Source organism: Microbacterium sp. 4-7 (genome assembly GCF_014332665.1).
Taxonomy (GTDB): domain Bacteria; phylum Actinomycetota; class Actinomycetes; order Actinomycetales; family Microbacteriaceae; genus Microbacterium.
The window spans coordinates 283,060-337,386 of record NZ_MCRH01000006.1 but is presented as its reverse complement, the minus strand read 5'-3'; the positions used below and the strand labels follow the sequence as shown (position 1 = coordinate 337,386).

Annotated in this window: 63 protein-coding genes (2 of these 63 cut by a window edge); 9 read left to right on the top strand and 54 right to left on the bottom strand. The window is 67.4% G+C overall.

Annotated features, from left to right (window positions below; all coding sequences use genetic code 11):
- The 5 genes from BEP68_RS14080 to gabT form a co-directional block, all read right to left on the bottom strand.
- Window positions 1–585, bottom strand: the 5' portion of a protein-coding gene (locus BEP68_RS14080; protein WP_053097450.1) for an NAD-dependent succinate-semialdehyde dehydrogenase. The gene continues 882 nt to the left of window position 1, outside the view; the window shows 585 of its 1,467 coding nt (coding positions 1–585); it begins with the start codon at window positions 583–585; its stop codon lies off the left edge, out of view.
- 49 nt (window positions 586–634) lie between these two features.
- Complete coding sequence (locus BEP68_RS14075; protein ID WP_187250344.1) at window positions 635–2,179, bottom strand: APC family permease; 1,545 nt, start codon at window positions 2,177–2,179, stop codon at window positions 635–637.
- Window positions 2,179–3,063 carry a universal stress protein gene (locus BEP68_RS14070; protein ID WP_187250343.1) on the bottom strand — a complete coding sequence of 295 codons (885 nt, stop codon included), beginning with the start codon at window positions 3,061–3,063 and terminating at the stop codon, window positions 2,179–2,181. Before BEP68_RS14070 ends, BEP68_RS14075 begins: the two co-directional genes overlap by 1 nt.
- Window positions 3,063–4,445, bottom strand: coding sequence for a flavin monoamine oxidase family protein (locus BEP68_RS14065; protein ID WP_053097453.1), 1,383 nt, complete (start codon window positions 4,443–4,445; stop codon window positions 3,063–3,065). Before BEP68_RS14065 ends, BEP68_RS14070 begins: the two co-directional genes overlap by 1 nt.
- A gap of 111 nt (window positions 4,446–4,556) precedes the next feature.
- Complete coding sequence (gabT, locus tag BEP68_RS14060) at window positions 4,557–5,924, bottom strand: 4-aminobutyrate--2-oxoglutarate transaminase (protein ID WP_053097454.1); 1,368 nt, start codon at window positions 5,922–5,924, stop codon at window positions 4,557–4,559.
- A gap of 116 nt (window positions 5,925–6,040) precedes the next feature.
- Between gabT and BEP68_RS14055 the strand changes: the two genes are divergently transcribed.
- On the top strand, window positions 6,041–7,549 hold the full coding sequence (locus tag BEP68_RS14055) for a PucR family transcriptional regulator (protein WP_072591661.1): 1,509 nt from the start codon (window positions 6,041–6,043) through the stop codon (window positions 7,547–7,549).
- Between the two features lie 81 nt (window positions 7,550–7,630).
- Here BEP68_RS14055 and BEP68_RS14050 read toward each other — a convergent pair whose 3' ends face one another.
- The 3 genes from BEP68_RS14050 to BEP68_RS14040 all read right to left on the bottom strand — a co-directional run bounded on the left by BEP68_RS14050 (window position 7,631) and on the right by BEP68_RS14040 (window position 11,432).
- Complete coding sequence (locus BEP68_RS14050) at window positions 7,631–8,257, bottom strand: TetR/AcrR family transcriptional regulator (RefSeq protein WP_187250342.1); 627 nt, start codon at window positions 8,255–8,257, stop codon at window positions 7,631–7,633.
- 36 nt (window positions 8,258–8,293) lie between these two features.
- Complete coding sequence (locus BEP68_RS14045) at window positions 8,294–9,847, bottom strand: glucoamylase family protein (RefSeq protein ID WP_187250341.1); 1,554 nt, start codon at window positions 9,845–9,847, stop codon at window positions 8,294–8,296.
- A 133-nt stretch (window positions 9,848–9,980) separates the two neighbouring features.
- Entirely contained in the window at window positions 9,981–11,432 is a 1,452-nt protein-coding gene (locus tag BEP68_RS14040) for a helix-turn-helix domain-containing protein (protein WP_187250340.1), read from the bottom strand.
- A gap of 136 nt (window positions 11,433–11,568) precedes the next feature.
- Between BEP68_RS14040 and aceA the strand changes: the two genes are divergently transcribed.
- From aceA to BEP68_RS14025, 3 genes are all read left to right on the top strand, one after another.
- Complete coding sequence (gene aceA, locus BEP68_RS14035; protein WP_187250339.1) at window positions 11,569–12,894, top strand: isocitrate lyase; 1,326 nt, start codon at window positions 11,569–11,571, stop codon at window positions 12,892–12,894.
- 24 nt (window positions 12,895–12,918) lie between these two features.
- Window positions 12,919–14,586, top strand: a complete 1,668-nt coding sequence (gene aceB / locus BEP68_RS14030) for a malate synthase A (RefSeq protein ID WP_261987852.1) — start codon at window positions 12,919–12,921, stop codon at window positions 14,584–14,586.
- 111 nt (window positions 14,587–14,697) lie between these two features.
- Window positions 14,698–15,132, top strand: a complete 435-nt coding sequence (locus BEP68_RS14025) for a hypothetical protein (protein ID WP_187250338.1) — start codon at window positions 14,698–14,700, stop codon at window positions 15,130–15,132.
- Between the two features lie 452 nt (window positions 15,133–15,584).
- Here BEP68_RS14025 and BEP68_RS14020 read toward each other — a convergent pair whose 3' ends face one another.
- Both BEP68_RS14020 and BEP68_RS14015 read right to left on the bottom strand, forming a co-directional pair.
- Window positions 15,585–16,655, bottom strand: coding sequence for an AraC family transcriptional regulator (locus BEP68_RS14020; protein ID WP_187250337.1), 1,071 nt, complete (start codon window positions 16,653–16,655; stop codon window positions 15,585–15,587).
- Between the two features lie 145 nt (window positions 16,656–16,800).
- Entirely contained in the window at window positions 16,801–17,310 is a 510-nt protein-coding gene (locus BEP68_RS14015; RefSeq protein WP_053097462.1) for an Lrp/AsnC family transcriptional regulator, read from the bottom strand.
- A gap of 115 nt (window positions 17,311–17,425) precedes the next feature.
- Between BEP68_RS14015 and ald the strand changes: the two genes are divergently transcribed.
- Both ald and BEP68_RS14005 read left to right on the top strand, forming a co-directional pair.
- Window positions 17,426–18,520: an alanine dehydrogenase gene (ald, locus tag BEP68_RS14010; protein WP_187250336.1), complete on the top strand. Its 1,095-nt coding sequence runs from the start codon at window positions 17,426–17,428 to the stop codon at window positions 18,518–18,520.
- A gap of 86 nt (window positions 18,521–18,606) precedes the next feature.
- A complete protein-coding gene (locus tag BEP68_RS14005) occupies window positions 18,607–19,806 on the top strand; it encodes a pyridoxal phosphate-dependent aminotransferase (RefSeq protein WP_053099212.1) in 1,200 nt (399 codons plus the stop codon).
- 18 nt (window positions 19,807–19,824) lie between these two features.
- Here BEP68_RS14005 and BEP68_RS14000 read toward each other — a convergent pair whose 3' ends face one another.
- From BEP68_RS14000 to BEP68_RS13980, 5 genes are all read right to left on the bottom strand, one after another.
- On the bottom strand, window positions 19,825–20,226 hold the full coding sequence (locus tag BEP68_RS14000) for a VOC family protein (RefSeq protein ID WP_187250335.1): 402 nt from the start codon (window positions 20,224–20,226) through the stop codon (window positions 19,825–19,827).
- A gap of 62 nt (window positions 20,227–20,288) precedes the next feature.
- Window positions 20,289–21,431, bottom strand: a complete 1,143-nt coding sequence (locus tag BEP68_RS13995) for a UDP-N-acetylmuramate dehydrogenase (RefSeq protein ID WP_222839411.1) — start codon at window positions 21,429–21,431, stop codon at window positions 20,289–20,291.
- The gene (locus tag BEP68_RS13990) at window positions 21,431–21,829 is read right to left on the bottom strand and encodes a MaoC/PaaZ C-terminal domain-containing protein (protein ID WP_056279756.1); all 399 of its coding nucleotides are present in this window, start codon (window positions 21,827–21,829) and stop codon (window positions 21,431–21,433) included. The genes BEP68_RS13995 and BEP68_RS13990 overlap by 1 nt, the downstream gene beginning before the upstream one ends.
- Complete coding sequence (locus tag BEP68_RS13985; protein WP_187250334.1) at window positions 21,829–22,284, bottom strand: MaoC family dehydratase N-terminal domain-containing protein; 456 nt, start codon at window positions 22,282–22,284, stop codon at window positions 21,829–21,831. The genes BEP68_RS13990 and BEP68_RS13985 overlap by 1 nt, the downstream gene beginning before the upstream one ends.
- 60 nt (window positions 22,285–22,344) lie before the next feature.
- Window positions 22,345–23,145: a sulfite exporter TauE/SafE family protein gene (locus BEP68_RS13980; protein WP_187250333.1), complete on the bottom strand. Its 801-nt coding sequence runs from the start codon at window positions 23,143–23,145 to the stop codon at window positions 22,345–22,347.
- A gap of 133 nt (window positions 23,146–23,278) precedes the next feature.
- Here BEP68_RS13980 and BEP68_RS13975 point away from each other — a divergent pair, with 133 nt between their 5' ends.
- On the top strand, window positions 23,279–24,850 hold the full coding sequence (locus tag BEP68_RS13975) for an AMP-binding protein (RefSeq protein WP_187250332.1): 1,572 nt from the start codon (window positions 23,279–23,281) through the stop codon (window positions 24,848–24,850).
- Window positions 24,851–24,924: 74 nt separating this feature from the next.
- Here the strand turns inward: BEP68_RS13975 and rplQ are convergent, their stop codons facing one another.
- From rplQ to BEP68_RS13795, 36 genes are all read right to left on the bottom strand, one after another.
- Complete coding sequence (gene rplQ / locus BEP68_RS13970; RefSeq protein WP_053097470.1) at window positions 24,925–25,482, bottom strand: 50S ribosomal protein L17; 558 nt, start codon at window positions 25,480–25,482, stop codon at window positions 24,925–24,927.
- Window positions 25,483–25,515: 33 nt separating this feature from the next.
- Window positions 25,516–26,505, bottom strand: a complete 990-nt coding sequence (locus BEP68_RS13965; RefSeq protein ID WP_042538798.1) for a DNA-directed RNA polymerase subunit alpha — start codon at window positions 26,503–26,505, stop codon at window positions 25,516–25,518.
- A gap of 135 nt (window positions 26,506–26,640) precedes the next feature.
- A complete protein-coding gene (rpsK, locus tag BEP68_RS13960) occupies window positions 26,641–27,039 on the bottom strand; it encodes a 30S ribosomal protein S11 (protein ID WP_045253826.1) in 399 nt (132 codons plus the stop codon).
- A gap of 31 nt (window positions 27,040–27,070) precedes the next feature.
- A complete protein-coding gene (rpsM, locus tag BEP68_RS13955; RefSeq protein WP_047524098.1) occupies window positions 27,071–27,445 on the bottom strand; it encodes a 30S ribosomal protein S13 in 375 nt (124 codons plus the stop codon).
- A gap of 155 nt (window positions 27,446–27,600) precedes the next feature.
- On the bottom strand, window positions 27,601–27,717 hold the full coding sequence (gene rpmJ / locus BEP68_RS13950) for a 50S ribosomal protein L36 (RefSeq protein ID WP_033106073.1): 117 nt from the start codon (window positions 27,715–27,717) through the stop codon (window positions 27,601–27,603).
- Between the two features lie 64 nt (window positions 27,718–27,781).
- Window positions 27,782–28,003, bottom strand: a complete 222-nt coding sequence (gene infA, locus BEP68_RS13945; RefSeq protein ID WP_017201569.1) for a translation initiation factor IF-1 — start codon at window positions 28,001–28,003, stop codon at window positions 27,782–27,784.
- 181 nt (window positions 28,004–28,184) lie between these two features.
- Window positions 28,185–28,844 (bottom strand): DsbA family protein, encoded by a 660-nt coding sequence (locus BEP68_RS13940; protein WP_053097471.1) that lies wholly within the window; start codon window positions 28,842–28,844, stop codon window positions 28,185–28,187.
- A gap of 156 nt (window positions 28,845–29,000) precedes the next feature.
- On the bottom strand, window positions 29,001–29,849 hold the full coding sequence (gene map, locus BEP68_RS13935; RefSeq protein ID WP_072591669.1) for a type I methionyl aminopeptidase: 849 nt from the start codon (window positions 29,847–29,849) through the stop codon (window positions 29,001–29,003).
- A gap of 10 nt (window positions 29,850–29,859) precedes the next feature.
- Complete coding sequence (locus BEP68_RS13930) at window positions 29,860–30,456, bottom strand: adenylate kinase (RefSeq protein WP_053097473.1); 597 nt, start codon at window positions 30,454–30,456, stop codon at window positions 29,860–29,862.
- Window positions 30,453–31,775 (bottom strand): preprotein translocase subunit SecY, encoded by a 1,323-nt coding sequence (gene secY / locus BEP68_RS13925; protein WP_053097474.1) that lies wholly within the window; start codon window positions 31,773–31,775, stop codon window positions 30,453–30,455. Before secY ends, BEP68_RS13930 begins: the two co-directional genes overlap by 4 nt.
- A gap of 101 nt (window positions 31,776–31,876) precedes the next feature.
- Complete coding sequence (rplO, locus tag BEP68_RS13920) at window positions 31,877–32,503, bottom strand: 50S ribosomal protein L15 (protein WP_072591670.1); 627 nt, start codon at window positions 32,501–32,503, stop codon at window positions 31,877–31,879.
- Window positions 32,503–32,688: a 50S ribosomal protein L30 gene (gene rpmD / locus BEP68_RS13915; protein WP_042538783.1), complete on the bottom strand. Its 186-nt coding sequence runs from the start codon at window positions 32,686–32,688 to the stop codon at window positions 32,503–32,505. The genes rplO and rpmD overlap by 1 nt, the downstream gene beginning before the upstream one ends.
- Complete coding sequence (rpsE, locus tag BEP68_RS13910; RefSeq protein WP_072591671.1) at window positions 32,688–33,383, bottom strand: 30S ribosomal protein S5; 696 nt, start codon at window positions 33,381–33,383, stop codon at window positions 32,688–32,690. Before rpsE ends, rpmD begins: the two co-directional genes overlap by 1 nt.
- The gene (gene rplR, locus BEP68_RS13905; RefSeq protein ID WP_053097476.1) at window positions 33,380–33,739 is read right to left on the bottom strand and encodes a 50S ribosomal protein L18; all 360 of its coding nucleotides are present in this window, start codon (window positions 33,737–33,739) and stop codon (window positions 33,380–33,382) included. The genes rpsE and rplR overlap by 4 nt, the downstream gene beginning before the upstream one ends.
- A gap of 2 nt (window positions 33,740–33,741) precedes the next feature.
- Entirely contained in the window at window positions 33,742–34,278 is a 537-nt protein-coding gene (rplF, locus tag BEP68_RS13900) for a 50S ribosomal protein L6 (RefSeq protein ID WP_053097477.1), read from the bottom strand.
- A 6-nt stretch (window positions 34,279–34,284) separates the two neighbouring features.
- Window positions 34,285–34,683, bottom strand: coding sequence for a 30S ribosomal protein S8 (rpsH, locus tag BEP68_RS13895; RefSeq protein ID WP_045253835.1), 399 nt, complete (start codon window positions 34,681–34,683; stop codon window positions 34,285–34,287).
- A 120-nt stretch (window positions 34,684–34,803) separates the two neighbouring features.
- Window positions 34,804–35,394, bottom strand: a complete 591-nt coding sequence (rplE, locus tag BEP68_RS13890; RefSeq protein ID WP_053097478.1) for a 50S ribosomal protein L5 — start codon at window positions 35,392–35,394, stop codon at window positions 34,804–34,806.
- A complete protein-coding gene (rplX, locus tag BEP68_RS13885; RefSeq protein ID WP_045253837.1) occupies window positions 35,394–35,753 on the bottom strand; it encodes a 50S ribosomal protein L24 in 360 nt (119 codons plus the stop codon). Before rplX ends, rplE begins: the two co-directional genes overlap by 1 nt.
- Window positions 35,754–35,756: 3 nt before the next feature.
- Complete coding sequence (gene rplN / locus BEP68_RS13880; RefSeq protein ID WP_053097479.1) at window positions 35,757–36,125, bottom strand: 50S ribosomal protein L14; 369 nt, start codon at window positions 36,123–36,125, stop codon at window positions 35,757–35,759.
- Complete coding sequence (gene rpsQ, locus BEP68_RS13875; RefSeq protein WP_053097480.1) at window positions 36,122–36,439, bottom strand: 30S ribosomal protein S17; 318 nt, start codon at window positions 36,437–36,439, stop codon at window positions 36,122–36,124. The genes rplN and rpsQ overlap by 4 nt, the downstream gene beginning before the upstream one ends.
- Window positions 36,439–36,756: a 50S ribosomal protein L29 gene (gene rpmC / locus BEP68_RS13870; RefSeq protein ID WP_017829202.1), complete on the bottom strand. Its 318-nt coding sequence runs from the start codon at window positions 36,754–36,756 to the stop codon at window positions 36,439–36,441. The genes rpsQ and rpmC overlap by 1 nt, the downstream gene beginning before the upstream one ends.
- Entirely contained in the window at window positions 36,756–37,175 is a 420-nt protein-coding gene (gene rplP, locus BEP68_RS13865; protein ID WP_053097481.1) for a 50S ribosomal protein L16, read from the bottom strand. Before rplP ends, rpmC begins: the two co-directional genes overlap by 1 nt.
- Window positions 37,175–37,930: a 30S ribosomal protein S3 gene (gene rpsC, locus BEP68_RS13860; protein WP_042538759.1), complete on the bottom strand. Its 756-nt coding sequence runs from the start codon at window positions 37,928–37,930 to the stop codon at window positions 37,175–37,177. The genes rplP and rpsC overlap by 1 nt, the downstream gene beginning before the upstream one ends.
- Window positions 37,930–38,328, bottom strand: a complete 399-nt coding sequence (gene rplV, locus BEP68_RS13855) for a 50S ribosomal protein L22 (protein ID WP_187250331.1) — start codon at window positions 38,326–38,328, stop codon at window positions 37,930–37,932. The genes rpsC and rplV overlap by 1 nt, the downstream gene beginning before the upstream one ends.
- 25 nt (window positions 38,329–38,353) lie before the next feature.
- Complete coding sequence (rpsS, locus tag BEP68_RS13850) at window positions 38,354–38,635, bottom strand: 30S ribosomal protein S19 (RefSeq protein WP_017829205.1); 282 nt, start codon at window positions 38,633–38,635, stop codon at window positions 38,354–38,356.
- A 12-nt stretch (window positions 38,636–38,647) separates the two neighbouring features.
- A complete protein-coding gene (gene rplB, locus BEP68_RS13845; protein WP_053097483.1) occupies window positions 38,648–39,487 on the bottom strand; it encodes a 50S ribosomal protein L2 in 840 nt (279 codons plus the stop codon).
- A 20-nt stretch (window positions 39,488–39,507) separates the two neighbouring features.
- Window positions 39,508–39,831: a 50S ribosomal protein L23 gene (gene rplW / locus BEP68_RS13840; protein WP_053097484.1), complete on the bottom strand. Its 324-nt coding sequence runs from the start codon at window positions 39,829–39,831 to the stop codon at window positions 39,508–39,510.
- The gene (gene rplD / locus BEP68_RS13835; RefSeq protein WP_053097485.1) at window positions 39,828–40,490 is read right to left on the bottom strand and encodes a 50S ribosomal protein L4; all 663 of its coding nucleotides are present in this window, start codon (window positions 40,488–40,490) and stop codon (window positions 39,828–39,830) included. Before rplD ends, rplW begins: the two co-directional genes overlap by 4 nt.
- A gap of 2 nt (window positions 40,491–40,492) precedes the next feature.
- Window positions 40,493–41,152, bottom strand: a complete 660-nt coding sequence (gene rplC / locus BEP68_RS13830; RefSeq protein ID WP_053097486.1) for a 50S ribosomal protein L3 — start codon at window positions 41,150–41,152, stop codon at window positions 40,493–40,495.
- An 8-nt stretch (window positions 41,153–41,160) separates the two neighbouring features.
- The gene (gene rpsJ, locus BEP68_RS13825; RefSeq protein ID WP_017201594.1) at window positions 41,161–41,469 is read right to left on the bottom strand and encodes a 30S ribosomal protein S10; all 309 of its coding nucleotides are present in this window, start codon (window positions 41,467–41,469) and stop codon (window positions 41,161–41,163) included.
- A gap of 864 nt (window positions 41,470–42,333) precedes the next feature.
- Window positions 42,334–42,546, bottom strand: coding sequence for a hypothetical protein (locus tag BEP68_RS13820; RefSeq protein WP_053099214.1), 213 nt, complete (start codon window positions 42,544–42,546; stop codon window positions 42,334–42,336).
- Window positions 42,547–42,641: 95 nt separating this feature from the next.
- Window positions 42,642–43,661 (bottom strand): M23 family metallopeptidase, encoded by a 1,020-nt coding sequence (locus tag BEP68_RS13815; RefSeq protein WP_187250330.1) that lies wholly within the window; start codon window positions 43,659–43,661, stop codon window positions 42,642–42,644.
- On the bottom strand, window positions 43,661–44,170 hold the full coding sequence (locus tag BEP68_RS18260; RefSeq protein ID WP_187250329.1) for a hypothetical protein: 510 nt from the start codon (window positions 44,168–44,170) through the stop codon (window positions 43,661–43,663). Before BEP68_RS18260 ends, BEP68_RS13815 begins: the two co-directional genes overlap by 1 nt.
- Window positions 44,171–44,248: 78 nt before the next feature.
- Window positions 44,249–45,760: a sugar transferase gene (locus BEP68_RS13805; RefSeq protein ID WP_315985317.1), complete on the bottom strand. Its 1,512-nt coding sequence runs from the start codon at window positions 45,758–45,760 to the stop codon at window positions 44,249–44,251.
- A gap of 80 nt (window positions 45,761–45,840) precedes the next feature.
- Entirely contained in the window at window positions 45,841–47,577 is a 1,737-nt protein-coding gene (locus BEP68_RS13800) for a DUF4012 domain-containing protein (protein WP_056279744.1), read from the bottom strand.
- Between the two features lie 73 nt (window positions 47,578–47,650).
- On the bottom strand, window positions 47,651–49,729 hold the full coding sequence (locus BEP68_RS13795; protein WP_187250328.1) for a glycosyl hydrolase: 2,079 nt from the start codon (window positions 49,727–49,729) through the stop codon (window positions 47,651–47,653).
- Between the two features lie 164 nt (window positions 49,730–49,893).
- Here BEP68_RS13795 and BEP68_RS13790 point away from each other — a divergent pair, with 164 nt between their 5' ends.
- Together BEP68_RS13790 and BEP68_RS18395 are read left to right on the top strand one after the other, a co-directional pair.
- Window positions 49,894–51,021: a glycosyltransferase gene (locus BEP68_RS13790; RefSeq protein ID WP_056279740.1), complete on the top strand. Its 1,128-nt coding sequence runs from the start codon at window positions 49,894–49,896 to the stop codon at window positions 51,019–51,021.
- Window positions 51,018–51,983, top strand: a complete 966-nt coding sequence (locus BEP68_RS18395; RefSeq protein WP_187250327.1) for a glycosyltransferase family 4 protein — start codon at window positions 51,018–51,020, stop codon at window positions 51,981–51,983. The genes BEP68_RS13790 and BEP68_RS18395 overlap by 4 nt, the downstream gene beginning before the upstream one ends.
- Here BEP68_RS18395 and BEP68_RS13780 read toward each other — a convergent pair whose 3' ends face one another.
- The 3 genes from BEP68_RS13780 to BEP68_RS13770 form a co-directional block, all read right to left on the bottom strand.
- Window positions 51,984–53,090, bottom strand: coding sequence for a glycosyltransferase (locus BEP68_RS13780; protein ID WP_187250326.1), 1,107 nt, complete (start codon window positions 53,088–53,090; stop codon window positions 51,984–51,986). It abuts the gene before it with no gap.
- Window positions 53,087–54,190 (bottom strand): polysaccharide pyruvyl transferase family protein, encoded by a 1,104-nt coding sequence (locus tag BEP68_RS13775; protein WP_187250325.1) that lies wholly within the window; start codon window positions 54,188–54,190, stop codon window positions 53,087–53,089. Before BEP68_RS13775 ends, BEP68_RS13780 begins: the two co-directional genes overlap by 4 nt.
- A 69-nt stretch (window positions 54,191–54,259) precedes the next feature.
- Window positions 54,260–54,327 carry the final stretch of an ABC transporter ATP-binding protein gene (locus tag BEP68_RS13770; protein ID WP_315985316.1) on the bottom strand. Its footprint extends 1,600 nt past the window's final position, so only the last 68 of its 1,668 coding nucleotides appear in the window; its start codon lies beyond the right edge, outside the window; its stop codon occupies window positions 54,260–54,262.

Below are 54,327 nucleotides of genomic sequence, written 5' to 3'. Positions count from 1 at the left end.
GAACATCGTCGTCAGCGGCGTGAGTGCCGGGGGCTTGATCACCACGGTGCAGCCGGCGGCGAGCGCCGGCGCGATCTTGCGAGTGGCCATCGCGAACGGGAAGTTCCACGGCGTCACGAAGAACGAGGGGCCGACGGGCCGCTGCGAGACGACCATGTGGCCGGTGCCCTCCGGGTTGATGCCGTAGCGACCGCTGATGCGCACGGCCTCCTCGCTGAACCAGCGGAGGAACTCGCCGCCGTAGCCGACCTCGCCGCGCGCCTCGGCGAGCGGCTTGCCCATCTCGAGGGTCATCAGCAGCGCGAGATCCTCCTTGTGCTCCTGCACGAGGTCGAATGCCCGGCGCAGGATGTCGCTGCGGGTGCGAGGTGCGGTCGCGGCCCATGCGTCCTGCGCGGCGACTGCCGCATCCAGCGCGCGGATGCCGTCACCCGGGGTCGCGTCGGCGATCGTGCGGATGACCGCACCGGTCGCGGGGTCCTTCACGTCGAACGTGCCCCCGGTCTCGCCGTCGATCCACTCTCCCCCGATGAAGAGGCCGGTGGGGATGCTGTCGAGCAGCGCCTGCTCAGTCTGAGTGCTCATGGAATCTCTTTCTGTGGGGAGGATGGGATGCCGGTGCCGCGGGATTCCGTCAGCGTCGGCGGTTGCTCGCGGGAGCATCCATGCTGAGGGTCTCGCCGCGGAAGAACGCCGGGCGCTTGATGGACTGCCAGATCATGATGACGATGCCGATCACGATGATGCCGACGCCGAGGACGAACACGAGTCCGAGGCCCCCGATGTTCGATCCGCTGCCGTACGCGGGGTCCATCGAGTCGATGAGCGTCGTGACGAACAGGACGGCGAGGATCGCACCGCCGACGAGCGGGAACAGGAACGTGAAGAAGAAGCTCCTGGCGGAGTCGAACCACTGCTTGCGGAAGTACCAGACGCACGCGAACGCGGTGAGGCCGTAGTAGAAGCAGATCATCATGCCGAGCGACAGGATGGTGTCGGTGAGGACGTTCTCGCTGACGAGGCGCATCACGGCGTAGAAGACGGATGCGACGACGGCCGACACGATCGTCGAGTAGCCCGGCGTGAAGAACCGCGGGCTGACCCGTGCGAACTTCTTGGGCAGGGCGCCGTAGTGCCCCATCGCCAGCAGCGTGCGAGCGGGTCCGACTGCGGTCGACTGCAGCGAGGCCGCCGAACTCGACAGCACCGCGAGCGAGACCAGGAACGCCAGCGGTCCGAGGATCGGATCCGAGAGCGCGAAGAACACGTTCGCCGAGATGTCCTCGTTCGCGAGCCCGTAGTCGCCCGTGCCGACGCCGGCGAACATGATGAGGCCGATGGCCAGCAGCAGGTAGAGGGCGACGACGACGAGGACCGTGACCATCGCGGCGCGCCCCGGCGTCTTGGCCGGGTCCTTCGTCTCCTCGTTCATGGTGAGGACGACGTCCCAGCCCCAGAAGATGAAGATCGACAGCGAGAGCCCTGCGGCGAAGGCGCTGAAGGACGGAACCTCGAACGGGTTGAACCACGACCACGAGAAGGGGGTCGGCTCGGGAGCGTCTCCGGAGACGGCCTTGACGATCGCGACGGTGGCGAAGACCACGAGCACGAGCACCTGGAAGCCGACGAGGATGTACTGGAACTTCTGCGTCGTCTGCATGTCGCGGTACGACACGAGCGTCGCGCCGAGCATGAAGAGCAGGCACACGACGACGTTGATGATCGGGTTGAACGCCAGGTCGGCGATCTCGGGGTTGCCGCTGAGCTGGGCGATCAGCAGGAAGAGGAACTCGACCGCGATGCCGGCGAGGTTCGACAGCACGATGACGGTGGCGGCGATCAGGCCCCAGCCCGTCATCCAGCCGATCCACGGCCCGAACGCCCGCACCCCCCACGTGAACGAGGTGCCGGAGTCCGGCATCATGCGGTTGAGCTCGCGGTAGCCGAAGGCGGTCAGGAGCATCGGGATGAAGCCGACGAGCATGATCGCGGGCACCTGGGTGCCGACGACGGCGACCGTCGGGCCGAGCGATGCGGTGAGCGTGTAGGCCGGCGCGATGGTCGAGACGCCGATGACGACGGCTCCGAGCACTCCGACGGCACCCGCGCTCAGCCCCTTCTGCGAGATGCCGGTCGTCACACCGGATGCGGGCTCCGTCGCCCGGTTCGTGCTGCTCATCAGCGGACTCCTGCTTCGGCGCGGGTGCGCGGGACGACGATCATGGGAACGGGCAGTTCGTGCAGCATCTTCGCTGCGGTCGAGCCCAGGAACAGGCGGCGCGGCTGCGCCAGGCGGCTGGAGCCGACGAGGACGACCTCGCCGGGGAGCCACGAGAGGTTCGCGACGGCATCTTCGACGGTGTCGCCGGGGGCCTCTTCGACCTCGGCCTTCAGCTCGTCGGGCAGCAGGCTCTTGGCGACCTCGAGCACGTCGTTCGCGTGTGCGTCGCCGACCACGCGGATCGCGCCGGTGTCGAGACCGGGCGGCACGTCGAAGGGCACGAGCGAGACGAGGCGCAGGCCGACACGGGACTCGGTCGCGATCGCGGCGGCCTCGTCGAGGAGGTTGTCGGCACCCGCCCGGTTGCCGACCGCGGCCGTCACGCGAGGAAGCACGTGATCGTCCTGGTCCGCGGTGCCCGCGGGGGCGAGCGCGACGGGGATGGTCGACGAGTGCAGCAGCTCCGACGCGACGCTGCCGAGGCGGTGGCGGCCGAAGATGCTGCCGCCGGCCGTGCCGATGACGATCAGCCTGGCGCCGAACTCCTCGCCGGCGGCGATCAGCCCTTCGGCGAAGGACTCGCCGAACCGCACGTGGCCCGTGCGGGTGAGCTCCTGCGGCAGTCGGACGACCGCATCCTCGAGCCATTCCTTCGCCTGGCGGCGGATGTGGTCCTCATACGCCCGCTCCGGGGGAACGGCCGCACTGCGGGTGCCCTCCGACGGCAGCACGATCGCGAGGTGCAGCACCGCGCCGAGGCTGCGGGCGAGCCGCGCGCCGAGCGCTGCGGCATCCGCTCCCGCATCCGTCGCGGTGTACCCGACGACGACCGCGCCGGTCATCAGCCGACCTCGGCGGTGTCGCCGGCGGCGCGCGTCGCTTCGACGATGTTCGAGGCGACGAGGTGCCCCATGCGGATCGCGCCGTCGACGTGCTGATATCCGGCGCCCGCCATGTCGCTGCACGCGAAGTGGATGGGGCCGACGGCCGAGCGGAGGTCGGCGCCGTAGCGGTGGAGTCCGCCCATGTCGAAGCTGGCCGCGTACGCTCCGCGGGTCCACTCCTCCGTGCCCCAGTCGCTCTCGTAGTAGACGACCGGGTTCTTCGCCTCGTCGCCGTAGTAGTGCGAGAGGGACTCGAGGATGCGCTCCTTGCGCTCCTCGGCCGACAGCGTGAACAGGTCGTCGGCGTTCTGGTCGCTGACGAAGCCGACCAGGGTGCCGCGCTCGTCGCCGTGGTTCGTGTTGTCGTACGCCTCGTGCGCGAGCTCGTACGGGCTGAACGCGGTGCCGCTGAGGCCCTGCTCGCGCCAGAACGGGCGGTCGTAGACGGCGTGCACCTTGATGACGAAGCCCATCGAGATGTGCTGGTGCATCTGGTGCTGGCGCCGGGGAAGCGGCGGGACGAAGGCGATACGGCTGTAGAGCACCGGAGCATGCGCGAGGATCGCGAAGCGGGCGCGCACGGTGGTGTCGTCGGTCGTGGCGGTCACACCGTCGACGCCCCATTCGAGCGAGCGCACCGGCTGGTTGAGGATGACGTCGTCGCCCAGGCGCTCGGCGAGCAGCAGCGGCACCTTCTGCAGACCGCCCACCACCCGCTTGTCGAGGATGAAGTCGGCGTCGACGAGGTTGGAGTACGACCCGGCGGATGCCGCCATGAGCAGCGACTGCAGCAGCGAGAACGAGTGCGTCGGCTTGGTGAGCATCGCGGAGCCGGTGGCGAAGGCGAGATTGCGCACGGCCTCGTCATCGTCGGTCTGCACACGCAGCCAGGCGTCCCAGGTGATCGAGTCCCATTCCTTCGCGAGCGGGTGCTCCCACGGACGGTCGGGGTCGATCTCGGCGACCATGGCGTCGAGGCGCTCGGTGATCTCGGCGATGACGGCCTCGGTCTCAGCGGACACCGGGAACATCTCGCCGGTGAAGCGATGCGTCTGCCCGTCCGGACCGACGTAGACGCTGTCGCCCTCGCGGTAGCGGCTGTAGGTCTCGAGCCCCAGCTCCTCGATGGTGTCCTTCAGGGCGTCCTGGTCGGGCGAGACCCACTGGCCGCCGATCTCGAGCATGGCGCCGTCGATGACGTCGGTCCACAGTCGTCCGCCGACGCGGTCACGCGCCTCGAGTACGGCGACCGACAGGCCGGCCTTGCGCAGGTCGTTCGCCGCCGTGAGCCCTGCGGCTCCGGCTCCGACGATCAGCACGTCGCGAGTGATCTCAGCCATCTGCTTCTCCTTCATTGGAAAGGTTGTGCCGGCCGCGACTCGAAATCCCCCGATCCTCGTCGCGGCCGGACGTGTGGTGGCAGTCGCGGACGAACCGCGGCTGCTGGTCTGTCAGCCCGCGGTGGCGGCGAGCGCGGCCGCGACGACGTCGAGGCCCTCGTTCAGGAGGTCGTCGCCGATCGAGAGCGGCGGGAGGAACCGGATGACGTTGCCGTAGGTGCCGCACGTCAGGACGATGACGCCCTGCGCGACGCAGGCCTTGGCGACCGCGGAGGTGAGGGCGGCGTCGGGCGCGTTGGTCTCGGGGTCGACGAACTCGGCGGCGATCATGGCGCCGTGGCCGCGGATGTCTCCGATGCGGGTGTCCTTCTCCTGCATGGCTCCGAGGCGTGCCGTGAGGATCTCGCCGATCTCGCGAGCGCGCTCGATCACGCCGTCGTTCTCGAACACATCGATCGCGGCGAGCGCCGCAGCGCAGGCGATCGGGTTTCCGCCGTAGGTGCCGCCGAGGCCGCCTGCGTGCGAGGCGTCCATGATCTCGGAGCGCCCCGTGACGGCGGCGAGCGGCAGACCGCCCGCGATGCCCTTGGCGGTCGTGATGAGGTCGGGCTCGATGCCGAAGATCTCGCTCGCGAACATGTGGCCGGTGCGGGCGAAGCCGGTCTGCACCTCGTCGGCGATGAACACGACGCCGTTCGCGCGGGACCACGAGGCGATCGCCGGGAGGAAGCCCTCCGCCGGGACGATGAAGCCGCCCTCTCCCTGGATCGGCTCGATGATGACGGCGGCGAGGTTGTCGGCGCCGATCTGCTTCTCGAGCTGCAGGATCACGCGGGCGGCGGCCTCTGCGCCGTCGAGACCGTCGCGGAACGGGTACGACATCGGCGCACGGTACACCTCGGGGGCGAACGGGCCGAAGCCGCTCTTGTACGGCATCGACTTCGCGGTCAGCGCCATGGTGAGGTTGGTGCGGCCGTGGTAGCCGTGGTCGAAGGCGACGACGGCCTGGCGACCGGTGTGCTTGCGGGCGATCTTGATCGCGTTCTCGACGGCCTCGGCGCCGGAGTTGAACAGGGCGCTCTTCTTGGCGAAGTCGCCGGGAGTGAGGCGGTTGAGCGCTTCGGCGACACCGATGTACGACTCGTACGGCGAGATCATGAAGCAGGTGTGCGTGAACTGCGCGGCCTGCGCGGCCACGGCTGCGGCGATCTTGGGGTGCGCGTTGCCGACGGTCGTCACGGCGATGCCGGAGCCGAGGTCGATGAGCGAGTTGCCGTCGGCATCCACGACCACTCCGCCGCCGGCGGCGACGGCCGCGACGGGAACCGTGTGCCCGACGCCGGCGGCGACGGCATCGGCCTTGCGGGCGAGGATCTCGGCCGAGCGGGGGCCGGGAAGGTCGGTGACGAGACGACGCTCCTGGGGGAGGTCGGGTCCGCCGAGCGGGACTGCAACAGCTGCGGTGTCGAGGAGAGCCATGTCCGTGAGCGTACGACCGCATCCGACGTCGGCGCATTCGCCCGGCTGTACAATCTGGGAGAGATCATCGCCCGACCGTATAAGCGCTGATCCGGATGCCGAGAGGACCGCAGTGCATGGACGACGCCGAACAGCCCACGCTGCGCGCTCTCTTCCGGCGCCGCGATCTCGGGCTCGTGCTGATCTCGGACGCGGACGGCCTTCCGGACGGCGCCCTCGATCGCCCCCTGCGGTGGGTGCACAGCTCCGACCTCGCCGACCCGACGCCGTTCCTCGCCGAGGACCTCGCACTGCTGACGACGGGCACCCAGTTCGACGTCGGCACCGATTTCGACGTCTACGTCGGGCGGCTGGCGGATCGCGGGGTGCTCGGCCTCGGATTCGGCACGGACGTGCACCGTGCCGCGATCCCCGACGAGCTGATCCTCGAGTGCGCACGCCGCGGGATCCCCCTCTTCGAAGTCCCCTATCGCACGCCCTTCATCGCCGTCGCCCGCGCGCACTCCGAAGCGATCGCGGCGCAGGCCTACGCCCGCAGGTCGTGGGCGCTCGACACCCAGCGCGCACTCGCACTGGCCGCGCTGCGCCCCCGCGGACTCGACGCGACCGTCGCAGAGCTCGGCCGCCGTCTGGATGTCTGGGCCGGAATGTACGACGCGTCCGGCGCCCTGCAGCTGTCGCACCCCCGATCGGCCGTCACTGCAGGACGACTGACCGAGCTCGGCGAACGGGTCACCGAGATCCTCACCCGTGGGCTCGAGGCCGGGCAGTCGCTCACGATCGACGATCAGACGTTCACGCTCTTCACGGTGGGTCGCGGCGGACACCTGCGCGGGGTGATCGCGTTGGCTGTCGATGCGCTCGACGCCGAGGCGCGCACGGTCGTGACGTCGGTGATCGCGATGGCCGGACTCGCGCTCGAGCAGAGCGACCAGCTCGCCCGCAGCAAGCGTCGGCTGAACTCGCAGCTGCTGAGCTCGCTGCTCGACGACGATCCGTCCCTCGCGCGGAAGGTCCTCGGCTCGATGCCCTCTGCACCCGTGGTGGTCGCGATCGCCGCGGATGCTCCGACCGGACCGTTCGCCGACTGGTGGGATCGGCGCAGGGCCGAGCACGGCACCGCCAGCTTCCTCGCCGAATCATCCGAGGGCGTGGTGCTCTGCCTGTCCATGGCCGATGACGCACTGCTCGACGAGGTCGCCACCCGGTTCGGCATCCGCATCGGCGCGTCCGGTTCCGAGTCGTACGACGCGTTCTCCCGAGCCCACGCACAGGCGCTCGCGGCGCTGCGCCAGCAGTCCGGCGCCGGGGTGTTCCACTTCGCCGATGCCGCCGGATCCAGCATCCTCAGCGCACTGGCCACGGATGAGGCCCGACTGGTCGCCGAATCGCGACTCGCGCCGATCCGCGACCACGACGCGCGATCCGGCGGCGACCTCGAACGGTCGCTGCGCACCTGGCTCGAGCACGATGCGAAGGCGGATCCTGCGGCGGCGGCACTCGGCGTGCACCGCCACACGCTGCGGTCGCGGATCGCCCAGGCCGGAGCGCTCCTGGGAAGCGACCTCTCGTCGTTCCCCGCCCGCGCCGAGCTGTGGACGCTGCTGCAGACCGCACGGGACTGAACCGGGGTCCTCGACCGAACGGCCGGCGGTCCCCGCCCGGCGGAGTGGGCGGATGCCGGGCCTCCGCCATCCGCGCGCCCTTCAGTCGGGCCGTCGTTCGGCGGGGTGGAGGTAGCGCCCGACGAACTCCTCGAAGAGCGGGACCATGTCGACGGAATCGTCGAGGAGCCACTGGAGCTGGATGCCGTCCATGACCGCGCTGATCAGCCGGGCCGCCCGAGCGGGGTCGATGTCCTCGCGCACCTCTCCGTCGGCCTGACCTCGCCGCAGGATCTCTTCTGCGGCCACGGCGCGCTCGCGGTATCGGGCGGCGAAGTCGGCGTGCGACGGGTGGTCGGGGTCTGTGGCCTCCGCCGAGACGATCGCGTAGAGCGCGGTGAGACCCCGCGAAGTCTGGTTGTGCGCGACGACGCGCGTGGCCTGTTCGATCAGGGTGTGCTCGGCAGGGTCGCCCGCCGCCTCTCGCACCTTCTCGTCACGCTGGTGGAGCACCTCGGCGAAGAGCTCCTCCTTGCCCGCGAAATGGTGCAGCAGGCCGGTCGGCGTCACGCCGACGCGCTTCGCGATCTCCCGTAGGGATCCACCGTGGAATCCCGTGCGGGAGAACACCGCGAGCGCTTCGTCGACGATCGCCTGCCTGCGCGCCTGGCCGGTGGCGTAGGGACCGCGAAGCCGTCGCGCCGCCATCGGCTGCTCATCCGTGCTCATGCGCCCGTCCTGTCTCTCGGCGCGAACGCGCGGACCTCAGCCGTGGTGGCCGTTCCCCGTTCCCCACGACGAGCCGAACACCTGCTGCCGCATGGCGGGCCGCAGGCGCTGCTCCATGTCGCGATCCACGAAGTAGTCCTTGAGTGTATCTTTCGTGAGCTCGTTGCCGATCGCGGCCATGATCATCGACTGGTCGAGCGACAGGTAGCGCTCGGCGATCGTGCCGCTCTTCACCGCCACCGCGTCGAAGAACCCGCCGGGGCCGTAGGCGCCGAGGTCCGTCTCGATGCCGCGCAGGTTGTCGAGCGCGCCCGTGCGATCGTACGGAAGCGCCAGGAACGCGGCGTGCGGCGTCACGACCCCGTCACCGAACTCCGGAGCGGGATCGGTCCCCGTGGTGCATCCGGGCCTGTCGATGTCGACGTCGGTCTTCTCCGCGTCCGAGGTGTACCCGTCCGCCCGCATCCCGGCTACGTCGACCCCGTACTCCGCGTACCCGCCGAACGGGTCGCTCGCGGGCGAGAAGCCCCAATAGCCGTATCCGGCCTCGTCCAGCCCGTGCTGCTTCTGCACGGCGACGGTGATCGGGTGGTTGAGCTTCCACGAACGCGGACCCCACGTGGTCTCCGGCACGAGCAGGTCGGGCATCAGCGACTCGAACATGCTGCCGCCCCAGCTCGGCACGAACGACATCCCGTCATATGCGTAGGCGCCCTCCCACACCTCGACGCCGTCATAGGTGCGGTACTCGCCCTGAGGGAGCTGCTCCTGCCACGCCCAGTCGCACCCGGGAGGCATCGTGCGATGCGTGCCGTACAGCGCGGTGGCAGGGATCTGCCCGTTCGCGATGCCGAGGTAGGTCGCGATGCGGCTCTCGCTCACGGTCGTGTCGTAGTGGTGGCACGTGTAGAACGCGGTGTCCCCCGAGCCGTTGTACATCGGCGCCTCGACGCTGCAGTCCGGCGGAGCCGCATCCCAGAAGCCCCCGCGGTTCGTGCCTGCAGGGAGTCCTGCCGCGCCTTCGGGGTCGAAGAACGCCGCGAAGTCCATGGAGTCGTACAGCGCGTCCGCCTGCTGCGCGAGGTCGGGCTCCGCTTCGCGGACGATGCGCAGTGCGGCGGCGAGCCACCCGTTGTCGACCGTGCTGAGGAACGGGTGCACCGGGTCTCCCGAGTCGGGCCATGTCGTGAGCTTCTCGCCGGTCGTCGGCGAGTACCAGTTGTAGAACATGCCGCTGGCGTCGTTGCGCTCGAGGCTTCCGAGCGTCTCCAGCGTCGTCGACATGCGATCGCGCGCCTCCTCGTCGCTGATGACTCCGAGGTCGCGAGCCGTGACCGTCGACCACAGGTATCCGCCGATGTTCGTCGGCGAGGTGTAGGCGCTCGGCGTCTCGAGGTCGCCGCTCACGTTGTCGGCGGGAAGGCCGGTCTCCTCATCGGTCATCGCGTCGAGGGAGTGCCAGGTGTCCACCGCCCAGCGGTTCAGGTCATCGGTGCCGGGGCGTCCACCGCCGGCCGTCGCGGGCCCGGCGACCGTCAGGCCCGCAGTCACGAGTCCGATCGTCGCCAGCGTGCTCATCCATCGCTTCATCGTGTCTCCTCATCGAGAACGGCGCCGCCGAGCGCGGCGCTCCGACCTGCGAAAACCTAACACGTGTTCGTTGTTCGCTCAACCCCCTCCTCGTGACAGGAAGGCGACCGGGATCCACGCCGCCTGCGGGCGCTCAGCGCGGCGCGTGCGCCTCGAGGAACTCGTACACATCCGTCGTGTCGACGCCCGGGAAGGCCCCGGTCGGCAGTGTGGCGAGCAGAGTGCGCGGGGTCCTGACGTTCGGCCACGAGTTCTCGCGCCACCGATCTTCGAGGTCGGCGGGCGCCCGGCGGCAGCACACCTCGACCGAGTGCTTCGAGACTCCGCGATGCGGGGTGTCGCGGCCGACGAACCACTTCGTGTCGTCGAATCGCACGCCGACGCTGACCGAGTGCAGTCCCTCACTCGACGCCTCGACGCGGGCCGTGCACCAGTAGGTGCCGTTGCCCGTGTCCGTGTACTGGTAGTACGGGTTGAAGCGGTCGTCCTCGTCGAACACCACGCGGCTGGTCCATCGGCGGCAGCACATCTGCCCCTCGATCGATCCGAGGCGATCGGTCGGGAAGTTCACGTCGTCGTTCTCGTACGCCTTCGTGATCGTGCCCGACTCGTGCACCTTGAGGAAGTGCACGGGGATGTCGAGGTGGCGCGTCGCGAGGTTCGTGAATCGGTGCGCAGCGGTCTCGTACGACACCGAGTACGCGTCGCGCAGATCCTCGATCGAGATCGCCCTGCGCGTCTTCGCATCCTTCAGCGCCGGCACGACGTGGGCCTCCGGCACCAGCAGCGCCCCGGTGAGATAGTTCGTCTCGACGCGCTGGCGCAGGAACTCGGCATAGCTGCGCGGCTCGGAGTGACCGAGGATGCGGCTGGACAGCGCTTGCAGCACCGCGGTCCGGGCATCCCCCTTGGCCGGGACGCTGCTCGAGAGGTACAGACGTCCGTTCGCGAGGTCGGCGACGCTGCGGGTGGTCTGCGGCAGGTCCGGGGCGTAGTGCAGGGTGAATCCGAGGTAGGCGGCGATCTCGGAGGCCGTCCGCTGGGTGAGGGGTCCGCCGGGGTGCCCGACCGCCGCGAGGATCTCCGCCGCCTTCGCCTCGAGATCGGCGAAGTGGTTGTCCTGCCGCCGCATGAGGTGGCGGAGCTCGACGTTCGCGCGCCTGGCCTCCTCGGGAGTGGCCGCGCGCTCATCCTTGAGCCGGTCGATCTCGCCGTGCAGTGCGAGCAGGGCCCTGAGCGCGTCCGTCGGCATACTCTTCGCGATCCGGAAGGGCTCGATGCCGAGGGCCTGGAACGTCTGCCCCTTCATAGCCCGTTCGAGGGCGATCTCGATCGCACTGCGTTCATCGAGCGGCTCGCCCTCGAGCAGTGCGTCGATCGTGACGCCGAGAGCGCGCGCGATCGACTGCAGCTGCGTGAGCTTGGGCTCGCGCTTGCCCGTCTCGATCATCGACATCTGGCTGGGCGCTCGATCGACCGCCGCCGCGAGGTCGTCGAGGGTCATCCCTCGCGCCGTGCGCAGCTGACGGATGCGGCGTCCGATCGTGAGGGCGTCGGCGTCTTCTTCGACCGCTGGAGTGCTCATGCGGCCGATTCTGTCACAGAAACAGAATTTTGGCTGATCTTCACTCCCCGATCGGCCATCGAAGGGTGCGAACTTCACACACAGTGGAAACACGCCACCCGGCTTCACGGTCCGGGCATCCAACGGAGGAGACACCATGACGAACACCGCCCAGAACCACACCCCCCGCCCCGCAGGGCTGCGCGCCGGGGACCAGGTTCAGACGGCCGCCGAGCTCCGGGAGATCTGGGAGACGGATCCCCGCTGGGACGGCGTCGAGCGCACGTACACGGCAGAGGACGTCGTCCGCGTCCGCGGCTCGGTCCGCGAGGACGCGACGCTCGCGCACCGCGGAGCCGAGAACCTATGGAACCTGCTGCACACCGAGGACTACGTCCGGGCACTGGGCGCCTACACAGGCGGGCAGGCGGTGCAGCAGGTGCGGGCGGGCCTCAAGGCCATCTACCTCTCGGGCTGGCAGGTCGCGGCCGACGGCAACCTCGCCGGTCAGACCTACCCCGACCAGTCGCTGTACCCCGCCAACTCGGTGCCGGCGGTCGTGCGTCGCATCAACAACGCGCTGATCCGTCAGGACCAGCTCGAGCACGCCGAGGGCGACGTCACGCAGGACTGGCTCGCGCCGATCGTCGCCGACGCCGAGGCGGGCTTCGGAGGACCGCTCAACGCCTACGAGCTCGCGCAGTCGCTGATCCAGGCCGGTGCCGCAGCCATCCACTGGGAGGACCAGCTCGCGAGCGAGAAGAAGTGCGGCCACCTCGGCGGAAAGGTGCTCGTGCCGACGCAGCAGCACATCCGCACCCTGAACGCCGCGCGTCTCGCCGCCGACGTGGCCGGAGTCCCGACGGTGATCATCGCCAGGACGGATGCTCTCGCAGCCGACCTGCTCACCAGCGATGTCGACGAGCGCGACCAGCAGTTCACCACCGGCGAGCGCACGACCGAGGGCTTCTACCGCATCCGCCCGGGCATCGAGTCGGTCATCAGCCGAGGCCTCGCCTTCGCGCCCTACGCCGATCTGCTGTGGGTCGAGACGGGAGAACCCGACATCGAGCTGGCACGTGAGTTCGCCGCCGCGATCCATGCCGAGTTCCCGGGCAAGCTGCTCGCCTACAACTGCTCACCGAGCTTCAACTGGAAGCGTCACCTGTCGGACGCCGAGATCGCGACGTTCCAGCAGGAGCTGGCTGACCTGGGCTACAAGTTCCAGTTCATCACGCTCGCCGGCTTCCACGCCCTGAACCACTCGATGTTCGACCTCGCCCGCGGCTACGCCGATCGCGCCATGAGCGCGTACGTCGAGCTGCAGGAGGCCGAGTTCGCCGCGGAGGCGAACGGCTACACCGCCACCAAGCACCAGCGCGAGGCGGGCACCGGCTACTTCGACGTCATCTCTACCGCGCTCAACCCCGACAGCGCGACCCTCGCCCTCGCCGGCTCCACCGAAGCCGCGCAGTTCCACTGAGCCACTTGTGAAGGACACACGATCATGACCACTCCCACCGCTCCCCCGACCACCAGCCCGACCACGGCTCCGATCCAGACCACGCAGCAGGGTCCGGCGATCGCGGTCACCGGTCCGCTGCGCGACCGCTATGACGAGATCCTCACCCCCGAGGCGATCGCGTTCCTCACCGAGCTGCACCACCGGTTCGCCTCGCGCCGCCACGATCGGCTCGCCGACCGGATGCGCCGTCGGTTCGAGATCGGCAACGGCCACGACCCGCGCTTCCGCGACGACACCGCGCACATCCGCGCGGATGCCGACTGGCGGGTCGCAGGCGCGGGGCCGGGTCTCGAGGACCGCCGCGTCGAGATCACGGGTCCGACCGACCCGAAGATGACGATCAACGCACTGAACTCGGGTGCTCGCGTGTGGCTCGCCGACCAGGAGGATGCCACGAGTCCGACCTGGAAGAACGTCGTCGAGGGGCAGCTGTCGCTGCGCGACGCGATCCGCGGCGAGCTGTCCTTCCTCTCCCCCGAAGGCAAGGAGTACCACGTCACCGCCGAGCGCACACCGACGATCGTGATGCGTCCGCGTGGCTGGCACCTGCCGGAGAAGCACCTGCAGTTCACCGACCGCGCGGGGCGCCGCACGGCGGCATCCGGCTCGCTCGTCGACTTCGGCCTGTACTTCTTCCACAACGCGCAGGAGCTCATCGCGAACGGTCGGGGCCCCTACTTCTACATCGCGAAGATCGAGTCGAGCGAGGAGGCGAAGCTGTGGGACGACGTGTTCTCCTTCAGCGAGGAGTACATCGGCATCCCGCACGGCACCGTCCGCGCGACCGTGCTGATCGAGACCCTGCCCGCGGCCTTCGAGATGGACGAGATCCTCTACGAGCTGCGCGACCACTGCGCGGGTCTCAACGCCGGACGCTGGGACTACATCTTCTCGATCATCAAGAACTACCGCGGCCGCGGCGCGCGTTTCGTGCTCCCCGACCGCAGCGAGGTCACGATGACGGTGCCGTTCATGCGGGCGTACACCGAGCTGCTCGTGCAGACCTGCCACAAGCGGGGCGCCTACGCGATCGGCGGCATGAGCGCCTTCATCCCGAACCGCCGCGACCCCGAGGTGACCGAGCGGGCGATCGAGAAGGTCTCCGCCGACAAGAAGCGCGAGGCCGGCGACGGCTTCGACGGCACGTGGGTCGCGCACCCCGATCTGATCCCCACAGCGCTGGCGGAGTTCGACGCCGTGCTCGGCGACCACCCGAACCAGGTCGGCCGCCAGCGCCCCGAGGTCATGGTGACCGCGTCGCAGCTGCTCGACCTGCACATCGGGCGGCCGATCACCGCGCAGGGCGTGCGCGACAACGTGTCGGTGGCGATCCGCTACCTCGAGGCATGGCTGCGAGGGCTTGGCGCCGTGGCGATCGACAACCTGATGGAGGATGCCGCGACGGCGGAGATCAGCCGTTCGCAGGTGTGGCAGTGGATCCACCAGGACCGCTCCACCGAGGACGGCACCGCGATCACCGCCGACTACGTCGAGAGCCTGATCGCGGAGGTCCTCGGCGAGGTCGACCGGCACGACGGCGACAGGTTCGACGATGCCGCCTCGGTGTTCCGCGACGTCGCCCTGCAGGAGGAGTTCCCGGCGTTCCTCACACTCGGCGCCTACAGCAGGTTCCTCGTCGAGGAGGCCTGAGAGTCTGACGAGGAGCCCCTCGGATGCCGCCATCGGCAGCCGAGGGGCTCCTCGTGCGTGATGCGGAGGACCGCCGGAGCCCGCCGTCGCCGGCGGGCGTAGCCTGAGAACATGAGCGACGTGTGGTCTGACATCTCGTCCGAGTTCCTTCACCTCTACCCGCGAGGGCGCCGACTGATCGCGGTCGCCGGAGCGGATGCCGAGCGCTCGCGTCGAGCGGCGGACGACCTCGCGACGGCGCTGATCACCGCCGGGCAGCACGTGGAGCGCGCGCACAGCACGGATGCCGATGAAGCGGCGTTGCGCGGCGACGTGATCGCTCCGTTCCGCACCGGCTCCGATCCGGCGACGGTCCTGATCGTCTCGGGCCCGGCAGCGCTGCTCAGCCCGACGGCGAGGGGCATCTGGAACTTCATCGTGTGGCAGCTCGCCGATGATGAGTCCCCGCACTCGATCGCCGGCGCGATCGTCGACGTGACGGACCCGGCGGCTCCGACGCGGCGTTTCGCCGACTACTGCGCGCTGCCTTCCTCGTTCGGCGCGTGACGCCGAGGGGATTCGCGGGTGCCCCGGTCTCCCCTGACCGAAGCACCCGCACGTCCACCCGCGCCCTCGCGCAGGTGGTCCGTCATGCCCGACGCTTTCGCGCCTGTCCCCCGAACTTCCGGACGGGCGATCCCGCCGCGTCCGGAAGCCGTGACGGCCGATGCGCCAGGAGCGGAGCTCCGTCGCGATCTGCCGTCATGGCCCGCCTGGGGACACGGGCAGGTTCAGGTTAGGAGCGGCTCCGACGATCCGGAAGCGCCGCAGGACGTTGCGTCACCCGGTGCGCTCGGCCCGGCACGCAGAACCTCAGATGGCACGAGATTCGCGATCATGTGTCACTCTCTGTCGGGGTCGGCGAAGCAGCCGGACCGCACACGGCAGGCCCGCGCGGGCGCGCGCGTCGGTCGGCGACGGACAGCCCCGACCGGGTCGGCCCGATGGGCCGGCCTCGGTCAGGCGGTGGGGGCGGACTGCTCGTCGCTGAGCAGCATCGCCTCGGCGAGACGCGGCGGCTGCGTGCGGGCCGCGAGGCGGAAGGCACTGGGACTGTGCCCCACGTGCCGGGAGAACTGGGCCCGAAGCGCGGACGCGTCGGCGAAACCGGAGCGGGCTGCGACCGCCGCAAGGTCCTGCGGGGGTGTCGACAGCAGCTCTTCGCGCGCCGTCACGAGACGCCGACGCAGCAAGCGGTTCGCCGGGCTCTCGTCGGCACCTTCATACAGGCGGAACAGCTGGCGACGGCTGACGTGCAGGTCGGCGGCGAGCTCTGCGATGCCGAATGCCGGATCACGATGCCGCCGCTCGATGATGCGCCCCGCCTCCGCGCGGAACTCACTCGTCCGGCTGGTCTCGCCGTCGCCGGGGAACTGTCGGAAGAGCCCTCGCACGAGCGCGATCAGCGCCGCCTCGGTGCCGGCGAGCGCCCCCTGACCCTGATCCGGATCCTGCGCCCACTCGAACAGCATCCGCGCGAGCGAGGCTCCCGCTGCCCGGGTGAGTGGGGTGTCCGGGAACATGTCGGCCCCTCGAGCGAGGACGTGCCGATAGCCGGGGAGGGCCGCCACGGGAACGACGACCCCGGTCGAGTTGGTGACCCCGAACTGCTCGACGGCCGATGGGCCCAGGCTCGACATGAAGCCGACGCGGCCGACGCCCATGGCCTGCACCCCCGCCGCGGTGTTCAGGCGCTGCCCGCCCTGCTGCACCATCCCGACGATGATGATGTCCTCGCCCTCGGCGATCGCTCGCTCGTAGCTCACGGTGTGCGCCGTCTCGAGGGTGCTGTAGAGCATGGTCGAGCCGATGGACCTGCGAAGCAGCGCCGCCTCGAACGCATCCGGGTCGTCGGCCTTCATCGCGCCGAAGTTCGACAGCTGCAGCATGCCGATTCGACCGTCGAGGCGAATGACCTGCTCGGAGAACCACGAGGGAAACGCGAGCGTCTCGGCGCCTCCGATCGATGACGACCACAGTCCGCCCGAAAGCCGGGCGAGCCAGCCGGCCAACTCCGCGTCGTCGATCATTCGCCCCATCGCAACCCCCAGCGGAAGCCCGCCGCGTGCGCATCGGCTGCTCCGTCCCCGCCCTCACCCTAGGTTCGCGCCAGGAGCCATGCAATATACGTTGCGTGCGCCCACGACAGCGGCGCGCCGCCAGCCGTCTTGCGGGTCAGCGGAACGACGCAGCCACCGAGTTGCGGTGGTAGTCGAACACGATGCTGGTCCTGGTCGAGGCGACGCTGCTCTGGGCTGAGAGATGCTCGAGCACGAACTCGCGCATCTCCGATGAGTCGGCCACCGCGATGTGCAGGAGGAAGTCGTCATCCCCGCCGAGGAAGAAGACCTGGATCACCTGGGGGAGAGCGCGCACACGGTCGGCGAACTCGACGATGCTCTCGCGCCGAGCGCTCGGTCGAAGGCTCACTCCGATGATGGCCTGCAGGCCGGCGCCCAGCTTCCGCTCGTCGACGCTGGCATGGAAACCGCTGATGACTCCGCGTTCGACGAGTGCGCGCAGACGCGCGTGCGCGGTCGACGGTGCGACTCCGAGGTGACCCGCGAGCTCGGCGTTCGTCATCCGACCGTCCGCGCTCAGCAGCTGTACGATCCTCGCGTCGATGGCGTCGAGAGCCGGTGCCCGAAGGGTGTTCGGCTGAGGGGTTTCGGGTGACGTCTCCATGCGAACGATTATGCAGGAATCACCCCAAGCGCGAATCTTCTTCAGGCATTCTGTCGAATGATCGAAGTTTCTGCGATTCTGAAATGCACTCACGCAACCGTCACTTGGAGGATCGATGAAGATCGGCGTGCCGACCGAGGTCAAGAACAACGAGAACCGCACCGCGCTCACCCCCGCAGGCGCAGACCGTCTGGTGCACGAGGGCCACCGCGTGCTCGTGCAGTCCGGAGCGGGCGTCGGTTCGGGCATCTCCGACGAGGCCTACCGGATAGCCGGCGCCGAGATCGTCGACACCGCCGAGGAGACCTGGGGCGAGGCGGAGCTGCTCATCAAGGTCAAGGAGCCGATCGCCCAGGAGTACGGGTTCCTGCGCTCGGATCTCACCCTCTTCACCTACCTGCATCTCGCCGCCGACCGAGCGCTGACCACGGCGCTCGTCGACGCGGGCACCACCGCCGTCGCCTACGAGACGGTGCAGCTGCCCGACCGCAGCCTCCCTCTGCTCGTGCCGATGAGCGAGATCGCGGGACGCCTGTCCGTGACGATGGGGTCATACTCCCTCATGCGATCCGCAGGAGGACGGGGCGTGCTCATGGGAGGCATCGCGGGCGCCCCGCGCGCCAAGACCGTCGTGATCGGCGGCGGTGTCGCCGGTGAGCACGCGGCCGCGAACGCGCTCGGGCTCGGATCACAGGTGACCGTCATCGACATCTCGCTGCCGCGACTCCGCGAGCTCGAGCACCGCTACGGCGGTGCTCTGCAGACTCGCGCGTCGAGCCGGTATGACATCGCCGAAGAGCTCGCGACGGCCGACCTGGTCATCGGATCCGTGCTCATCCCCGGGGCTGCGGCGCCGAAGCTCGTGACCGACGACATGGTCGCGACCATGAAGCCCGGATCCGTGCTGGTCGACATCGCCATCGACCAGGGCGGATGCTTCGAAGGCTCGCGCCCCACGACGCACGACGACCCGACGTTCGCGGTGCACGACTCGATCTACTACTGCGTCGCGAACATGCCGGGCGCGGTGCCCGAGACGGCCACGCGGGCATTGACCAATGCCACACTCCCGTATGTCTCGGCCATCGCCGGCAAGGGGTGGGAGCGTGCAGCAGCCGACGACACCGCGCTGGCCCAGGGCCTCAACGTCCAGGGCGGCCGCATCACCCTGGATGTCGTTGCGCGCGCGCACGGCATGCACACCGCCTGAGCGGAGAGCATCAGCACGAAAGAACCGTGATTCTTGACGACCATTCACTCGTCATCGGCGAGGTCGACCCGGGTACGCTCGTAGTCGTGACCGAACGCGCTCCTCTCTCCCGCAAGCTCTCCGCCATCGCCGAATCCGCGACCCTCAAGGTCGACGCCAAGGCCAAGGCGCTCAAGGCCGAAGGCAAGCCGATCATCTCGTACGCCGCCGGCGAGCCCGATTTCGCGACCCCGCAGTTCATCGTCGACGCGGCCGCCGAGGCGCTCGCCGATCCCGCCAGCTACCGGTACACCCCGGCTCCGGGCCTGCCCGCGCTGCGCGAGGCGATCGCCGCGAAGACGCTGCGTGACTCCGGTCTCGAGGTCTCGCCGAGCCAGGTCATCGTGACCAACGGCGGCAAGCAGTCGGTCTACCAGGCGTTCCAGGCCGTGGTGAACCCGGGCGACGAAGTGCTTCTGCCGGCGCCGTACTGGACGACCTACCCCGAGGCGATCCGTCTTGCGGACGGCACGCCGGTCGAGGTCTTCGCGGGCGCCGATCAGGACTACAAGGTCACCGTCGACCAGCTCGAGGCCGCACGCACCGAGCGCACGACCGCGCTCGTGTTCGTGTCGCCCTCCAACCCCACCGGATCGGTGTACACGGCCGAGGAGACGGCGGCGATCGGCGAGTGGGCACTCGAGCACGGCATCTGGGTCATCTCCGACGAGATCTACCAGAACCTCACCTATGAGGGCGTCAAGGCGACCTCCATCGTCGAGGCCGTGCCCGCGGTGGCGGGGCAGACGATCCTCGTCAACGGCGTCGCGAAGACCTACGCCATGACCGGCTGGCGCGTGGGCTGGATGGTCGGACCGGCGGATGCCATCAAGGTCGCCGCGAACCTGCAGTCCCACCTGTCGAGCAACGTCAACAACGTCGCACAGAAGGCGGCGATCGCTGCCCTCAACGGGCCCCAGACCGAAGCCGAGCAGTTCCGCGAGGCGTTCGACCGCCGCCGCCGCCTCATCGTGTCCGAACTGTCGAAGATCGACGGACTCGTGGTGCCGAACCCGCTGGGCGCCTTCTACGTCTACCCCGACGTGCAGGGTCTGCTCGGACGCACGTGGGGCGGCAAGACGCCGACGACCTCGCTCGAGCTCGCCGACCTCATCCTCGAGCAGGCCGAGGTGGCCGTCGTCCCGGGCGAGGCATTCGGTCCCTCCGGGTACATCCGCATGTCGTACGCGCTCGGCGACGACCAGCTCCTCGAGGGTGTGCAGCGACTGCAGCGTCTGTTCGCCTGAGGCCGGTCTGCGACGAGATCAGTCCTCGTCGTGGAAGCCGATCAGCCAGCGGATGCCGTAGCGGTCGGTGACGGTGCCGTCGTAGTCACCCCACACGCGCTGCTGCAGGGCGTCGGTCACTCGGCCGTGCTCTGACAGCCGGTCGAACCAGCTCGTCAGCGTCGACGCGTCGGCGGTGCCGAGCAGAGAGAGGAACATCCCGCTCATCTGCACGGCATCGTCGTCCGCGCCGGCATCCGCTCCCGCCAGTTCGACCGGTCCTGAGAGCTGCCCGTGGGCGACCGCATCGGCCGGACCGTCTGCACGACCCGCACTGGCATAGTCGACGAGCTGAAGCTCTCCTCCGAAGACGTCACGGTAGTGCTCCAGCGCTTCGGCCGCGTTTCCGGGAAACAGCAGGTACGGGATCAGTCCGCTCATGCCGCGAGTGTACGGCGAACGGGCGACGTTGTCAGGCGGGCGCGGGCTCGCTGCGTCGCGACTCAGAGCTCGACGCCCAGCAGCACGGGCTCCGGCTGCAGCACGAGACCGAACTCCGAATGGACGCGGCTCTGGATGAATCGTGCGAGCTCCGAGACCTCGGCCGCTGTCGCCCCGCCCCGGTTGGTGAGGGCGAGCGCGTGCTTCGTCGAGACCGAGGCGCGCGAGCGCGGCAGCTTGAACCCCTTGCGGATTCCGGCCTGCTCGATCAGCCACGCTGCACTCACCTTGACGTCGGGGGCCTCCGGCTTGGCGGGAGGGACATACCCGTCGTACGAGGCGAGCGGGATCACCGTGACGGTATCCAGATCCGGGGTCACCGGCCACCGCGGGCACTCGGGCGGCAGAGCACGGGCCACGACCTCCGGCACGATCGCGTTCTGGAAGAACGAGCCGACGCCATGGGTGTCCGGATCGTTCTCGTCGAGCAGCATCCCCTTCGAGGCGCGGGTGGCGAGGATCCGCTCGCGCACCCAGGTCAGCGGCACCGGGGCGTCGGAGTCCAGACCCAGCGCCCTCCTGAGCTGCTCGCCGCGCACCACGCGCTCGTCAGCGACGAGAAGGTCGACCGTGACCGACAGGATGACGGCCCGACGCTGCGGCACGCTGCCGTAGTGATGCTTGAGCACGGAGGTGCGGAAACCGAGCCCCAGTTCGGATGCCGGCACCACCGACACCTCGCCGGTGGCCTCGTCGATCAGCTCGACCTCGACCAGGGTCTCCTGGATCTCCTGCCCGTACGCCCCGATGTTCTGCACGGGCGAGGCGCCGACGGTGCCCGGGATGCCGCTCATCGCCTCGAGACCGGCGTAACCGTGCTCGACCGCATAGGCGACGAGATCGTCCCAGCCATGCCCCGCCTGCACACGCAGCCTGATGCGTCCCGCGTGCGGCGAGGGCAGCTCCTCGATGCCGCGGGTGAGGACGCGGATGACCGTCCCCTCGAACGACTCGTCGCCGATGAACAGGTTGGATCCTCCGCCCAGCACGAACCACTCGTCGCCGCGTGACCAGACATCGGTGAGCGCGTCGATCAGCTCCGCCGTGGTCGATGCCTCGAGCATGCGCTCCGGGGCGCCTCCCGTGCGCAGGGTCGTGAGAGTCGCGAGCCTCAGCGGCTCGACCTCGTGCACAGCGCCGCCCATCAGGAGGCGACGCGCAGCTGCGCCTTGACGAGGACCGTCGTCTCAGCGAACGTGACCTTGAGATCGATCCGAGTCGACTCGTCGTCGACGGCACCGACGGTCGCGATGACGTGGAGGTCCGCTCCCTCGGTCGGGTGCACCACGACCGGCTTGGTGAAGCGCACGCCGTAGTCGAGAATCCGCGTTCCCGGTTCGAGAGCCGCGACGACCACCGACGACGCGATGCCCATCGTGAGCATGCCGTGCGCGAGCACTCCCGGCAGACCCACCTCGGCGGCGATGTCGTCCCGGTAGTGGATCGGATTGAAGTCACCCGATGCTCCTGCGTACCGCACGAGCGATTCGCGGGTGAGATGGACGGTGCGCTCCGCGACGACGTCTCCGACAGCGAACGGCATCACTCGGCTCCTTCTTCCGCGCCGACCAGCAGCACGCTGGTGGCGGTGACGACGTGCTCGCCGTCGGCATCCGTGATCTCGGCCGCGCTGGTGATCATGGCGTTTCCGCCCATCATGCGGATGCCGGTCACGCGCAGTCGACCTGTGAGCTCGTCACCCGCGACGATGGGGCGCGAGTACGCGAACTTCTGCTCGGCGTGGATCGTGCGCGCCAGGACGATGCCGGAATGCGGTTCGGCGAGGAGCTGCTGGAGAGTGTGGTCCTGGATGACCATCGCGAACGTCGGGGGCGCGACGACGTCGGCGAAACCGGCTGCGCGAGCCGCCTCGACGTCGGTGTGCTGCGGTGCATCGGCGAAGACGGCACGCGCGAACTCACGCACCTTCTCACGGCCGACGAGGTAAGGGGACGTCGGCGGGAACTCCCGGCCGACCAGATCTTGGTTGACTGCCACCCCTCGATCCTACTTTCTCGGTCATGGGGCACGGTGCCCGTAAGCCGGAACTAAGGGCGTTCAGTCCTCCTTCTTGCGCCCCTTGATCGCCTTCATCGCCATCTGCACCGCGATCACCACGAGGTATGCCGCGAACAGCATGTTGCCCACCGTGGGGTCGATCAGAGTGGCCAGCCAGGCTCCGAGCGCGGTGGTCGTGCAGGCGGAGACCCCGACGATCGCCGCGGCGACGAGATCGACGTTGTGATTGCGCAGGTTGCCGATGGTGCCCGAGATCGCGGTCGGGATCATCATGAGCAGCGACGTGCCCTTGGCCACGAGGTCGCTCGTGCCGAATGCGAGCATCAGCACGGGCACCACGATCACGCCCCCGCCTACACCGATCAGACCGGCGAGGACTCCGGTGCCGACTCCGACCGCGAGCAGCGCGAGCCCGTTGAGCAGCTCCAGCTCGAACTCGGCGTCGCGCGAAGGGACGACCAGGAACAGGCTCACGATCACGATCGCCAGGAAGCCGACGAAGAACCAGCGCAGCACCGTCTGCGAGATCTTCGGCAGCAGCCGCGTGCCGATCTGCGCACCCACCACGGCGCCTGCCGCCAGGATGAGAGCGGGGATCCACGCCACCGATCCGTTGATCGCGTAGGAGATCACGCCCACCGTCGCCGTCGGGACGATCGCTGCGAGCGACGTGCCGGCGCCGAGACGCTGATTGAAATGCAGGAAGAGCACAAGTAGCGGAACGATCACCGTGCCGCCGCCGACGCCGAAGAGGCCGGAGAGGAGGCCTGCGATCAGGCCGATTCCGATGAATGCCGTATAGGCGCGAGGCCCTCTGCTCAGGGTCTCTGCATCGCTCACCGGATCAGCCTACTCTCCGCGGCGTCGGCACCTCGGTCATGTGTCCTCCATACCCCTGGGACCGGGTCTCCTCCTGTGCGACACTGGATCGCATCAGACGGCGTCGTCGATGACCCGGATCGAAGGAGATCTCATGGTGCGCAGTTCCTATCCCGATGTCGAGATCCCCGCGGTCTCGATCCACCAGTTCCTCTTCGGAGACGTCGAGGAAGACCGTCTCGACGCAGTCGCCCTCGTCGACGGAGTCAGCGGCGCCACCACGACCTACCGTCAGCTGATCGCCCAGATCGACCTCTTCGCGGGCGCGCTCGCAGCGCGAGGGGTGGACGTCGGGACGAAGGTCGGGGTTCTCTGTCCCAACATCCCGGCCTTCGCGACGGTCTTCCACGGCATCCTGCGGGCAGGAGCGACGGCGACCACGATCAACTCCCTGTACACGGCCGAGGAGATCGCGAACCAGCTGACCGACGCCGAGGCGACGTGGCTGATCACCGTCTCGCCGCTGCTGCCGGGCGCGAAGGCCGCCGCGGACGCCGTCGGACTCGCCGACGACCACGTGATCGTCCTCGACGGCGCCGAGGGGCATCCGTCGCTGCCTGCCCTGCTCGGCGAGGGTCGCCCCGCTCCCGAGGTGAGCTTCGACCCGGCGACGCATCTCGCCGTACTCCCCTACTCCTCGGGAACGACCGGCCGGCCCAAGGGCGTCATGCTGACCCACCGCAACCTGATCGCGAACGTCAGCCAGTGCCGCTCGACGATCTCTCTCGGTGACGACGACCGAGTACTCGCCGTCCTGCCGTTCTTCCACATCTACGGGATGACGGTGCTGCTGAACTTCGCGCTGCGCCAGCGCGCGGCTCTTGTCACGATGCCGAAGTTCGACCTGACGGAGTTCCTCCGGGTCGTGCAGGAGCACCGGACGAGCTGGGTCTTCATCGCGCCGCCGATCGCCGTCGCGCTCGCGAAGCATCCGCTCATCGATCAGTACGACACCTCCGCGATCAAGGTCATCTTCTCGGGGGCTGCTCCGCTCGACGGCGCTCTCGCATCCGCAGTGGCCGATCGGCTGGGGTGCACGGTCTGTCAGGGCTACGGAATGACGGAGACGAGCCCGGTCACGCACGCGATCCCGTACGACCGCCCTGACATCGACCGCTCGTCCGTGGGGATGCTGCTCGCGAACACGGAGGCGCGTCTCGTCGCGGAGGACGGCTCCGATGTCACTGCGCCGGCCGAGGGCGCCAGCGAACCGGGCGAGCTCCTGATCCGCGGTCCCCAGGTGATGGCCGGATACCTCAACCGGCCGGATGCGACGGCCGAGATGCTCGACAGCGACGGCTGGCTTCACACCGGCGACGTGGCGACGGTGACGCACGACGGCATCTTCCGGATCGTCGACCGTCTCAAGGAGCTCATCAAGTACAAGGGCTACCAGGTCGCGCCGGCCGTGCTCGAGGCGGTCCTGCTCGAGCATCCGGCCATCGCCGATGCGGCCGTGATCGGCGTGCCCGACGCGGATGGACAGGAGGTACCCAAGGCGTTCGTGGTCGCGCAGCAGGGAGCAGACCTCGACGCGGATGCGGTGATGGCGCACGTCGCCGCCCATGTCGCGCCTCATGAGAAGGTGAGGCAGGTCGAGTTCATCGACGCCATTCCCAAGTCGGCATCCGGCAAGATCCTGCGCAAGGATCTGCGCGCACGCTGAGTCCAGGCGCCGGATACACGAAGAAGCCCGCCGTCCCTCACGGGGCGGCGGGCTTCTTCGAGTGAGCGAGGTGCTTACTCGGACTTCTTCTCGACAGCGTCCTCGGCGGCAGCCTCGGCTGCTTCGCCCTCGGCCTGCGACTCGGCGCCGGCCTCGACGGTCTCGTCTGCCGGAGCCTCCTCGACGGGAGCCTCCTCAGCGGGAGCCTCCTCGACGACCTCGGCCGGCTTCTCAGCCTTGGCAGCCTTCTTGGTGGACTTCGCCTTGGGGGTGACGGGCTCGAGAACGAGCTCGATCACTGCCATGGGGGCGTTGTCACCCTTGCGGTTGCCGACCTTCGTGATGCGGGTGTAGCCACCCTCACGGTCTGCGACCAGCGGTGCGATCTCGGCGAAGAGCGTGTGCACGACGCTCTTGTCGCCGATGACCGAGAGAACGCGACGACGAGCGTGCAGGTCTCCGCGCTTGGCGAAGGTGATCAGGCGCTCGGCGAGCGGACGCAGGCGCTTGGCCTTGGTCTCGGTCGTCTTGATCGACTTGTGGGTGTACAGAGCCGCCGCGAGGTTGGCAAGCAGCAGGCGCTCGTGTGCGGGGCCGCCTCCGAGGCGGGGACCCTTAGTGGGCTTGGGCATAATCGTCTAACTCCTGGTCAGAAAGGTCGGGTATCAGAAGGACTCGTCTTCGCTGCCGCCGTAGAAGTGGGCGCCGTCGAAACCGGGCACCGAATCCTTGAGCGACAGACCGAGCGAGATGAGCTTGTCGCGCACCTCGTCGACCGACTTCTGGCCGAAATTGCGGATGTTCATGAGCTGCGTCTCCGACAGGGCGACGAGCTCGGAAACAGTGTTGATGCCCTCACGCTTCAGGCAGTTGTACGAGCGGACGGAGAGGTCGAGGTCCTCGATCGGCATCGACAGCTCGCTGGAGTTCACTGCCTCCACCGGTGCCGGGCCGATCTCGATGCCCTCAGCCTCGACGTTCAGCTCGCGGGCGAGACCGAACAGCTCGGTGAGCGTCTTCGCAGCCGAAGCGACGGCGTCGCGGGGGCTGATGGCGGACTTGGTCTCGACGTCGAGGACGAGCTTGTCGAAGTCGGTGCGCTCACCCGCACGGGTGGCGTCGACGCGGTAGCTGACCTTGAGCACCGGCGAGTAGATCGAGTCGATCGGGATCTGACCGGCCTCGGCGTACTCGTTGCGGTTCTGCGTCGCCGAGACGTAGCCGCGGCCACGCTCGATCGTGAGCTCGAGCTCGAACTTCGCCGTCTCGTTGAGCGTCGCGATGACGAGCTCGGGGTTCTGGACCTCGACACCGGCCGGAGCCGAGATGTCAGCGGCGGTCACTTCGCCCGAACCGGTCTTGCGCAGATAAGCGGTGATGGGCTCGTCGCGCTCCGACGAGACCACGAGCTGCTTGATGTTGAGGATGATCTCGGTGACATCCTCCTTCACGCCGGGGATGGTGCTGAACTCGTGCAGCACGCCGTCGATGCGAACGCTGGTGACCGCGGCGCCGGGGATCGACGACAGCAGGCTGCGACGAAGCGCGTTGCCGATCGTGTATCCGAAGCCGGGCTCCAGAGGCTCGATGATGAACCGGCTACGGTTCTCGACGATCTTTTCCTCGGTCAGTGTGGGACGCTGTGCAATAAGCACTCTGTGTTCCTTTCGATCACATGCCCGCTATATGACATGTGGTGGGGTGAGGTCTTGAGTTTTGGGAGTCGATGCCCGCGCTGGCGGGCGTCGAGCCGCTCGGACCCGAAGGACCGAGCGGCTCAACAAGCCGGATCAGACGCGGCGGCGCTTCGGCGGGCGGCAGCCGTTGTGCGCCTGCGGCGTGACGTCCTGGATCGAGCCGACCTCGAGGCCGGCGGCCGTCAGCGAGCGGATCGCGGTCTCGCGACCCGAGCCCGGTCCCTTGACGAAGACGTCGACCTTCTTGACGCCGTGCTCCTGCGCCTGGCGGGCGGCCGACTCGGCAGCCATTCCAGCGGCGTAGGGCGTCGACTTGCGCGAGCCCTTGAAGCCCACGCCACCCGACGATGCCCAGCTGATGACAGCGCCGGACGGGTCGGTGATCGAGACGATCGTGTTGTTGAACGTCGACTTGATGTGGGCGTGGCCCAGCGCGATGTTCTTCTTTTCCTTGCGGCGCGGCTTGCGCGCGGCGGCCTTGGGTGCAGCCATGAAAGTGTTCTCCTAGTCCCTCGGGCCGCGCTTAGCGGGCCTTCTTCTTGCCTGCGACGGTGCGCTTCGGGCCCTTGCGGGTACGGGCGTTGGTCTTGGTGCGCTGACCACGGACCGGGAGGCCACGACGGTGGCGGATGCCCTCGTAGGAGCCGATCTCGACCTTGCGGCGGATGTCTGCGGCGACCTCGCGGCGCAGGTCACCCTCCACCTTGTAGTTGCCTTCGATGTAGTCGCGGAGGGCGATCAGCTGGTCATCGCTGAGGTCCTTCACGCGGATGCTCTCGTCGATCTCCGTAGCCTTGAGGATCTCGACCGAGCGGGTACGGCCGACGCCGTAGATGTAGGTAAGGGCGATCACCACGCGCTTATCGCGCGGGATGTCAACGCCGGCAAGACGTGCCATGCGGTTCTCCTGAGTGTTGTGGAGGTGTGGAGCAGGATCGGTGCTCGGGCCTCCGCCCCGAGGTGTCCCCCACTCGCGTGGGATCTGATCCTGCCGTTGTGTGTATTGAGTTGTGAGTCAGATCCGAAGAGTCCGTCGGCATCGCCGACGGGCGCTCAGCCCTGGCGCTGCTTGTGGCGCGGGTTGCTCTTGCAGATGACCATGACGCGGCCGTGACGGCGGATCACCTTGCAGTGATCGCACATGGGCTTGACGCTGGGGTTGACCTTCATGATGTGTCCTATTCGCTGTCTTCACCGGGCAGGCTGAGTGCCTGGGGTGTTACTTCTCGACCGATCAGCGGTAGCGGTAGACGATTCGTCCGCGGGTCAGGTCGTAGGGGCTGAGCTCCACGACCACACGGTCTTCGGGGATGATGCGGATGTAGTTCTGCCGCATCTTGCCTGAGATCGTTGCAAGGACCTTGTGTCCGTTGGAGAGCTCAACGCGGAACATCGCGTTGGGCAGAGCCTCGGAGATCACGCCCTCGATCTCGATGACACCGTCTTTCTTAGCCATAGCCTCGCTGACGCTTCTGCAGACCGGTCGATCTGCGGTGGGTGATTGGATTGCGATACCTCTGCCGATTCAGACACGCCGAATCAAGGCGCAAGGCACCAAGGATCTATGTTATCCGACAACGGGAGTTCCGGCAACCTGAGCAGAATGCCGGAACTCCCGTTGATCGGACCAGACGGGATCAGCCGAGGATCTTGGCGAACTCCGCCTCGATCTCGCTGTTCTCGATGCGGTTCCCGTTGACCTCGACGGTCGGGGTTCCGGTGATCTCGTGCGCCTTCGTCTGCGAGTCGGCGAACTTGTTGTAGGTGCCGTCGGCGATGCAGTCAGCCGCGGCGCCTGCTCCGGCCTGCTCGGCGAGCGCGCTCAGCTCCTCGACGCTGAGACCGGCCGAGTTCTCCTCCGGCTGGTTCGCGAAGAGCAGGTTGAAGTAGTCGAGAGTCGAATCGGGAGCCTCGGCGGCGACGCAGTACATCGAGCCGGCGGACAACGAGGAGTACTCCCCCGTCGTCGAGTAGCGGTTGAGGATCGACACCGGGTGGATGTTCAGCGTGATCTTGTCGTCGGCGGCTGCCGCCTGCAGCTGCTCGCCGTAGACGTCCTCGAACTGCCCGCAGACGGGGCACATGAAGTCGACGTAGGTGTCGATCTCGTCCTCGCCCGACCCGAACGAGATGGCGCCGGTCTCCTCGTTCACGATCGAGCTCTGCGGGGCCGTGCCCGGGGAGGTCGCCTGGTTGTTCAGGAACACGACGACGAAGGCCAGAACGGCCAGCACGACCACCACTGCCGCCGAGACGCCGATCACGAACCAGTTGGTGTTGCTCTTCGCGGCTGCCATTGCTTTCCGTTTCTGTCGCGGTCCGCCGATGGCGGACCCGGCTTGAAGTCCTCGGGCGCACGCGCACCCATACACCCATTGTGCCTGGAGAAACCTATGCGCACGTTGTGATCGAGCGCTGGATCGCCGATCGCGCCGTGACCGACAGCGCCGGCTTCAGGCGATCGGGGTCGGCGTCACGCCGAACGGGGCGAGACCGGCCGCTCCCCCGTCTGCCGCGGTCAGCACCCAGATCCCATCCGCGTGCAGTGCGACGCTGTGCTCCCAGTGCGAGCCGTCGGTGCCGTCGACCGTCGAGACGGTCCAGTCGTCGTCCTCGACGAAGGTCTCGTCGCTGCCGGCAGTGACCATGGGCTCGATCGCCAGCACGAGACCGGGCTTGACCTCGGCGCCCGGGTCGGGCGTGCGGTAGTTGAAGACGCTGGGCGCCTCGTGCATCTTGCGTCCGATGCCGTGGCCGACGTACTCGCGCAGGATGCCGTACGTCTCGCCGGAGACGGCTGACGGGCCCTGTGCCTCGATGTAACCCTGGATCGCGGCTCCGATGTCACCGAGGTGCGAAGCGGACGCCATGGCGGCGATCCCCGCCCACATCGAGCCCTCCGTGACCCGCGAGAGCTCCTCGCGCCGGGCGACCAGCTCGGGGCGCGTCTCATCAGGGACGACGACGGTGATGGCGCTGTCGCCGTTCCAGCCCTGGAACTGCGCGCCGCAGTCGATCGAGACGATGTCGCCTGCCTGAAGGACCCTCTCACCCGGGATGCCGTGGACGACCTCTTCGTTCACCGAGATGCAGGTGGTGTGCCGGTATCCGCGAACGAGCTGGAAGTTCGATTCCGCGCCACGGGCGAGGATCACACGGTTCGCTTCGGCGTCGAGCTCGAGAGTCGTGACACCGGGTCGTATCAGCGGCCGCACGGCGTCGAGCGCAGCCGCCGTGATGAGACCGGGCTCCACCATCGCGCGCAGCTGAGCCGCGCTCTTGTAGATCGACTTGCGGAACATCGTTCGGTGATCAGGCCGCGAGGCGCAGACCGCGTGCGGTCAGCGCCGCGAACACGCGCTCGGTGATCTCGTCGAGCGAGCCCACGCCGTCGATGCGGTCGACGATCCCACGGGGGCCGTAGACCTCGAGGATCGGGGCCGTCTCGTGCTCGTAGATGTCGAGACGGTGTGCGATCGCCTCATCCGTGTCATCCGAGCGACCCTGCTCCGCTGCACGGAGCTTGAGACGCTCGATGCTCTCTTCGCGCGGGACGTCGAGCAGGATGACGGCGTCGAGGGACTCCCCCCGGGCACCGAGGAACGCGTCGAGGTGCTCGACCTGCGCGGCATTGCGGGGGTATCCGTCGAGCAGGAAGCCCTTCGCTGCATCGTCCTGCGAGAGGCGATCGCGAACGATCTCGCTGGTGAGCTCGTCGGGAACGAGATCGCCCTTGTCGAGGATCGCCGTGACCTGCTGGCCGAGCGGCGTGCCCTCCTTGATGTTCGCGCGGAAGATGTCGCCCGTCGAGACGACCGGGATGCCGTAGGACTCTGCGATGCGGACGCCCTGCGTGCCCTTCCCCGAGCCCTGCGGACCGACGATGAGGAGACGAGCTGATCGAGTCATCGGAGGAGCCCTTCGTAGTGTCGCTGCTGCAGCTGTGCGTCGATCTGCTTGACCGTCTCGAGACCGACACCCACGATGATGAGGATCGAGGCGCCGCCGAACGGGAAGTTCTGGTTGGCGCCGACGGTGGCGAGAGCGATGAGCGGGATCAGCGCGATGAGGCCGAGGTAGATCGACCCGGGCAGCGTGATGCGCGTGAGCACGTAGTCGAGGTACTCGGCAGTCGGACGACCGGCACGGATGCCGGGGATGAACCCGCCGTACTTCTTCATGTTGTCGGCGACCTCGACCGGGTTGAAGGTGATCGCGACGTAGAAGTACGTGAAGCCGATGATCAGCAGGAAGTACACGGCCATGTAGATCGGGCTGTTGCCGGTCGTGAAGTTCGCGCTGATCCAGGTGACCCACGCTGCCGGCTCGGAGCCGTCCTGCGGGGTGTTGAACTGTGCGATGAGCGCCGGGATGTACAGCAGCGACGAGGCGAAGATCACGGGGATCACACCGGCCATGTTGACCTTGATCGGAATGTACGTGTTGGTGCCGCCGTAGGTGCGGCGACCGACCATGCGCTTGGCGTACTGCACCGGGATGCGGCGCTGGGACTGCTCGACGAAGACGACGAGGCCCATGACGATGATTCCCACCAGGAGCACCAGGAGGAAGACCTCGAAGCCCTTGCTCTCCCAGATGAGCCACATGGCTCCGGGGAACGTGGCGGCGATCGAGGTGAAGATGAGCAGCGACATGCCGTTGCCGATACCGCGCTCGGTGACGAGCTCTGCGAACCACATGATGAGGCCCGTGCCGGCGGTCATCGCCATGATGATGAGCAGCTGCGCCCACCACACGTCGTTGGTGAGGAGGTTCTGGCACGCGGCGATGTCGGTGGTGCCGAAGAGCTGACCGCTGCGGGCCACCGTGACCAGCGTCGTCGACTGCAGCAGTGCGAGAGCGATGGTGAGGTAGCGCGTGTACTGGGTCAGACGGGCCTGGCCGGCCTGGCCCTCTTTGTGCAGAGCCTCGAAGTGAGGGATGACCACGCGAAGGAGCTGGGTGATGATCGTCGCAGTGATGTACGGCATCACGCCGAGGGCGAAGATCGAGAGCTGGAGGAGCGCGCCACCCGAGAACAGGTTGACGAGTCCGAGGAGTCCCTCCGTCCCGGAGTTCAGCGCGAGGCACTCCTCGACGTTCGGGAAGTTCACGAACGGAGCAGGCACATTCGAGCCAAGCCGGTAGATGGCGACGATGGCGAGGGTGAAACCGATCTTCCGACGCAGGTCGGGCGTGCGGAAGATCCGCGCGATGGCGCTAAACAAGGACGTCCTCCTGAAAGGTTGCCGATCCCTGAAGGACGGCTGAAAGAACAGGCTAACCCATAAGAGGGGCCGGAGAATCTCCGACCCCTCTCATGAAGTGGTTACTTGACGGATCCGCCAGCCGCCACGATCTTCTGCTCGGCGGAACCCGAGACCTTGTCGACCGCGACGGTGAGCTTCACGGCGATGTCGCCGTCTCCGAGAACCTTGACCTTCTCGTTCTTGCGAACGGCACCCTTGGCGACCAGGTCGCTGATGGTGACGTCGCCACCTGTGGGGTACAGCTCCGCGAGCTTCTCCAGGTTCACGACCTGGTACTCGACGCGGAACGGGTTCTTGAACCCGCGCAGCTTCGGGGTGCGCATGTGCAGAGGCATCTGCCCACCCTCGAAGCCGACGCGAACGGTGTTGCGAGCCTTCGTGCCCTTGGTACCGCGACCCGCGGTCTTACCCTTGGAGCCCTCACCGCGACCGACACGGGTCTTCGCGGTGTTGGATCCGGGGACCGGACGCAGGTGGTGCACCTTCAGCACGCCGGGGCGGGATGCCGGAGCATCCTTCTTCGGCGCAGCCTTCTTGGCAGCCGGCTTCTTGACGGCGTCGGCCTTGGCCTCGGTCGCCTTCGCCGGTGCCTTCTTGGCGGCGGGCTTCTTCTCGGCTGCGGCCTTGGGAGCGGCAGCCTTCTTCGGGGCCTTCTCGGCGCCTGCGGCTTCGTTCTTCTCAGCCATTAGTCGATCTCCTCAACCTTGACGAGGTGGGCGACGGTCTTGACGTAACCGCGCGTCTGCGCGTCGTCGGGGCGAACGGTGCTGTCACCGATTCGCTTCAGACCGAGGCTGCGCAGCGTGTCACGCTGGTTCTGCTTCTCGCTCACCTTGGACTTGACCTGCGTGACCTTCAGGCGCGCAGCCATCAGGCACCTACCTTCTGTGCGGCGATGGCGTCAGCCTCCGCACGGACGAGACGCGCGGGTGCGACCTGGTCGAACTCGAGGCCACGACGTGCGGCGACCGCACGGGGCTCCTCGAGCATCTTCAGGGCCGTCACCGTCGCGTGCACGATGTTGATCGTGTTCGACGAGCCGAGCGACTTCGACAGCACGTCGTGGATGCCGGCGCACTCGAGCACGGCGCGAACCGGACCACCGGCGATGACACCGGTACCGGCAGCGGCCGGACGGAGCAGGACGACGCCTGCTGCGGCCTCACCCTGCACGGGGTGCGGGATGGTGCTGCCGACGCGCGGAACGCGGAAGAAGTTGCGCTTGGCCTCTTCGACACCCTTCGAGATCGCCAGAGGGACCTCGCGGGCCTTGCCGTAGCCGACGCCCACCAGACCGTTGCCGTCGCCGACGACCACGAGAGCGGTGAAGCTGAAGCGACGACCACCCTTCACGACCTTCGAGACGCGGTTGATGGTGACCACGCGCTCGAGGAACTGGTTGTCCCCACGGTCGCGGGAGTTGCGGTCACGGCCACCCTGGTTGCGGTCGCTACGGCCGCCACGGCGGTTGTCGCGCTGAGACGGCTCAGCCTGCGTGGTGCCGGTGGCAGTCTCGGAAGTGGCAGCTGCCGCTTCGGTCACTTCGTTCTCCTTGTTGTCACTCACAGTGCCAGACCCCCTTCGCGGGCGCCGTCGGCGATGGCGGCGACACGACCGGCGTAGCGGTTTCCGCCACGGTCGAACACTGCCTCGGAAACGCCGGCAGACTTCGCACGCTCGGCGAGAAGCTCGCCGACCTTGCGGGCCTTGGCGGTCTTGTCACCCTCGAGCGAACGCAGGTCGGTCTCGAGCGTCGATGCCGACGCGACGGTGTGACCCTTGCTGTCGTCGACAAGCTGCACGAAGACGTGGCGAGCCGAGCGGTTGACGACGAGACGCGGACGCGCCTCGGTGCCGACGACCTTCTTGCGAAGGCGGGCATGACGACGCGCGCGGGCGTCAGACTTTGACTTGAGAGCCATGGTTACTTACCACTCTTTCCGGCCTTGCGACGCACGACCTCGCCGGCGTAACGCACGCCCTTGCCCTTGTACGGCTCGGGCTTGCGGATCTTGCGGATGTTCGCAGCTGCCTCGCCGACAGCCTGCTTGTCGATACCACTGACGGTGAGCTTGTTGGTGCCCTCGACCGTGAGCGTGATACCGGCGGGCGGGTCGATGAGGACCGGGTGCGAGAAGCCGAGGGCGAACTCGACCGAGCTGCCCTTCTGAGCGACACGGTAACCGGTTCCGACGACCTCGAGACCCTTGGTGTAGCCCTGGGTCACGCCGATGATGTTGTTGTTGATGAGCGTGCGGGTCAGGCCGTGAAGCGACCGGGACTCACGCTCGTCGTCGGGACGGGTCACGAGAACCTGGTTCTCCTCGACCGCGACCTCGATGGGCTTGGCGACCGTCAGGGTGAGCTCACCCTTGGGGCCCTTCACCGCGACCTCACGGCCGTCGACCGAGATGGTCACGCCCGCGGGAACGTCGATGGGAAGTCGTCCAATACGCGACATTTTCGATTACCACACGTAGGCGAGAACTTCTCCGCCCACGCCCTTCTGCTCTGCCTGACGGTCAGTGAGGAGACCGGAGGAGGTGGACAGGATGGCCACGCCGAGTCCGCCGAGGACCCTGGGCAGCTCGGTGGACTTCGCGTAGACGCGGAGGCCGGGCTTCGACACGCGCTTGATGCCCGCGATCGAACGCTCACGGTTGGGGCCGTACTTCAGCTGCAGGGTGAGGTTCGATCCGACGCGAGCGTCAGTCGTCTCCCATCCAGCGATGTAGCCCTCCTGCTGGAGGATCTCGGCGATGTGCGTCTTGAGCTTGCTCGACGGCAGGGTCACGGAGTCGTGATGCGCCGAGTTCGCGTTGCGCAGACGGGTCAGCAGATCTGCGACCGGGTCTGTCATTGTCATTGTTGTTTTCCTTTGTTCATGAGGTTCCGGCTGCCGTTACACGACAGACGGCCTGCGATGACACGCAATCTTCAATTGTACGGGATCGGGCGGGGCGCTGTGCGCCCCGCCCGAAACCGCTTACGCCTGGGCGTCTTCCGTACGGAAGGGGAAGCCGAGGTGACGAAGAAGCGCGCGACCTTCGTCGTCCGTCTTCGCGGTGGTGACGACGGTGATGTCGAAACCGCGAACCCGGTCGATCTTGTCCTGATCGATCTCGTGGAACACGCTCTGCTCCTGGAGACCGAAGGTGTAGTTGCCGTTTCCGTCGAACTGCTTGCCCGAGAGGCCGCGGAAGTCGCGGATACGGGGCAGAGCGAGCGAGACGAGACGGTCCAGGAACTCCCACGCACGGTCACCGCGGAGGGTGACGTGTGCGCCGATGGCCTGGCCCTCGCGCAGCTTGAACTGCGCGATCGACTTGCGAGCCTTCGTGACGAGCGGCTTCTGACCGGTGATCTTGGTGAGATCGTCGATCGCGCCGTCGATCACCTTGCTGTCGCGGGCCGCTTCACCGACACCGGTGTTCACGACGACCTTGACCAGACCGGGGATCTGCATCACGTTGGTGTAGCCGAACTCATCCTGCAGCTTCTGCTGGATCTCGGCCTTGTACTTCGCCTTCAGGCGGGGCTGGATCTTGCCAGCCACCGCAGCGTCGGTGGTTGCCATCAGAGGTCCTTACCTGACTTCTTCGCGTACCGCACACGGACGGTGCGCTTGACGCCGTCCTTGGTCTGCTCTTCGACCCGGTGGCCGACCTTGGTCGGCTTCTTGGTCGAGGGGTCGACGAGTGCGACGTTCGAGATGTGGATGGAGGCCTCGACAGTCTCGAGGCCGCCCGTCTTGGTGCCACGCTGCGTCTGTCCGACGCGCGTGTGCTTGGTGACGTAGTTCACGCCTTCGACGATGACGCGGTTCTTGTCGGACAGGATCTCGAGGACCTTGCCCTGCTTGCCGCGGTCGCCGCCACGCTCCTGCGTGGCTCCGGTGATGACCTGAACCAGGTCACCCTTCTTGATCTTCGCCATGACTTAAATAACCTCCGGCGCCAGCGAGACGATCTTCATGAACTTCTTGTCACGAAGCTCGCGACCGACCGGTCCGAAGATACGGGTGCCGCGGGGCTCCCCGTCGTTCTTCAGGATCACGGCGGCGTTCTCGTCGAACTTGATGTACGAGCCGTCGGGACGACGCGTGGACTTGACCGTGCGGACGATGACGGCCTTGACCACATCGCCCTTCTTGACGTTGCCGCCCGGGATCGCGTCCTTGACGGTCGCGACGATCGTGTCACCGAGTCCGGCGTAACGACGGCGCGAGCCGCCGAGCACACGGATGGTGAGCAGTTCCTTCGCGCCGGTGTTGTCGGCGACCTTGAGGCGGGATTCCTGCTGGATCACTTGGCCTTCTCCAGAATCTCCACCAGACGCCAGCGCTTCGTGGCGCTGAGCGGGCGGGTCTCGTTGATCAGGACGAGGTCGCCGATGCCGGCGGAGTTCGCCTCATCGTGCGCCTTGACCTTCGAGGTGCGGCGGATGACCTTGCCGTAAAGCGGGTGCTTCACGCGGTCCTCGACCTCGACCACGATGGTCTTGTCCATCTTGTCGCTGATGACGTAGCCACGACGCGACTTGCGGTACCCACGGGCATCCGCATCGCGAACATCGTGCTCTGCGTGCTCAGCCTCGACGGCAGCTTCCTTCTTGGTGGCCATCACTCAGCCTCTTCCTTCACGGCGTCGTCAGCGGAGTCCGCCTTCTTCGCCTTCGACTTGGTCGCCTTCTTGGCCGGAGCCTCGACCGGAGCGGGCGTCGCACGGATGCCCAGCTCGCGTTCGCGGATCACGGTGTACAGGCGCGCGATGTCGCGCTTGACGGCGCGGATGCGGCCGTGGCTCTCCAGCTGGCCGGTGGCCGACTGGAAACGGAGGTTGAACAGCTCCTCCTTGGCCTTACGCAGCTCCTCAACGAGGCGCTGGTCTTCGAACGTGTCGAGCTCTGCCGGAGCGAGCTCCTTGGTGCCGATCGCCATTACGCGTCGCCCTCCTCGCGCTTGATGATGCGTGCCTTCAGCGGCAGCTTGTGGATTGCTCGGGTGAGGGCCTCGCGAGCGAGCTCCTCATTGACGCCTGCGACCTCGAAGAGGACGCGACCCGGCTTGACGTTGGCGACCCACCACTCGGGGGAACCCTTACCGGAACCCATGCGGGTCTCGGCAGGCTTCTTGGTGAGGGGGCGGTCGGGGTAGATGTTGATCCACACCTTTCCACCACGCTTGATGTGACGCGTCATCGCGATACGAGCGGACTCGATCTGACGGTTGGTCACGTAAGCGGGGGTGAGGGCCTGGATGCCGAAGTCGCCGAAGGAGACCTTCGTGCCACCGGTGGCCTGGCCATCACGCTTGGGGTGATGCTGCTTGCGGTACTTGACCTTGCGGGGAATAAGCATCAGGCAGACGCTCCTTCTGCGACAGGGGCCTCGTTGCGCGGCGCGCGGCGGCGGTCGCCACCACGGTCGTCACGACGGGACTTCGGGGCGTTGGCCTGCTCGCGAGCAAGCTCCTTGTTGGTCAGGTCACCCTTGTAGATCCAGACCTTCACGCCGATGCGGCCGAAGGTGGTCTTCGCCTCGTAGAAGCCGTAGTCGATGTTCGCGCGCAGCGTGTGCAGCGGCACACGACCCTCGCGGTAGAACTCCGAGCGGCTCATCTCGGCGCCGCCGAGGCGGCCGGAGACCTGGATGCGGATGCCCTTGGCGCCAGCGCGCTGCGCGCCCTGGAGACCCTTGCGCATCGCACGACGGAACGCCACGCGAGCAGACAGCTGCTCGGCGATGCCCTGTGCGACGAGCTGAGCGTCAGCCTCGGGGTTCTTGACCTCGAGGATGTTCAGCTGGATCTGCTTGCCCGAGAGCTTCTCGAGGTCGCCGCGGATGCGCTCGGCCTCGGCGCCACGACGACCGATCACGATGCCCGGACGGGCGGTGTGGATGTCGACGCGGACGCGGTCACGGGTGCGCTCGATCTCGATGTTCGAGACACCGGCGCGGTCGAGCTGCGTCTTCAGCAGGTTGCGGATCTTGATGTCCTCGGCGACGTAGTCGGCGTAACGCTGACCCGGCTTCGTCGAGTCCGAGAACCAACGCGACACGTGGTCCGTGGTGATGCCGAGGCGGAAGCCGTACGGGTTTACTTTCTGTCCCATTACTTGCTCGCCTTCTTGTTGCTGTCGCTTGCAACGGCCGGAGCCGCCTCAGGCGTCGAGAGCACGACCGTGATGTGGCTCGTGCGCTTCTTGATCTGGAAAGCGCGACCCTGTGCACGAGGCTGGAAACGCTTGAGCGTCGTCCCCTCGTCTACGTAGGCGTTAGCCACGTACAGGTCCTGCTCGTCGAGGTACTCGCCGTCACGATCCGCCTTGACCTGTGCGTTGGCCATGGCCGACGCGACAAGCTTGTAGATCGGCTCACTGGCGCTCTGCTGTGCGAACTTCAGGATCGCCAGAGCCTCCTGGGCCTGCTTGCCCTTGATGAGCGCGACGACACGACGAGCCTTCTGAGGGGTCACGCGGATGTGTCGCACGCGTGCGATGGACTCCACCATTTCTCTCTCCTCTATCGCCACCGCGTCAGCGGCGGCGGCCCTTCTTGTCGTCCTTCTCGTGGCCGCGGAAGGTGCGGGTGGGCGCGAACTCGCCCAGTTTGTGGCCGACCATGGTCTCGGACACAAACACGGGGATGTGCTTGCGACCGTCGTGGACCGCGATCGTGTGACCCAGCATGGCCGGGATGATCATGGACCGGCGAGACCAGGTCTTGATGACGTTCTTGGTGCCGGCTTCGTTCTGCACGACCACCTTGCGAAGCAGGTGATCGTCGACGAAGGGGCCCTTCTTAAGACTGCGAGGCATCTTCTCTTACTCCTACTTACGCTTCTTGCCGGCGTTACGACGACGCACGATGTACTTGTCGCTTTCCTTGTTGGCGTGACGGGTGCGACCCTCAGCCTGGCCCCACGGGGAGACGGGGTGACGTCCACCGGACGTCTTGCCCTCACCACCACCGTGCGGGTGGTCGACCGGGTTCATCGCGACACCACGGACGGTCGGGCGGACGCCCTTCCAGCGCATGCGGCCGGCCTTGCCCCAGTTGATGTTCGACTGCTCGGCGTTGCCGACCTCGCCGATGGTCGCGCGGCAGCGCGCATCGACGTTGCGGATCTCGCCCGAGGGCAGACGCAGCTGGGCGAAGTTGCCATCCTTGGCCACGAGACGGACGGATGCACCGGCCGAACGTGCCATCTTCGCGCCGCCACCGGGACGGAGCTCGATCGCGTGGATGACGGTACCCGTCGGGATGTTCTTCAGCGGGAGGTTGTTGCCCGGCTTGATGTCGGCACCAGCACCCGACTCGACGACGTCGCCCTGCTTCAGCTTCGCCGGCGCGAGGATGTAGCGCTTCTCGCCGTCGAAGTAGTGCAGCAGCGCGATGCGTGCCGTGCGGTTGGGGTCGTACTCGATGTGAGCGACGCGGGCGTCGACGCCGTCCTTGTCATTGCGACGGAAGTCGATGACACGGTACTGGCGCTTGTGGCCACCACCGATGTGACGGGTCGTGATGCGGCCCTGGTTGTTGCGACCACCGGTCTTCGAGAGCGGGCGCAGCAGCGACTTCTCCGGCGTCGATCGGGTGATCTCGGCGAAGTCAGCCACCGACGAGCCGCGACGGCCCGGGGTCGTGGGCTTGTACTTGCGAATAGCCATTATTGTCCTTATCCCCCGGATCAGCCGATTGCCGTGAAGATGTCGATGGTGCCCGACTTCAGGGTCACGATGGCGCGCTTGGTGTCCTTGCGCTTGCCGGTGCCGAAGCGGGTGCGACGAGCCTTGCCGACGCGGTTGAGGGTGTTGACCCCTGCGACCTTGACGCCGAAGATCTTCTCGATGGCGAGCTTGATCTCGGTCTTCGAAGCGCGCGGGTCCACGAGGAAGGTGTACTTACCCTCGTCGATGAGACCGTAGCTCTTCTCGGACACGACCGGCTTCAGGATGACGTCGCGCGGGTCCTTGTTCAGGGCCGTCTGGAGAACAGATGCCTGCTCGCTCATGCGGAGACCTCCTGGTTGGCGCCGGACTTCGAGGCGATGAAGCCCTCGATCGCGGCCTGGGTGAAGACGATGTCGTCGGAGACGAGAACGTCGTAGGCGTTGAGCTGGTCGAACGTCAGAACGTGAACGTTGCTGAGGTTGCGGATGCTCTTGAGCGCGAGCTCGTCGTTGCGCACGATGACGACCAGGACGTTCTTCGACGTGGCGACCTGCGAGAGGAAGCTCACGGCTGCCTTCGTCGAGGGGGCGCCATCGGTGCCGAACGTGTCGATCACGTGCAGACGGTCCCCGCGGAAGCGATCGCTGAGTGCACCACGGAGGGCTGCGGCGATCATCTTCTTGGGGGTGCGCTGCGAGTAGTCGCGCGGCTTGGGGCCGTGCACGATTCCACCACCGGTCATGTGCGGCGCGCGGATCGAGCCCTGACGGGCGTTACCCGTGCCCTTCTGCTTGAAGGGCTTGCGGCCTGCACCCGAGACCTCACCGCGACGCTTGGTCGAGTGGGTTCCCTGGCGAGCCGCCGCGAGCTGCGCGACGACGACCTGGTGGATGAGCGGGATGTTCGTCTTGGCGTCGAACAGTTCGGCGGGAAGCTCGATCGAGCCAGCCTTCTTGCCGTCTGCCTTGAGGACGTCAAGCGCGAGAGTGGAGTCAGCCATGATCAGGCACCCTTCACTGCGTTGCGGACGTAGACGATGCGACCACGAGCACCGGGGACGGCGCCCTTGACGAGCAGCAGACCCTTCTCGATGTCGACGGCGTGCACCGTGAGGTTGAGGACGGTCACGCGCTCGCCACCCATACGGCCGGCCATGCGCATGCCCTTGAAGACGCGGCTCGGGGTCGACGATGCGCCGATGGAGCCGGGCTTGCGGTGGTTGCGGTGCGAACCGTGCGAAGCCGAGACGCCCTTGAAGTTGTGACGCTTCATGACACCGGCGAAGCCCTTGCCCTTGCTCGTGCCGACGACGTCGACGAGCTGGCCGGCTTCGAAGGTGCCGTCGACCGTGAGCTCCTGGCCCAGCGAGTAGTCAGCGGCATCCGCGGTGCGGATCTCGGTGACGTGACGACGCGGCGTGACGCCGGCGGCCTCGAAGTGAGCGGTCAGCGGCTTGTTCACCTTGCGCGGGTCGATCTGACCGTACGCGATCTGCACGGCGTTGTAGCCGTCCTTCTCGGGGGTACGGATCTGCGTGACCACGTTCGAGGCGAGCTCGATGACGGTGACGGGAACGAGCTTGCCGTTCTCGTTCCACACCTGGGTCATGCCGAGCTTGGTGCCGAGCATGCCCTTGGAAATCTTGGAGTTGATGTCAACCATGTCCGACCTCAGAGCTTGATCTCGATGTTGACATCGGCAGGCAGGTCGAGACGCATCAGCGAGTCGACAGCCTTCGGCGTCGGGTCGACGATGTCGATCAGACGCTTGTGGGTGCGCATCTCGAAGTGCTCGCGGCTGTCCTTGTACTTGTGGGGCGACCGGATGACGCACACGACGTTCTTCTCGGTCGGAAGGGGCACGGGGCCGACGACTGTTGCGCCCGCACGGGTCACGGTGTCGACGATCTTGCGTGCGGACGTGTCGATGACCTCGTGGTCATACGACTTCAGGCGAATGCGGATCTTCTGTCCCGCCATTGTCTGCTCTCTCTCTTTAAGCGTCTTACCGACCTGGGCCGGGTGACCCAGGGGCATTGGACGCACGTCGGCGCTGTTCGCGCCTCGGCACTCGAACGGCTCTCGCGAGTCGATCTGCTGCACCACTGTTCTGCTGTCATCCCGCACGCCTCGGCGAGCGGATGTCCGACCTCCGCCGCGCACGGCGAAGCCCTCGTGATGAAGATGTCGGGATCGTTCTGCCACCCGCGGCCTAGGTCCCTGCGCGTCTGCGCCGCCTATGCACTGTCGTGATGGTGATCCGGCTGACGCTGAGCGCGCCGGAATGTCGAACCTGTCTATTCTGCCACGGCCGATTTCACTTGCGCAAACCCGGGCGTGTCGCAGTCGCTGAGCATCCCCTGAGTGCGCACCCCAGCCGTCGGATCGGCGCCTCTGATCGACGCCGCCGACGACCCCTCAGCGCGCTGAGGAGAGCGGGGCGAGGCATCCCCATGCCTCGCCCCGCTTGGGGAGGGCGTTCAGTGCGAGGGGGCACACCGAACGCGAGGACTCCGGCGTGAAGGGACGCCGGGTTCCTCGACCGAGGGCGCGGCGAAGAGACCGCCGCGCGGGCGGGAAGACGTCTGAGCGCACAGAGTGCGCGCGTCGCACGATGATCCCCAAAATCGTTATCCCCAGTTTGACGCGGCGAACCGCGTGAATTCGGGAAGTCGAACCCCTTCGACATCCCTGATCGCAAGTTCCCCAGGCGATCGTCATCCATTCTAAGGGGACCCGGACGTGAAACGCGATACCGGCGGGCCGAATACTTGGTGCCGCACGCAGAGGAGCGGCGACTCCCCCGTGGGGGGAATCGCCGCTCTGCGTCTCAGACGCGTGGTCTCACTCGTTGCCGACGGCCTTGTCGGCGCTGTCGCGGATCTCGTCGATCTTGTCAGCGGCACCCGGTGCGATCTTCTTGGCGAAGTCGGCGACGCCGTCGAGCACCTTGTCGCTGATGTCTTCCGCCTGCTCGCTCTTCACTGCCTCGGCGATCTTGTCCTTGTTCTGCTCGTACAGATCCTTGCCCTTGTTGACAGTCTCATCGATACCCATGCGGGCCCCCTTGTGTGCGATCAGTGCGACGGATCCCCGACGCACGTTCATTCTGCACGCAACGGGTGGTCGGCGGAAGACGCATCCGGGCCGGTCTAGGACAACCAGTAGTTCTTCTTGACGGTCACTTCCTGCACGATGATCCCGGTGTTCAGCGCGCGGATCTCAGCGAAGAGGCGCACCGGACCGGAGAGGAAGTACGGCAGCGAATACTGTCCGTAAGTCGGCGAGTTGGGGGCCTCCGCTCTGGTGACCGGGACTTCGAACGGCGGCTGCGGCGCGCTGGCGATCGGGGCTCCGCTGGAATTCAGAGTCTCGGCGACGATGCGCAGTTGGAAGCCCTTCGTCACCTTGGCCGTCGTCAGGTAGATCGCGACGTCACCGGTCTCTTTGACCGTCGCACTGCTGTGCGCCAGCCAGTACAGATCTGCGGCCACCGGGATCCTGGTCCAGATCCCCCTCGGCACGACGGCGTTCCACTGGTAAGTGCTCGACTGATGGATGGGCACGGGGTCCTCCGATGGTGGCTTGATGGGACCGCCTTCGACGTAGTTCTCGAAGTCGACCGAGTTGGTGAACCCGAGCTGGAGCGGTGTTCCGCCGATCCAGAGGGACACATGGACGTGTGGGCCGTAGCCCGTCTCGCTTCCGAAACCGGACGCACCCGAATAGGCGATCAGCTGTCCGCGCGAGACGCGTGCACCCAGCGGCACCGTGCTCGACTGCAGGTGCAGGTAGCGGATGTAGTTGCCGTCGTCCGTCCGCAACGCCAGGTAGCGCCCGGTCGCCGTCGTCGTGGAGTCCTTGCGATCGACGATGACCCCACTGGTGGCCGCGCGGATCGGCGTGCCCCGGACGACCGCGTAGTCGGTGCCCGGCTCGCCCGACGGCGGATTCCGATTCTTGTGCCCCATCCACGAGCTCGAGATCGGCACGATCCCGCACGGTCGCAGGTACGTTCCCTCGGCGCTCGCACGAAGGGTCGGAGAGAAGAACTCCCACCCCACCGCGGCCGCGCCGAGCACGAAACCGGTGCCGAGAAGCACTCCCCTGCGAGAGACGAACGACTGCGTCGCGTCGGTCGACGAGGGCTCGGAGTCCCCCGCGTCGCACACTAGCGATCGCCGCCTTCGTTCTCGCCGCGGATGAGGTTCTGGATCTGTTCCTCGGGCAGGGGCTCGAGAGATGCCGAGGACATGCCGAGCTGAGGCGCGGAGGCCGATCCCCCGATCGTGCATTGAGCCTGAGCCTCGAGGCCCGAGGCCTGTGCGGGGACCAGGACGAGCCATTCCGGAGACACCAGCCGGTGCTCGATGCGTGTCTTCTCGGCGGAGAAGACGACGTCGGCAGGGAATGCCGAGAGGGTCGCGTCGACACAGATCTGCGCCAGCTCCTCACCGGAGAACTCGCCGAACTCCGCCGATGACGTCGGCGTCGGAGTCGGTGTCGACGTCGGGGTCGGTGTCTCCGACCCGGTTTCGGTCGCCGACGGCGCGGGCTCTGCGCTCGATGTGGGCACGGGGCTCGACGCGCCCGGCAGCGAGGCACAGCCCGAGACGCCACCGATCAGGACGACGACAGCCAGAGCACTCGCGGCTACATGCCGGGCAAGGGGGGATCTCATGATTCTGAATGTACCGAGCGACGCCGCGCAGCCCTGGATACGACGCGGACAGTCGCCGCGAATGTCGTCGTACGGACGTCAGTGCGCACTCGCACCGGGGGCTACCACGGCACGGATGGTGCGGAAGAGAATGATGAGATCCTGGATGAGCGACCAGTTCTCGACGTAGTACAGGTCGAGTCGGATCGTCTCCTCCCACGAGAGCGACGAGCGTCCGCTCACCTGCCACAGTCCGCTCATACCGGGCTTCACCAACAGGCGACGATGGGCGAAGTCGTCGTACAGCGCGACCTCGGAAGCGCGCTGCGGGCGAGGCCCCACGAGGCTCATGTCCCCGAGGAACACGTCGATCAGCTGCGGCAGCTCGTCGATCGAGTGCTTGCGGAAGAAGCGTCCCACTCTGGTGATCCGGGGATCGTCGTTGATCTTGAACAGCGGCGTTCCACCGTCGCCCTGAAGATCGAGCAGCGTCGCCAACTGATCGTCGGCGTCGGCGACCATCGATCGGAACTTGCGCATGCCGAAGGTCTTCCCACCCCGACCGATGCGCTCCTGGTGATAGAAGATGCTTCCCGGGCCTTCGATGCGGATCGCGATGGCCGCGACGAGGAAGACCGGCGAGAGGAGGACCAGCAGCAACGAGGATCCGACGATGTCGAACGCGCGCTTGAGGAACCGCTTGGAGCCCTCCATCCGAGGGAAGTCGACGTGCACGAGAGGCAGGCCGGCAACCGGCGTCGCGTGCATGCGGGGTCCGGCGATGTCGGTCAGCACCGGAGCCATGATGAGCTGGATGTCCCGGTCGGACACCGAGTAGCCCAGCCGACGCATCGTCAGCGGATCGAGGTCGTCGGAGCCGACGATGATCAGCGCGTCGAAGCGCACCTCGTCGAGCACCTTCTCGACGTTCGCGATGTCCCCCAGCACCTCGAAGCCCGAGATGTCTGCCGCCGACGTGTTCTCGGTGATCACGCCGACGATCTCGTACCCGCTGCTCTTCGCCCGCCGGATCTCGCGCGCGACGAGGGCGACCTTCGACGGCTCGCCGATGACCACCGCCCTGTGCAGATACTGGCCGGTCTTCTGCCGCCCCCTCAACCATTGGCGACACATCCATCGCGACATGAGGAGAAGCACCAGGCCGAGCGGGAAGACGACCGCGACGAGCGCCCTCGACAGCTCCATCCCGAGGAAGAACGCGATCGCGACGGTGACGGCGAACACCGCGACCGAGGCGTTCACGATGCGACGGTATTCGTCAGCCCCGTGCCCGACCGTGTGGCGGTCGCGCGAATCCGTGACGTCGAGCGCGACCAGCCAGAGGAATCCGATCGCGCCCAGCACCACGAGATACGAGACGCGAGGACCGCCGGGCCAGGACACACCGGTGAGCAGCCCGGGAAGGACGACTATCGAGGATACGACCAGCGTGACCAGGACCACGATCACGTCGTTGTAGAAGAGACGGCTCGCGTAGAGCCGAGTCCAGGCGACCCGCCGCGCCTTCTTCGCGCGCACCGGAGTCGTCTCCGACGGCTCGCGTGACGAGCCGGAGCCACCGTGCTCGAGCTGAACGACGACGACTCTCACCCCCCTTGACTGTGCTGACGCCAGAACGGGAGCAAGTATATCGGTCTCGGAAGCCCCGGAATCCGGGGCCTCCGAGCACGTCAGCCTGCGCAGTCGTCGGTGACCACGGGCTTCGTGCCGTTGACCATCGGGTTCGTCCGCACCGCGAGCGGGCCGTAATCACCGCTCGGTCCGACGAATGTGGCCGTCACGTCGACCGAGTCTCCCGGATCGAACCACGCTTCGAATGCGACGACGGGGCGTCCGAGATCGTCGATGTCGCGGTGGGCGATCGATACCTCGTCGCCGTTGAACGTCGCGTCGCTGAGAGTAGTCCCCGGAGGCCCGTAGACATAGATCGTGTCTCGGAAGCGGGCGCCGAAGGTCATACTCTGCACGTACCGCGGCAGAGCCTCGGCCTGGCGCTGCGTGAGTGGTAGACCGAGCGACGCAGTCGCGGTGAAGGTGGCGGTGTCGGCCTCGCAGGTGGCCGTGGCGCTCGTCGCCGTCTCGGTGAAGTAGTCGATCTTCGAGCCGTTGGTGTTGTTGAAGTAGATGCCCATGGTCGTCGTGTCGGAGTTCACGGTGGGGAGCACACCACTGATCCTGGCGCCTTCGATCGCCTCGGCGACCTGCGAGTCATCGCTCCAGACCAGCACGCTGCCCTGTGACGCACTTTCCGTGATCGCCCACATCATGTCCTTGAGATCGAAGTCGCCGGCGGCGATCGCTTCGAAGACAGCGGCCGCCGTATCGGCGAAGAACCCGTCGACGAGGTCGGGCTCCTTGTACGAATCCCAGCGGCCGTAGACCTCGCTGAGAAGCAGAGAGACGGCGTTGTCCTCCGAGAGCATCTCGCCGGAGGACAGCTCGATGGGGCCGGTCGCCTTTAGGATCCGAGACAGGGCGAGGGGGTCGATCGAGATGACGCCGGCGATCTCATCGTCGGCGATGTCCCGCTGCCACCATGCGCGCATGATCTTCGCCGCCGTCGGGAAGTCGGGGCGACTCATGCTCGTGTTGATGTGATCGACCAGGTAGCTCGTGTACAGATCGATGGCGCTCTGCGGGACATCGACGTCGACGGCGACGCCGTTCTGATAGTTGCCGCTGTCGCCTTGTCCCCCGATGGCGATCGAGCCGGCATCGACGCGCACGAGGGTCTGGGCCGCCGCGCTGCCTCCGAGGGCGAGGGTCTCCGCATTGTTCTGGAAGACGAGCAGGTAGTTGCGCTCCCCGTCCCCTCCGAGCAGCGTCGGGAGAGCGGCGATCATCGGCGCCGCGGACCCCATGACCTCGTCGACCTTGTCGACGCCGTCACGCACGACGGAGACGAGGAACGGCGACTTCGAGACGGAATCCAGCCCATCGGCGAGCTCAGTGATGTTCTTCGCCTGGTCGTCGGTGGCGGCGAGAAGCCGCTCGGTGATCGAGCCGGTCGAGTCCTCGTCACCCATCACGGGCAGCGCGACGTCATTGACGAGCGTGTCGAGCGACTGTGCCGAGAGACGCACACCCTTGAGGTTGTCGCCCAGGACGGGGATCCACTCCATGACCCACCACACCGGATCGGAGGCCGCTGCTCCGGCACTGGCGGCACTTTCGGACAGGTCGGGAAGCACCGCATCGACGTCACCGCCGTCCTGGATCTCAGCGATGAGCGCCTGGCTCTCGACGAGGCCGTCCTTCACCGTGATGGCTCGCAGGCCCACCCAGCACACCGCGATGAGGAACGCGATGATGACCACGATGACGATCGCCCAGATCCGCCGTCGGCGCCGCTGGCGGCCCGAGCTCGGGTTGTCGATGACCTTCGCATCCTGACGGTCTGCGCTCATGAAGGACTTGCCTCTCGTGCTGGATTGATCTGGGGAATTGTACCTGCGGCCCCTGAGGCCGCCGTCGACTGCCTCACTCCACCGCGGAGGTGATGAACACCGGAGACGGGCCGAGAGTCAGCGTGACTTCGCCGTCCTCGGGCTCGAACGACTGCGAGAGGCCTGACATGTCCGTGACGGTCAGTGGCGCATCCGATGCGAAGGTGCGCTGGACCTCGCCCTGCGCCGCCCAGGCGATTCGGGTCTCGTCATCTCCGGCTCCGAAGACCTGGACCGTGCTCGTATCGTCGGATTCGTCGGTGGTGAATGCCTTGTCGCGAAGCTGCGTGATCATCAGCGCCTGGGCGAAAGCACCCGGCTTCGGCGCCAACGCCACCACGTTCGCGCGCGGTGCGTGCTCGTAGAGTCCGAAGTTCGCCTCGCCTGCCGCGGGATCGGGCGTGTCGTTGACCAGGTCGTACCAGAAGTACTTCTCGACCCCGTTCGCGAAGGCCAGCGCCTCATTGCGAACCATCATCTGTCCCTGCTCGAGCGCGGAGACGCCGTCGTAGTGCGTCGGGAAGCCCATCTCGGTGACCCACACCGGCCGGGTCTCCCCCGCCGCCTCCTGCATGTCGGCATACGACTGCTGCACGGTGCCGGCGATCAGATCGGCGTCGCGATTGATCCACGACTCGTATGGGTGATAGCTCGCAGCATCGGTCACGGCCATCCCACCCGCCTGCCAGAACCCGACGAACCAGTCACGGTCGTAGAGGGCCGTGGATCCCGTGACGATCGGGAGGTCGGGGTACGCGGTGCTGACGTGGTCGCGAACGGACTGCGCGATCGGGACGTAGCACGCGGGCGCCGAACCGCAGGCCGTGTCATTCTCTCGGTGATTGAACTCGTTGAGCACCTCGAGGCCGACGAGGTCGAACCTGTCAGCGACGGCCTTCGCATAGGCGCCGTAGGCCTGGATCGCGGCCTCGTCGCCTGGCGCCTTCCTGGCGCCGTAGAGTCGGTTGCCGTACACGACGAGGCCCAGCAGCTTCACGTCGTTCGCGTGCATGCGCTCGAACTCGCGTACGTAATTCTGGTCCCACGCGTACTGGCCGGCCACCTTCTCGTTGCGCTCCCACGAGATGTCGTTGCGCACCTCGGCGAAGCCGATGGCGGCCGCCAGCGAGCCGGTGCCGACGAAGGCCTCCTTCTCGACGTGCGCGCCGACACCGAAGCGTCCGTCCTGCGCCACGGAGAAGCCGTCGGCGTCGATCACGGCGACGTCCGTCTGGACCTGGAGGCCCGCGGCGTCGCTGATCGCGACGGTGTAGTGCCCCTGCGGCACGCCTGCCAGCGGCAGCGCGGACAGCGGTCCGCTCGAGTTCGACTCGCCGGTGATCGGATCGCCGCCGGACGTCGACGTCGCGCTCCACTGCACGGCACCCTCGGCGAGCGAGACGGCGAGCAGAGCGGATTCGTCGGTCATCACGAGGGAGTCGTTGACGATGCCCGCCGACGTCTGCACGGCCTCGAACGAGCCGTTCGGGACGAGATTGTCGCCGCCGTCCGCCGCGATGGACACGTCGTCGATGCCGAAACCGCGCACAGCGCCCGAGAGCACGACGTCGAACGTGGATGCGACAGCCTGGTCGGCGGCGGTCGTGAACGGGAACTCGATCGTCTCCCACTCCGCATCCAGCTCGGGAAGAGTGAAGGTCTGACCAGCCGCGGTCAGCCGGACGCCGCTCTCGACCTTCTCCTCGGCGAGGACTCGCGCAGAGACGCTGAGCGTGTAGTCGGTGCTGGGCGCGAGAGCGACGGGAGCGGATGCGGCGACGATGTCGGCATCGTCGGCCGGAGCATCCACACGCAGCGATACAGCACCCTCTGCGGTGTCACCGACTTCGGGAAGCACCGTGCCGACGACCGTGCGGTCCGCGAGTGTCCATCCGTCGATCGACGCCCGCGCGACGTTCGTGACGGGTACCTCGGCCGGCGGATCGGACACGACCGGCGTCGGAGAGGCCTCGGGCGATGCCTCTGATTGCGGCTGAGGCTGAGGCTGCTGTCCCGCGATCACCATCGCTGCGGCAGCACCGCCTCCGACCAGAAGCACGGCGACCGCGCTCGCGATGATGATCGTCTTCTTCCTCGCGCGCAGAGCCATCATGTCTTTCCCCCCAAGTGTCCGATTCCCAACATATCGGGTCGAGTCGAAACGAACCTGACAGCCGTCGCGGCCGTGTGCGCGGAACTTCCCTAGACTCGACGCATGCGTGCCGAGGCTTCGTCGAGACTCCGCGCCCCCGCGCCCCCTGGGGAGAGGGCGGCGCTGTGAGCGGCGTGCTGGTGCACGAATGGCTCGCACCGCGGGGCGGCTCCGAGAACGTCTTCGAGGCGCTGAACGAGGTGTTCCCGGACGCCGCACGGTATTGCCTGTGGAACGAGAGCGACGGCCGATTCGTCGTCGACGGCGAGACCTGGCTCGCTCGCACGCCGCTGCGCGGGCACAAGGCCGCAGCCGTCCCGCTGATGCCTCTCGCCTGGCGGGCCCTCCCTCGCGTGGATGCCGACTGGATCCTCACGAGTTCGCATCTCTTCGCGCACCATGCGAGGTTCGCGGGCTCTGCGCGCGATGCTCCGAAGCTCGTGTACGCGCACACTCCGGCGCGATACATCTGGAACCCCGAGCTCGATCTGCGCGGCGACACGCTCGCTGCCCGAGCCGCGGCGAAAGTGCTCAAGGGGGTCGATCGTAAGCGCGCTCAGGAACCGGTGGCGATCGCCGCCAACAGCGTGTTCGTGCAGAGGCGCATAGCCCAGGCATGGCATCGCGAGAGCACGGTGATCCACCCGCCCGTCGACGTAGCAGGCTTCACCCGTCCGCCCGCGCCGGACGAACGCGATGAGCGCGTCCTCGCGGCGCTGCCTGAGACTTTCCTTCTCGGCTTCTCACGGTTGATCCCCTACAAGCGGCTGGATCTGGTGATCGAGGCCGGGATCGCCGCCGACGTGCCCGTCGTGCTGGCAGGATCGGGATCGGACGAGGCTCGCCTGCGTTCGATCGCCGAGGAGCGCGCGCCCGGTCGTGTCTTCTTCGTCGCGTCACCGGGGGCGGAGCTCTATCGCGCTCTGCTGCAGAGGTGCATCGCCCTCGTGTTCCCGGCGGTGGAGGACTTCGGCATCGTCCCGGTCGAGGCCATGGCGGCAGGCAAGCCGGTGATCGCCGCGGCCGTCGGCGGCACCGCGGAGACGATCGTCGAGGGCAGCACCGGTGCGTTCGTCGAGCACTGGTCGCGCGACGAGCTGCGCAGCGCGGTCGACGTGGTGGCCGGCCTGTCAGCCGATGCCTGTCGTGCGCAGGCGCAGAGGTTCTCGGAAGCGGTCTTCGCCGACCGCATCAGAGAATGGGTGACCGAATCGGTCGACGACGCACGCCTGCCTGAGACGAGGAGCGCGTGACGCTCCTCGTCGACGACCGCTACCGCGGCACGCACGGCATCGGCCGATACGCCTCGGAAGTGCTCCCCCGGCTGACCCTGCCCTGGGAACCACTTGGCCTGGGCGGCACTCCGTTCTCGGGGGTCGACGCCTTCCGTTCGGTGGGACCGGCGGCGGCGCACGACGCTCTCGTCTATTCCCCCGGCTACGGCGCGCTCCTTCGCAGCAGACGACAGCTCCTCACGCTGCACGATCTCATCCAACTGAGCAGTCCGGGACTCGACCGCTGGAAGTTCGCCGCCTACTATTCAGGCCCGGTACGTGCCGTCGTGCGCCGGGCCGGCATCGTGCTCACCGTGTCCGAGACGTCTGCCAGAGCCATTCGATCGTGGGTGAACGACGACGACGTCGAGATCGTCAACGCGGGCAATGGATGCTCCGAGGCCTTCCGTCCGCCAGAAGGCGCGCTGCAGCGGTCCGACCCCTACATCCTGTTCGTCGGAAACGGCCGCGCACACAAGAATCTCGATGTGGTCCTCGACGCTCTGAGCGCCGCACGCGACGTGCGCGTCGTGGCCGTCGTCCCTGAGCGCGAGGTCGCGGAGCTGACCGCCAGGGCGACGCAACGGCACGTCGACGCCAGAGTGCGCTGGGTGAGCAACCTCGGTGACGAGGAGCTCGCCGACCTCTATCGCGGCGCCTCATCGACCGTGATGCCCTCGACGCTCGAAGGGTTCGGGCTGCCCGCCTTGGAATCGATCCGCTGCGGCACGCCGGTCGTGTACTGGGCCGGATGCGAAGCAGTCGCGGAGATCGTGGGATACCGCGGTCGTGCGGTGGCCTCCGCCGACGACGCTCACGAGTGGGCCAGCGCCCTGACGGAGGCCGTGTCCGCCGAACGCCGGGTCGATCCCCCCGAAGGCTATGACTGGGACCGTACCGCGGGGATCATCTCGGCGACGATCACCCGGCTGCTCGACTGACTAGACGCTGCGACTCGGAACCGTCCGGAGGAACTGCTCGAGCGAGTCCGTCTTGCGCTCCCACGACGCGGACGATGCGAGGTCGCCACCGGAACGGTTCGGCGACGGGTGCGCCAGCGCGCGTTCGAGCGCAGCATCCGCGTCTCCGTCATCGGTGTAGACCTCGATGCCGAGGTCGGATGATGCGCCGATGCCGGGCGTCTCGCGCGCCAGGACTGCCAGCCCGGCTGCGAGGTACTCATAGAGCTTCATCGGGCTGCGCCCCGCGTTGAGCGGGCTGTCGGAGAGCGGGAGGAGACCGACGCGCGCCGTGTGCAGCAGGCTCGGTACGTCGGCGTACGGAACGGGCCCCACGATCTCGACATTCGCCGGCAGGGCTCGGGGCGGGCGTGCATCGGGCCCCGCGATGACGAACTCGACGTCCGGCCGAGCCAGAGCCCAGCCCTCGATGCGCTCCCAATCGAATCGGTCGTCGAGCGCTCCGACATACACGCAGCGGGCGCCGCGGGGACCCGCATCAGGGCGCGGCGGCGCGAATCGAGCGGATTCCGCCCCGTTGGCCAGTATCAGCGAGGGCACGTGGAGGTCGCCGAGCCCGCGCAGCACTTCGTCGGAGGTGGCGATCACACCGTCGGCGTGGTCGAGAATTCGTCGCTGCAGGGCGTGCTTCACCCCGCCGGGGTAGAGGTCGGTCGGTCGATAGATCACGCGGCTCGAGAGCGACCGTACGGATGAGTCCCAGAGCAGCGGCTGATCGATGAGCACCGCATCGAACGCCGCATCGATGCCCTCGCGTTGCAGCATCCGAGCGACGGTCGGCACCGCCAGAGGCCTCGGCAGGACCGTGCGCGGGACGATCTGCAGCACGCCGTCCCGGTCTCGCTCGGCTCCGCGAGGGATGCCGGTGAGGCGCGATGGGTTCACCCGCCCGGTCAGCCGATGCACGAGGGAGATCGGAGTGCTCACGTGGACGACATCGACCCCGCGGTCGGACAGCACTCGGGCGTAGTGGTGGCTGCCGACCCGGAAGACCCCGAACGGATGGCTGTGCGAGAGGAAGAGGATCCGCCCGGTCGGGGTGCCGGTGCGCGATGAGGTGCCGGTCATGCTCGCGTCCTGCGGATGCCGTCTCGGATCGTCCGCTGAACGCTCTCGAGAGTCGACGCTGCCATGCGCACCCGCTCGCAGACCTCTGCCGCTCGTTCCGGCGTCGGACGGAGTGCCTCCCGCAGGCGCGGCGGGTCGCTCGCAGAGGCGTCGACGGACAGTCCGTGCAGACCGATCGCCGCGAACGCCTTCGTGATCTTCGGCGTGGGACTGGGCACGAGCTCCACCGGAATGGCCCCGCTCAGCGCGGCGAGCACCAGAACGTGCATGCGGTCGCTGACCACGACCTGCGCGGTGTCATAGCGCTGTCGAAGGCGCTCCTCCTGTACGAGGGGATCGGTGTCTCCCCAGGCCTCGAACTCGCCGCCGAGCAGCTGCGCGAGCTCGCGCGCCCGGCTCTCGTCCTCACGCACCTGGACGACGGTTCGGATCGAGAGGCCAGCGGACTCGGCGGCCTCACGCACCGCGCTCAGCCACGCCGCGTCCGGCAGAGGACGTGCGCCGCGGAGACTCACCAGCAGCTCGGAGCGTTCGCTCCATGGGCGCCCGTCCCGTACGCCGGCCGAGAATCCGATGTCGGGTGCGAGTGCGCCGCAGCGCGCGATCGCCAGCGTCGACTCGTCGCGCCACAGTGTCACCTGCGACAGGCGGGCTGCCGCACGATGGATGGCGAGAGCGGGCGACGACGGCGCGCGGATCCCCCGCGGCGGACGGACGACGACGCCGCCCTTGAGACGGACGACGAGGGTCTCGGCCAGGAACACCAGCTCTCTGAGTCCGTTGCCGCGGTCGAGCGGGATCTCCCCCGCTTCGAACACCAGCACGGGGTGCCGCGGAGCGATGAGGAGAAGCCAGAGCCAGCGCGGAACCGACTTCTTCGACCGCAGGACGATGGCGTCCGCCGGCAGGTTCAGCTGCCTCAGCCACACATCGGGTGCGTCTCCCGTGTAAGCGACCAGCTGATCGCTTGTTCCCAGCGCCCAGCCGAGGGTTTCACGCCGGATCAGCGCATCTCCGATGTTGCCGGCGGGGCCGGTGAGCGAGACGAAAGTCCGGGTTCGCCCGGGCGCTCTGGATGAGAGAGGAACCAGACGGCGCATGAGGTAAATCTAGCCGCTCTCAGCGCTCGGGCCGGTCAGGGATGCCGCGGAACTCGGCGGTCCCCGCGCTCAGGGGGTGGTCGTTCCGGTGCCTGGGTCGAAGACCGGAGGCTCGGTGACCGGCGGCAGTGACGGCT

Bases quoted from the DNA above. Each gene is read 5' to 3' on its own strand.
- aceB (WP_261987852.1), top strand. From the start codon at position 12,919: ATGACCACTCCCACCGCTCCCCCGACCACCAGCCCGACCACGGCTCCG.
- BEP68_RS13995 (WP_222839411.1), bottom strand. From the start codon at position 21,431: ATGGGCGGCGCTGTGCACGAGGTCGAGCCGCTGAGGCTCGCGACTCTC.
- BEP68_RS18260 (WP_187250329.1), bottom strand. From the start codon at position 44,170: ATGAGATCCCCCCTTGCCCGGCATGTAGCCGCGAGTGCTCTGGCTGTC.
- rpsK (WP_045253826.1), bottom strand. From the start codon at position 27,039: ATGGCTGCACCCAAGGCCGCCGCGCGCAAGCCGCGCCGCAAGGAAAAG.
- rpmJ (WP_033106073.1), bottom strand. From the start codon at position 27,717: ATGAAGGTCAACCCCAGCGTCAAGCCCATGTGCGATCACTGCAAGGTG.
- ald (WP_187250336.1), top strand. From the start codon at position 17,426: ATGAAGATCGGCGTGCCGACCGAGGTCAAGAACAACGAGAACCGCACC.
- BEP68_RS14040 (WP_187250340.1), bottom strand. From the start codon at position 11,432: ATGAGCACTCCAGCGGTCGAAGAAGACGCCGACGCCCTCACGATCGGA.
- rpsS (WP_017829205.1), bottom strand. From the start codon at position 38,635: ATGCCTCGCAGTCTTAAGAAGGGCCCCTTCGTCGACGATCACCTGCTT.
- BEP68_RS14015 (WP_053097462.1), bottom strand. From the start codon at position 17,310: ATGGAGACGTCACCCGAAACCCCTCAGCCGAACACCCTTCGGGCACCG.
- infA (WP_017201569.1), bottom strand. From the start codon at position 28,003: ATGGCTAAGAAAGACGGTGTCATCGAGATCGAGGGCGTGATCTCCGAG.
- rplW (WP_053097484.1), bottom strand. From the start codon at position 39,831: ATGAGCGAGCAGGCATCTGTTCTCCAGACGGCCCTGAACAAGGACCCG.
- BEP68_RS14025 (WP_187250338.1), top strand. From the start codon at position 14,698: ATGAGCGACGTGTGGTCTGACATCTCGTCCGAGTTCCTTCACCTCTAC.
- BEP68_RS13795 (WP_187250328.1), bottom strand. From the start codon at position 49,729: ATGATGGCTCTGCGCGCGAGGAAGAAGACGATCATCATCGCGAGCGCG.
- BEP68_RS13775 (WP_187250325.1), bottom strand. From the start codon at position 54,190: ATGCGCCGTCTGGTTCCTCTCTCATCCAGAGCGCCCGGGCGAACCCGG.
- BEP68_RS13940 (WP_053097471.1), bottom strand. From the start codon at position 28,844: ATGGCAGCCGCGAAGAGCAACACCAACTGGTTCGTGATCGGCGTCTCG.
- rplF (WP_053097477.1), bottom strand. From the start codon at position 34,278: ATGTCGCGTATTGGACGACTTCCCATCGACGTTCCCGCGGGCGTGACC.
- rplQ (WP_053097470.1), bottom strand. From the start codon at position 25,482: ATGCCCAAGCCCACTAAGGGTCCCCGCCTCGGAGGCGGCCCCGCACAC.
- gabT (WP_053097454.1), bottom strand. From the start codon at position 5,924: ATGGCTCTCCTCGACACCGCAGCTGTTGCAGTCCCGCTCGGCGGACCC.
- aceA (WP_187250339.1), top strand. From the start codon at position 11,569: ATGACGAACACCGCCCAGAACCACACCCCCCGCCCCGCAGGGCTGCGC.
- BEP68_RS14020 (WP_187250337.1), bottom strand. From the start codon at position 16,655: ATGATCGACGACGCGGAGTTGGCCGGCTGGCTCGCCCGGCTTTCGGGC.
- rpsM (WP_047524098.1), bottom strand. From the start codon at position 27,445: ATGGCACGTCTTGCCGGCGTTGACATCCCGCGCGATAAGCGCGTGGTG.
- rplD (WP_053097485.1), bottom strand. From the start codon at position 40,490: ATGGCTGACTCCACTCTCGCGCTTGACGTCCTCAAGGCAGACGGCAAG.
- rplX (WP_045253837.1), bottom strand. From the start codon at position 35,753: ATGGCGAAGATCAAGAAGGGTGACCTGGTTCAGGTCATCACCGGAGCC.
- BEP68_RS14065 (WP_053097453.1), bottom strand. From the start codon at position 4,445: ATGGCTGAGATCACTCGCGACGTGCTGATCGTCGGAGCCGGAGCCGCA.
- BEP68_RS14055 (WP_072591661.1), top strand. From the start codon at position 6,041: ATGGACGACGCCGAACAGCCCACGCTGCGCGCTCTCTTCCGGCGCCGC.
- BEP68_RS14075 (WP_187250344.1), bottom strand. From the start codon at position 2,179: ATGAGCAGCACGAACCGGGCGACGGAGCCCGCATCCGGTGTGACGACC.
- rplV (WP_187250331.1), bottom strand. From the start codon at position 38,328: ATGGTGGAGTCCATCGCACGCGTGCGACACATCCGCGTGACCCCTCAG.
- rplP (WP_053097481.1), bottom strand. From the start codon at position 37,175: ATGCTTATTCCCCGCAAGGTCAAGTACCGCAAGCAGCATCACCCCAAG.
- BEP68_RS13975 (WP_187250332.1), top strand. From the start codon at position 23,279: ATGGTGCGCAGTTCCTATCCCGATGTCGAGATCCCCGCGGTCTCGATC.
- BEP68_RS13780 (WP_187250326.1), bottom strand. From the start codon at position 53,090: ATGACCGGCACCTCATCGCGCACCGGCACCCCGACCGGGCGGATCCTC.
- rplE (WP_053097478.1), bottom strand. From the start codon at position 35,394: ATGGCAACCACCGACGCTGCGGTGGCTGGCAAGATCCAGCCCCGCCTG.
- rplC (WP_053097486.1), bottom strand. From the start codon at position 41,152: ATGGTTGACATCAACTCCAAGATTTCCAAGGGCATGCTCGGCACCAAG.
- BEP68_RS14000 (WP_187250335.1), bottom strand. From the start codon at position 20,226: ATGAGCGGACTGATCCCGTACCTGCTGTTTCCCGGAAACGCGGCCGAA.
- rpsC (WP_042538759.1), bottom strand. From the start codon at position 37,930: ATGGGACAGAAAGTAAACCCGTACGGCTTCCGCCTCGGCATCACCACG.
- BEP68_RS13990 (WP_056279756.1), bottom strand. From the start codon at position 21,829: ATGCCGTTCGCTGTCGGAGACGTCGTCGCGGAGCGCACCGTCCATCTC.
- BEP68_RS14050 (WP_187250342.1), bottom strand. From the start codon at position 8,257: ATGAGCACGGATGAGCAGCCGATGGCGGCGCGACGGCTTCGCGGTCCC.
- rplB (WP_053097483.1), bottom strand. From the start codon at position 39,487: ATGGCTATTCGCAAGTACAAGCCCACGACCCCGGGCCGTCGCGGCTCG.
- map (WP_072591669.1), bottom strand. From the start codon at position 29,849: ATGTTCCGCAAGTCGATCTACAAGAGCGCGGCTCAGCTGCGCGCGATG.
- rplR (WP_053097476.1), bottom strand. From the start codon at position 33,739: ATGGCTCTCAAGTCAAAGTCTGACGCCCGCGCGCGTCGTCATGCCCGC.
- rpmC (WP_017829202.1), bottom strand. From the start codon at position 36,756: ATGGCGATCGGCACCAAGGAGCTCGCTCCGGCAGAGCTCGACACGTTC.
- rpsQ (WP_053097480.1), bottom strand. From the start codon at position 36,439: ATGGCCACCAAGAAGGAAGCTGCCGTCGAGGCTGAGCACGCAGAGCAC.
- BEP68_RS13820 (WP_053099214.1), bottom strand. From the start codon at position 42,546: ATGGGTATCGATGAGACTGTCAACAAGGGCAAGGATCTGTACGAGCAG.
- rplO (WP_072591670.1), bottom strand. From the start codon at position 32,503: ATGGCTGAGAAGAACGAAGCCGCAGGCGCCGAGAAGGCCCCGAAGAAG.
- rpmD (WP_042538783.1), bottom strand. From the start codon at position 32,688: ATGGCTGCGCGCCTGAAGGTCACGCAGGTCAAGTCCAAGGTGAGCGAG.
- rpsJ (WP_017201594.1), bottom strand. From the start codon at position 41,469: ATGGCGGGACAGAAGATCCGCATTCGCCTGAAGTCGTATGACCACGAG.
- BEP68_RS13800 (WP_056279744.1), bottom strand. From the start codon at position 47,577: ATGAGCGCAGACCGTCAGGATGCGAAGGTCATCGACAACCCGAGCTCG.
- BEP68_RS13930 (WP_053097473.1), bottom strand. From the start codon at position 30,456: ATGACTCGATCAGCTCGTCTCCTCATCGTCGGTCCGCAGGGCTCGGGG.
- rpsH (WP_045253835.1), bottom strand. From the start codon at position 34,683: ATGACAATGACAGACCCGGTCGCAGATCTGCTGACCCGTCTGCGCAAC.
- BEP68_RS14045 (WP_187250341.1), bottom strand. From the start codon at position 9,847: ATGAAGCGATGGATGAGCACGCTGGCGACGATCGGACTCGTGACTGCG.
- BEP68_RS14070 (WP_187250343.1), bottom strand. From the start codon at position 3,063: ATGACCGGCGCGGTCGTCGTCGGGTACACCGCGACGGATGCGGGAGCG.